This window comes from Nocardia sp. NPDC057455 (genome assembly GCF_042802775.1).
In the GTDB taxonomy this organism is placed as follows: domain Bacteria; phylum Actinomycetota; class Actinomycetes; order Mycobacteriales; family Mycobacteriaceae; genus Nocardia.
Genome location: NZ_JBHVDM010000020.1, coordinates 1 through 57,671, shown reverse-complemented (window position 1 = coordinate 57,671; position 57,671 = coordinate 1). Strand labels below are relative to the sequence as shown.

Annotated in this window: 24 protein-coding genes and 1 tRNA gene (1 of these 25 running past the window's edge); 10 read left to right on the top strand and 15 right to left on the bottom strand. The window is 66.3% G+C overall.

Annotated features, from left to right (window positions below; genetic code table 11):
* Both ACFU5M_RS11190 and ACFU5M_RS11185 read left to right on the top strand, forming a co-directional pair.
* On the top strand, positions 1–88 hold the 3' portion of the coding sequence (locus ACFU5M_RS11190; protein WP_379047467.1) for a hypothetical protein. It extends 584 nt beyond the left edge of the window; the window shows 88 of its 672 coding nt (coding positions 585–672); the start codon falls outside the window, past its left edge; it ends in the stop codon at positions 86–88.
* 685 nt (positions 89–773) lie between these two features.
* Positions 774–1,262, top strand: coding sequence for a C40 family peptidase (locus ACFU5M_RS11185; RefSeq protein ID WP_379047536.1), 489 nt, complete (start codon positions 774–776; stop codon positions 1,260–1,262).
* A 74-nt stretch (positions 1,263–1,336) separates the two neighbouring features.
* On the opposite strand, the gene ACFU5M_RS11180 is transcribed toward ACFU5M_RS11185, so the two are convergent.
* The gene (locus ACFU5M_RS11180) at positions 1,337–2,041 is read right to left on the bottom strand and encodes a YoaK family protein (protein ID WP_379047464.1); all 705 of its coding nucleotides are present in this window, start codon (positions 2,039–2,041) and stop codon (positions 1,337–1,339) included.
* 300 nt (positions 2,042–2,341) lie between these two features.
* Here ACFU5M_RS11180 and ACFU5M_RS11175 point away from each other — a divergent pair, with 300 nt between their 5' ends.
* From ACFU5M_RS11175 to ACFU5M_RS11165, 3 genes are all read left to right on the top strand, one after another.
* Positions 2,342–3,268 (top strand): acyl-CoA dehydrogenase family protein, encoded by a 927-nt coding sequence (locus ACFU5M_RS11175; protein ID WP_379047461.1) that lies wholly within the window; start codon positions 2,342–2,344, stop codon positions 3,266–3,268.
* Between the two features lie 827 nt (positions 3,269–4,095).
* Complete coding sequence (locus ACFU5M_RS11170) at positions 4,096–5,097, top strand: ATP-binding cassette domain-containing protein (RefSeq protein ID WP_379047458.1); 1,002 nt, start codon at positions 4,096–4,098, stop codon at positions 5,095–5,097.
* Complete coding sequence (locus tag ACFU5M_RS11165; RefSeq protein ID WP_379047455.1) at positions 5,094–5,942, top strand: ABC transporter permease; 849 nt, start codon at positions 5,094–5,096, stop codon at positions 5,940–5,942. The genes ACFU5M_RS11170 and ACFU5M_RS11165 overlap by 4 nt, the downstream gene beginning before the upstream one ends.
* A gap of 15 nt (positions 5,943–5,957) precedes the next feature.
* On the opposite strand, the gene ACFU5M_RS11160 is transcribed toward ACFU5M_RS11165, so the two are convergent.
* Positions 5,958–6,167: a hypothetical protein gene (locus ACFU5M_RS11160; protein ID WP_379047452.1), complete on the bottom strand. Its 210-nt coding sequence runs from the start codon at positions 6,165–6,167 to the stop codon at positions 5,958–5,960.
* 106 nt (positions 6,168–6,273) lie between these two features.
* Here ACFU5M_RS11160 and ACFU5M_RS11155 point away from each other — a divergent pair, with 106 nt between their 5' ends.
* Positions 6,274–6,801, top strand: coding sequence for a peptidylprolyl isomerase (locus ACFU5M_RS11155; RefSeq protein WP_379047449.1), 528 nt, complete (start codon positions 6,274–6,276; stop codon positions 6,799–6,801).
* 4 nt (positions 6,802–6,805) lie between these two features.
* Entirely contained in the window at positions 6,806–7,678 is an 873-nt protein-coding gene (locus tag ACFU5M_RS11150; protein WP_379047446.1) for a rhomboid family intramembrane serine protease, read from the top strand.
* A 66-nt stretch (positions 7,679–7,744) separates the two neighbouring features.
* Here the strand turns inward: ACFU5M_RS11150 and ACFU5M_RS11145 are convergent, their stop codons facing one another.
* Positions 7,745–8,230, bottom strand: a complete 486-nt coding sequence (locus ACFU5M_RS11145; protein ID WP_379047443.1) for a PH domain-containing protein — start codon at positions 8,228–8,230, stop codon at positions 7,745–7,747.
* Between the two features lie 89 nt (positions 8,231–8,319).
* On the bottom strand, positions 8,320–8,583 hold the full coding sequence (crgA, locus tag ACFU5M_RS11140; RefSeq protein ID WP_040871406.1) for a cell division protein CrgA: 264 nt from the start codon (positions 8,581–8,583) through the stop codon (positions 8,320–8,322).
* Positions 8,584–8,680: 97 nt separating this feature from the next.
* Here crgA and ACFU5M_RS11135 point away from each other — a divergent pair, with 97 nt between their 5' ends.
* A complete protein-coding gene (locus ACFU5M_RS11135) occupies positions 8,681–9,325 on the top strand; it encodes an aminodeoxychorismate/anthranilate synthase component II (protein ID WP_379047439.1) in 645 nt (214 codons plus the stop codon).
* Positions 9,322–10,002 carry a RibD family protein gene (locus ACFU5M_RS11130; protein WP_379047436.1) on the top strand — a complete coding sequence of 227 codons (681 nt, stop codon included), beginning with the start codon at positions 9,322–9,324 and terminating at the stop codon, positions 10,000–10,002. The genes ACFU5M_RS11135 and ACFU5M_RS11130 overlap by 4 nt, the downstream gene beginning before the upstream one ends.
* A gap of 324 nt (positions 10,003–10,326) precedes the next feature.
* On the opposite strand, the gene ACFU5M_RS11125 is transcribed toward ACFU5M_RS11130, so the two are convergent.
* From ACFU5M_RS11125 to ACFU5M_RS11090, 8 genes are all read right to left on the bottom strand, one after another.
* Positions 10,327–10,746: a CBS domain-containing protein gene (locus ACFU5M_RS11125; protein ID WP_379047433.1), complete on the bottom strand. Its 420-nt coding sequence runs from the start codon at positions 10,744–10,746 to the stop codon at positions 10,327–10,329.
* A gap of 106 nt (positions 10,747–10,852) precedes the next feature.
* On the bottom strand, positions 10,853–12,754 hold the full coding sequence (gene pknB, locus ACFU5M_RS11120) for a Stk1 family PASTA domain-containing Ser/Thr kinase (RefSeq protein WP_379047430.1): 1,902 nt from the start codon (positions 12,752–12,754) through the stop codon (positions 10,853–10,855).
* Positions 12,751–14,271, bottom strand: coding sequence for a protein kinase (locus ACFU5M_RS11115; RefSeq protein WP_379047427.1), 1,521 nt, complete (start codon positions 14,269–14,271; stop codon positions 12,751–12,753). The genes pknB and ACFU5M_RS11115 overlap by 4 nt, the downstream gene beginning before the upstream one ends.
* A gap of 37 nt (positions 14,272–14,308) precedes the next feature.
* Positions 14,309–15,775 (bottom strand): peptidoglycan D,D-transpeptidase FtsI family protein, encoded by a 1,467-nt coding sequence (locus ACFU5M_RS11110; RefSeq protein ID WP_379047424.1) that lies wholly within the window; start codon positions 15,773–15,775, stop codon positions 14,309–14,311.
* Positions 15,772–17,256: an FtsW/RodA/SpoVE family cell cycle protein gene (locus tag ACFU5M_RS11105; protein WP_379047421.1), complete on the bottom strand. Its 1,485-nt coding sequence runs from the start codon at positions 17,254–17,256 to the stop codon at positions 15,772–15,774. Before ACFU5M_RS11105 ends, ACFU5M_RS11110 begins: the two co-directional genes overlap by 4 nt.
* Positions 17,256–18,782, bottom strand: a complete 1,527-nt coding sequence (locus ACFU5M_RS11100) for a PP2C family protein-serine/threonine phosphatase (protein ID WP_379047418.1) — start codon at positions 18,780–18,782, stop codon at positions 17,256–17,258. Before ACFU5M_RS11100 ends, ACFU5M_RS11105 begins: the two co-directional genes overlap by 1 nt.
* Positions 18,779–19,246 (bottom strand): FHA domain-containing protein, encoded by a 468-nt coding sequence (locus ACFU5M_RS11095; RefSeq protein ID WP_379047415.1) that lies wholly within the window; start codon positions 19,244–19,246, stop codon positions 18,779–18,781. Before ACFU5M_RS11095 ends, ACFU5M_RS11100 begins: the two co-directional genes overlap by 4 nt.
* A 205-nt stretch (positions 19,247–19,451) precedes the next feature.
* The gene (locus ACFU5M_RS11090; protein WP_379047412.1) at positions 19,452–20,855 is read right to left on the bottom strand and encodes a DUF3662 and FHA domain-containing protein; all 1,404 of its coding nucleotides are present in this window, start codon (positions 20,853–20,855) and stop codon (positions 19,452–19,454) included.
* A gap of 225 nt (positions 20,856–21,080) precedes the next feature.
* Between ACFU5M_RS11090 and ACFU5M_RS11085 the strand changes: the two genes are divergently transcribed.
* Positions 21,081–21,163, top strand: a tRNA-Leu gene (locus tag ACFU5M_RS11085).
* An 82-nt stretch (positions 21,164–21,245) separates the two neighbouring features.
* Here ACFU5M_RS11085 and ACFU5M_RS11080 read toward each other — a convergent pair.
* From ACFU5M_RS11080 to ACFU5M_RS11070, 3 genes are all read right to left on the bottom strand, one after another.
* Positions 21,246–21,674 (bottom strand): ester cyclase, encoded by a 429-nt coding sequence (locus ACFU5M_RS11080; protein WP_379047409.1) that lies wholly within the window; start codon positions 21,672–21,674, stop codon positions 21,246–21,248.
* A 149-nt stretch (positions 21,675–21,823) separates the two neighbouring features.
* A complete protein-coding gene (locus ACFU5M_RS11075) occupies positions 21,824–23,203 on the bottom strand; it encodes a hypothetical protein (RefSeq protein ID WP_379047406.1) in 1,380 nt (459 codons plus the stop codon).
* A 138-nt stretch (positions 23,204–23,341) separates the two neighbouring features.
* Positions 23,342–57,520, bottom strand: a complete 34,179-nt coding sequence (locus ACFU5M_RS11070; RefSeq protein ID WP_379047403.1) for an amidase family protein — start codon at positions 57,518–57,520, stop codon at positions 23,342–23,344.
* Positions 57,521–57,671 lie beyond the last annotated feature (151 nt).

Sequence of the window (57,671 nt, the reverse complement as noted above, 5' to 3'; positions counted from 1 at the left end):
ATCCAGCGACGACCCGCGTGCGGCCCGCGAATTCGCGGCCAAGCTCCGGACGATCGCCAGGCAGATCGAGGAACAGATCACCGCGTGAACCACGAATGAAAAGCGCCCCGCAGCGGAACCGTTCCCTGCGGGGCGCATTGTGTCTGGCAAACGCATTCCGCAGTCGTGGAATTCATATTGCAGAACGACACAGCGAAACGAGTTATTATTTTGTTACGAAAATAAAGGCGCGTTGTGCTTTACATGATGCGATGTATGCCGAAAGGTGAACGCTCGGATCGGATCCGCTGGACTGACGAATCACCGTGATGGTTTTCGAATCAATTCGAAGTCTTCGGTATCGTACCGCGCGCCGTGAACCGCGGCGTCGTACGGCCCACCGAAGGCAGGCGATATGAGCATCGGAGGACCGCATCATGGCATCATCGACCGACGTCCGATATATCCGCTACCTGCGACGTGCTGTTTTCTGGGCACTCACCGCAGGAGCGGCCGCCCTGCTGGGTATGTTGTTCAACGCCGCGGAGGCATCGGCTCAGCCGGTAACCATTCCCGGCGTAGGAACATTCGAGGTTTCCGACGGAATACCGCTTCCCGACGCGCCGGAGAAGTTGTTCCGGACCAACGCCATCCTTCCGGTCACGGAAGGTCGGGTATCGGCCGAAATCCTGGAGATCGGGGCCGGCGCCGCTACTCCCGTCTCGCACATCGAGATCGCGCCGGCCACGCTCGGCCCGGCGGTCGAGTTCCCGATCTCGGTCGTCGTCCCGGCGATCGAACTGCCGGTGCCCACCATCGTTCCGGCGATCGAGATTCCGCTGCTCGGCGCACTCCCGGCGATCGAACTCCCGTTCCTCGCCGAGTTCCCGGACATCATGCCGAGGGCGCCCACCCCGCCCGCGGCGGTGATACCGCAGAAGAGCGCCGGAGAGACGGCAGTCGACGCGGCACGAACCAAACTCGGCTCCGATTACAGCTATGGCGCGGTCGGCCCCGATTCTTTCGATTGCTCCGGCTTGGTGCAGTGGTCCTACGAGCAGGCAGGCGTGGAGTTGCCGCGCACCAGCTACGACCAGCTCGCCACCGGAACCCCGGTACCGCTCGATGATCTGCAACCGGGCGACGTGGTGTCGTTCTACGGCGGAAGCCATTCCGCCCTCTACGCCGGTGACGGCAAAGTCATCCACGCATCGACCTACGGCACAGGGGTGACCACTTCCCCCCTCTCCTCGATGCCGGTGTCCGGCGCCCGCCGATTCTGACTTCCTCTGGTGAATCCGCACCGGCAGTTCCCGCGCCGAAGAGACTGCCGAGCGAACACCGGCAGATCCCCGGCTCAGTCCGTGAGGGGTCCGTGCCGGTCGAGGTGCAGATAGGTGAATCCGGTGACGAGCAGGCACACCACGGTCGCGGTGATCAACATGGCCCAGCCAGCGACGAGCAGGCTCAGCAATCCGCCGAGCAGAGCGCCCAGCGCGAATCCGGTGTAGAGCAGAAAGTATCCCAGCCAGTCGGCGTAATCACCGCCGCTGAGATGACGCTCGATACCCTGCCCCATCTTGACCAGCGTCCCGGTGACGTAGCTGAGCGGCACCGACACCTCGCCGTTCTGCACGAACGATGTGTTGAGCGCCCCGACGCCGAAGGCGACGAACATGATCGGCAGCAGCCCGATCGGCTCGGTGGCCGTCTGGTACTCCATGATGTCGATGGCCGAAGCGAGCGCCAGACAGACTGTGGTGAGCAGGGTGGGTCCGTGCGGATGCCCGGACCAGTAGCGTCTGCGGCACCACGACGCCACCACGACACCGGCGAGGAACGATGTCAGCAATCCGGTGGCCGCCACCGCCATGTCCGGCTCGTCGTGGAAGTATCCGAGCACGGCCCGTTCGGTATTGCCCGTCATGAAGGTGACGAAGTAACCGGCCGTATGCGTGAATGCCGCCGCACCGATCAGCCCGGCGAGCGCGGCCAGTACCCAGGACAATCTGGCCTCGGAGTCGAATACTGCCTTTCTCCGACTTTCTTCCAGTTCCGGCACAGGTCGAACTCCTTCCGGTACGGCACGACACCCCAGTGAAGCAGGCTCGTCATCGGATTTCGCCGACGCAGCGCCGGTAGTTGCCGATCGATGGCCGATGTCCTGCGACAGCAGGGTGTTCCCGCGCGGTCGTCGTTCACCACCGGCATCGAGCTCCCGGTCGACGGTGGCTCGGGACGGCTGGGGTGCGGCATCGCCGCATGACGCGGAAGGGCATGGATCAGCGCGGCCCCTTGGCAGGGTCTGCCTCCGGCGGACCGAGCAGGCCCCGGGATGTCGCTGCTCGGTTACCGTGCTGATGTGGATACTCTGCTCGACTTCCTGCTGACCGAGCCGGTGGCGACGGCGCAGCTCGACGATGTCGCCGCGGCGTGGACGCGACATCGCGTCGCCGCGAATCGATTCGACCAGCCGGTGGAGGTCGCGATCGCGGGTGGCTTCGGCGCCGACCGGCTCGGGTTCGCCTTTCTGTCCGGTTATCAGGAGGCATTGCGGACGCTGATTCCGGATTTGCCGGACGACGAGTTGGTCGCGATGTGCGCGACCGAGGAGGGCGGCGGTCACCCCGCCGCGATCCACACCACGCTCACCGAACGGGACGGGGTCTGGCTGGTCGACGGTACGAAGTCGTTCGCGACCATGGGCTCGTTCGCCCGACAGCTGGTGGTGATCGCCACGGTCGGCGCGGCGCCCGACGGACGAAATCGACTGCGCGCCTGCATGGTCGAGGCCGGCGCGACCGGCGTGCGTCTCGCCGATCGTCCTGCGCTCCCGTTCGCGCCCGAGATTCCGCACGCCTCGGTGGTGCTGACCGATGTGCCAGCGCTGGTGCTGCCGGGCGACGGGTATCTGGACTACCTCAGGCCGTTCCGGACGATCGAAGACATCCATGTGCTGGCCGCCACGCTGGGCTGGCTGGTGCGAGTGGCCAGGGCGTCGGATTGGCCGCGGGCGAGTCGGCAACGGTTGCTGGCCGTGGTGGCCGCGGTGCGCGGCCTGGACATCGATGCGCCGAGTTCCGCGGGCGTGCACGTCACTCTCGGCGGTGTCTTCGATTTGTTCGGTGATCTGCTGGCCGAACTCGAGCCGCTGTGGCAATCCGCAGACCCGGTGACGCGACAGAGGTGGGAGCGAGACCTGCCGCTGCTGGCCACCGCCGGGCGGGTGCGCGAGCAACGGCTCACCGCCGCGTGGCGGGCCATAGAACCGGACGACCAGTCGGAATAGTGCTCGACCTGGCTTGAAATGGGGAGCGGGCCTCGGCGAAGGGGGGGAGTTAGCCGAGGCCCGCGTAGGGTCGGCCCGGGGGGGAGGGGCCGACGTGAACGATGCTACTCGATGACGGGCCATTGTGTGTGCGGGGGGACGGCCGCGTTCCAAGTTTTTTCGGGCAGGCTCACCTTCTCGGACGACCCGCGGCGGCGGTAACCGCTTGCCCGGCCGACCCCCTCGCTCCCGGTCGGTGGCTTGTTGTTTGCCAAATGCCTTGGCGAGCAACTTATTCCGCGCGACTTCGCGGGTTTGACCTGCTACGGCGCCGATCGACGCAGAACATGCCGACCAGTCGCCGCGCCACGAATTCGGAGAAAAAGTCCGGGCGTGTCGACCCGTCGGGTGTGGCGGCGGGAGGCCGTGCGTGACGCCCGAATCTGTCGTACCCCGATGCGAACATGTGTTCGTGTTCACCGACTCCGTGGTCCCTCCGAAGGGCACCCGCTCCTCGTTACGGCTCGCGCTCGAACTTCCTCCGTTCGAGTACGGTGCCTCCCCGATTCGAGTAGTCCGCTACGCGCGCTTCGATGCCGGGACACGCGCGACCATCGAACCGGTCGCATTCCGATCCGGTACCCCCGAGCACCGACTGGATCGGAATGCGGCCTTCTGCTGTGGCCCGAGCCGTCCGGTCGAGGCCGCCCACCCGAAACAAATCGGATGAAATTGTCGGTGGGCGGGACAATACTGACTCGGGTATCGGCCGGTCACCCGATTCCGCGAGTCGTTGGGCGCCTGGCGTCGCACTACAGCACATCGAACTCATCAACCCCAGGAGAATCATGCCCGACGCAATAGTCGCCGAGGGTCTGGTCAAACGATACGGCCAGCTGGTGGCCCTCGACGGCCTAGACCTGAGGGTCCCGGAAGGGACCGTCACCGCACTGCTCGGACCCAACGGCGCAGGTAAGACCACCACCGTCCGGGTGTTCACCACCCTGCTGGTGCCGGATGCCGGACGCGCGACCGTCGCGGGAATCGATGTGCTGCGCGAACCGCAGGCGCTGCGTTCCCGCATCGGAGCGTCGGGGCAATACGCCGCGGTCGACGAATACCTCACCGGTTTCGAGAATTTGGAAATGGTAGGACGTCTTTATCATATGGGCGTCCAGCGGAGTAAGGAACGCGCGCGCGAATTGCTCGAACGATTCCGGCTCACCGATGCCGCGGACCGGCCGGTCAAGGGTTACTCCGGCGGTATGCGCCGTCGCCTCGACCTGGCGGGCGCGCTGGTCGCGAATCCGCCCGTACTGTTTCTCGACGAGCCGACCACCGGGCTGGATCCCCGTGCGCGCCTCGACCTCTGGGATGTCATCGAGGAACTGGTCGCGGGCGGGACCACGTTGCTGCTCACCACGCAGTACATGGAAGAGGCGGATCGGCTCGCCGATTCCATCGCGGTGATCGACCACGGCAAGGTGATCGCCAAGGGCACCGCGGACGAACTCAAGACCATGGTCGGCGGCGACCGGATCGAGTTGACCGTCGACCGCGTGGACAATCTCGCGACGGCCGAGACGGCGCTGAAAAGTCTGGCAGACGGCGAGATTCACCTCGAACCGGGATTGCGCCGGATCACCGTCCCGGTCGCCGACGGATCGCAGGCTCTGGTGGAGGCGGTCGGTCGGCTGGCCGAGCACAACGTGCAGATCCACGATGTCGGTCTGCGCCGCCCGTCCCTGGACGACGTCTTCCTCACGCTCACCGGCCACGAAGCGGAGACGAGCGCCGACGGCGACGCGGCGAACGCCGAATCGAAAGCTACGGAAGGAACGATCCGATGACCGCGACGGCCCCGGCCCTGGTACGGCCCTCGCTGGGCGAGCGACTGTCCATCGTGGTCAGCGACAGCGTGACCATCGCGAAACGCAATGTCATCAAGATCAAGCGGGTACCCGACGTCCTGATCTTCTCCACGCTCTCGCCGATCATGTTCGTGCTGCTGTTCGCCTACGTCTTCGGCGCGGCCATCGACGTACCGGGTCTGTCCGGCGGTTACCGCGAGTTCCTCATCGCGGGCATCTTCGCGCAGACCGTGGTGTTCGGCGCGACCTTCACCGGTGCGGGGCTGGCCGAGGACATGCAGAAGGGCATCATCGACCGCTTCCGCTCACTGCCGATGGCTTCATCGGCGGTGCTGGTCGGCCGCACGATCAGCGATGTGGTGATCAACGTGGTCAGCCTGACGGTCATGTCGCTGACCGGCCTGGTCGTCGGCTGGCGGATCCGCGGTTCGTTCCTGGACGCGGTGCTCGCCTACATCCTGCTGCTGCTTTTCGCCTATGCCGTGTCCTGGATCATGGCCGTGGTGGGCCTGCTGGTGCGGGCGCCGGAGGTGTTCAACAACGCCAGCTTCATGGTGATCTTCCCGCTCACGTTCATCGCCAACACTTTCGTCCCGAGCGACAAACTGCCCACCGTGCTGCGGGTGATCGCGGAATGGAACCCGGTGTCCGCGCTGACCCAGGCGACCCGTGATCTGTTCGGCAACACCAGCCCGATCGCACCGACGTCGGACTCCTGGCCGTTGCGACACCCGGTGATCACCTCCCTGGTGTGGGTGGTGGTCATCATGGTGGTCTTCGTGCCGCTGGCCCTGCGTCAGTACAAGAAGACGGTCAGTCGCTGACCAGCGATCCCCGGGTCAGCGATCCTGCTCCGCGCCGGCTTCCGCCAAAGGGTGCGCGGAGCCGTTCCGGGAGTATCCGATGCGCGGCGGTGCGGGCGCCGGTTCCGGCTGTTGTGGCCGCCGGGTGCGGACCAGATAGGCCACGCCACCCGCCAGCGCGACGGCCGCCGCGAGGAGGAGCCGGTTACGTGAACGCGAAGAGACATGCAGGCGCCCCGAGGTCATTGCACCACTCTAGGCACAGCCCGCCGATTCGCGCAGGCGGCCCAGCTCACAGCACGGTCCGGCCCAGTTCCGCGGCCGCGCCGCGGACCGTGGCACGATGGGCGACGTGACCTCACCGAATCAGACATCCGTGGCAACGCTGCACACGAATCACGGCGATATCAAGCTCGCGCTTTTCGGTAACCACGCGCCTAAGACCGTCCGCAATTTCCTAGGCCTCGCCGACGGTTCGGCGTCGTACACCACCGCGAACGCCAGCGGAGGCAACACCGGCCCGTTCTATGACGGCGCTCTGTTCCATCGCGTGATGGCCGGATTCATGATTCAGGGTGGCGATCCCACCGGTACCGGTCGCGGCGGCCCGGGTTACGAATTCGGCGACGAGTTCCACCCGGAGCTGCGGTTCGACCGGGGCTACTTGCTGGCGATGGCCAACGCGGGGCCGGGCACCAACGGCTCGCAATTCTTCATCACCGTCCGCCCGCAACCGCACCTCAACCGCAAGCACACGATCTTCGGTGAAGTGGTGGACCCGGATTCCCGGAAGGTCGTCGACTCGATCGCGACCACCAAGACCGATCGTAACGACCGGCCCGTGCAACCTGTCGTCATCACCAAGATCACGATCGAATGAGACTATGAATCCCCAGCCGCCCGCACCCACGTGCGTCCGCCATCCGAATCGCCCGACCGGCCTGGCCTGCACGCGGTGCGGGCGGCCGTCTTGCGCGGAATGCCTGCGTCCCGCAGCCGTCGGCCAGCACTGTGTCGACTGTCTACGCGCGGATCAGCGCGGCGTCGCGCCGGTGCGGACGGTCTCGGGCGCGGCAGCGCCCCGAACGTCCGCACCCTATGTGACCTATGCGCTGATCGCGATCAACGTGGTGATCTACGCGATTACCGCGGCCCAGGCGAAGAGCCTCATGGACAACCAGCGGGGATCCGCGCTGTTCCTGGACTGGGTGCTGTGGGCGCCGGCCGTCGCGGACGGCGAGTGGTGGCGGGTGCTCGGGTCCGGATTCTTGCACTACGGTCCGATCCATCTGCTGGTGAACATGTTCGCGCTGTATGTGGTGGGCCGGGATGCCGAATTGGTGCTCGGTCGGCTGCGCTACCTGGCGGTGTACCTGGTCTCACTGCTCGGCGGGTCCGCCGGGGTCATGTTGTTGGCGCAGAACAGCCTCACGGCGGGTGCCTCCGGCGCGGTGTACGGCCTGTTCGGTGCAATCACGATCATTCTGCTCCGGTTGCGGCAGAGCCCGACTCAGATGCTCATCATCATCGGCATCAACGTGTTCATCAGTCTGTCGCTGCCGGGCATCTCGCTTTGGGGTCATCTCGGCGGTCTGGCCGCGGGCACCCTCGCGACGCTCGGCATCCTGTTCCTGCCGGGGTGGCTGCGGGTGCGCACTCCGCAAGCGGCGCGGACGGTCGGCTGGGTCGCGGTGGCGCTCGTCGCGTTCGCGGCGCTGGGGCTGGTGGCGGTGGGCGCGATCACTTCGACTGCCTGACAGCGGGATTCGCTTCACGTGAAACATTCGCGGCCGGGCGTGCCGAATCTCCCGGCCGCGGCGTCGTCAGCGGGTCTTGTCCTGGGTGAGTCGCAGGGCTCCGACCAGGTCTTCGTACACCAACTCGGGATTGGCGCCCAGATCCCAGCGGCCGAAGATCAAGAGCCGCTCCGCGCCGTCGTGCTGAACGTCGAGTTCCAGCATCGGCATCTTGCGCCCGAGGCGTCGGTAGCTCACCACACGGGCGCGGACGATCTGGTCCGGGGCGTATTCGTCCGCCCCCGTCAGCGTGCGGACGACCATGCGCGGTTGTACGCCGGTTGTCACCGACAGCCGCGGGCGTTGCCGGAACCCGAGCCCGGCGAGGGCGAGCAATCCGACGGCAGCGAGCCCTACGAGCAGGCGGCTGGCCGCCTCGGTGGTCACCACCGCGGCGACAGCCAGCGCGATGCCGCCTACGGTGACCGCGACGAGCGCGGGTGTCGGCGTGGTCCAGGCCAGGCGCGGCTCTTCGCGATCCCGTGGGCCGGGGACCGGGAGTTCCGAACTCACAGCACTCCCCTATCGCTCCTCGAGTTGTCCACAGGCTCATCCACAGGTGTGCATGAATGACACGTCTGTAATCCGGGTCGGCGATCCGCTCAGCGCCAGCGCATCGTCATGATCAGTCCCACCACCATCAGGCCGAAGCCGATCAGGAAGTTCCAGGCGTTGAGGTCGTTCATCCAGCTGATCTGCTCGGCCGCCAAATAGTAGACGAGCAGCCAGACCAGCCCGGCGAGCATGAATCCCAGCATGATGGCGACATACCAGACCGGAGACGGCCCAGCCTTCACCTTCACCGGCGTCCGGCTGGCGGGGTTGATCGTATAGTCGGTCTTCTTACGGACCTTCGACTTGGGCATGACGTCCTCGAATTCGGCGTGCAGGTCGTGGTCTCTAGGCTATCCCAACAGGTATTGGATGCGACGCGGTGCCGGGCGGGGACGTAATCTCGATGTCATGCGTGTTCTGGTCGTCGACAACTACGACAGCTTCGTCTTCAACCTGGTGCAGTACCTCGGGCAACTCGGTGTCGACGCAGTCGTCTGGCGTAACGACGACCCGAATCTGGCCGACGTCGGCGCGGTCGTCACCGATTTCGACGGCATTTTGATCAGTCCCGGCCCCGGCACCCCGGACCGTGCGGGGGCCAGCATCCCGTTGGTGCGCGCCTGCGCGGAGCGCAGTGTGCCGCTGCTCGGCGTATGCCTGGGCCACCAGGCGATCGGCGAGGCATTCGGCGCCACCGTCACCAGGGCTCCGGAGTTGCTGCACGGGAAGACCAGCGAGGTCTTCCATATCGGTGCGGGCGTGCTGGCCGGTTTGCCCGACCCGTTCACCGCCACGCGGTACCACTCGCTCACCGTGCTCGAAGACACCCTGCCCGAGGAGATCGAGGTGCTCGGACGCACCGAGAGCGGGATCGTGATGGCCATGCGTCATCGCACCTTGCCCATCCACGGTGTGCAATTCCACCCGGAATCGGTGCTGACCCAGGGTGGGCACCGGATGCTGGCCAACTGGCTCGGCGCGTGCGGAGAGCGTCCCGCCGAGGGCTTGGTTCAGGCGCTGGAGGCGGAGGTCGCCGCGCTGGTGCTGCAGTGAGCCGTCCGCATGTGCTGCTGTCGGTCGCGGTGAGCATCGACGGGTACATCGATGACGCGAGCCCGCAGCGGCTGCGCTTGTCCGGCGCGGCGGACTTCGATCGGGTGGACCAAGTGCGCGCGGACTCCGACGCCATCATGGTCGGCGCGCAGACGCTGCGCAGCGACGACCCGCGGTTGCTCGTCGACAGCGCCGAGCGAAGGGCGGCGCGCATCGCGGCGGGCAAGCCGGAGTATCCGCTGAAGGTGACGGTCTCGGCGAGCGGTGATTTGGTTCCGGAGCTGCGGTTCTGGCACTACGGCGGCGACAAGCTCGTGTACACCGACGCGGCAGGCGCGCCGAAGCTCATGGCCCGCCTGGCCGGACTGGCCGAGGTGGTGGATCTCGGTACCGAGCTCGATTTCGGTGCGCTGTTGGACGATCTGGGCCGACGCGGCGTCGATCGACTCATGGTGGAAGGCGGCACCCGCATCCACACCGCGTTCCTCGCCGCCGATCTGGCCGACGAACTACATCTCGCGGTTGCCCCGATCCTGGTCGGCGACTCCGCGGCGCCGCGCTTTCTCGACCCGGCCGACTTTCCGGGCGTGCCGCACCGCCGGATGCGGCTCGCCGGTGTGACGCAAGTCGGAGACGTCGCGGTGTTGCGGTATCTGCCGAAGGCCGAGCCGGTCTGACGTCGGTGCCACGCCGACGATTCCGCACCGCCGAGGCATGCGCGAAACAGCTCGGCGCAGCCTGGCCCTGACGCCGCACTCGCGAGGCTTCCGGGCCCGATCCGTCAGCGCAGCCGTCGAGGACGAGCGAACCGCGGACGGCACCTGCCGTCCGCGGCCCGAACTCGCCTGGCACTTCGCCCCGGCTGCTGTGCACCGACCGGTTCGGCCGGTGCGGGATCTTCTGTGTTCATCGCCGAGCGAGAACCCGGCCGCACGGTGCCGAAGTGCTGGTGCGGACACGGAAGGCGTGGTCGGGCACGTCTTTCCGCGCCGGCCCGAAACCTAGGGACGCCCGTAGACGGCGGTCACGAACTCGCCGAGCTGGTTGTCGTCCAGATGCCGGGCCAAGTCCGCCTCGCTGATCATGCCGACCAGCCGCTTGTCCTCGATGACCGGCATCCGCTTGACCCGGTTGCTTTCCATCTCGTCGAGGACTTCCGTGATGTCGGCGTTGGCGTCGACCCACCGTGGCGTCGATTCACACAGTTCATCCACCCGGCAATTCGATGGGGCCTTGCCCTGGGCGATGCACTTCACCACGATGTCGCGGTCGGTGACGATGCCGCACATCCGCTCGTTCTCGTCCGAGATGATCAGAGACCCGACATTGAGTTCGGCCATGGTTCGTGCGGCCTGCTCGATCGTCGTGTCCTTCGAAATCCACTGGACGCCCGGTTTCATGATGTCCCTGGCAGTGGTCATGAGCTACCTCCTCGTGCTCAGCTGCGCTGATTGGGATGAAGCAGCATCATTCTCCCGCAATTCACACCGGTTGGTCTCGTTTTCTGGATACCGGCGACAGAGCCGATCACGGCGGGCCGAGGACCCCCACGCCGACCAGGATGGCGCTGTTCTTCTGGATCGAACTGCCCGCGGACGGTTGCTGGCTGAGGATGCGGCCGACATTGCCCGCGTCGAAGGTGCCCTGCGGAGACTGGCTGATCTGACTGGTGCTACCGGTCCAGCCTTCCGCGCGCAGCTTCTCCACCGCCTGCGAGACGGTGAGACCTACCAGCGACGGCATCTTCAGGTCACCCGCGGACACCTGGACGGTGACGGTGGAACCCTTCTCCGCGTTGCTGCCGCCGGCTGGGCTGGAGGCGACCACCTCACCCTTGGACTTCGAGGACTGGACCTCTTGGACGACGACCTTGAAGCCGTTGCCTTCGATGTTCGGCTGGGCCACGTCGATCATCTGGCCGACGACGTAGGGAACGCGTACCGCCTCCGGGCCGTTGCCGACCGTGACGACGACTTCCCAGTCGACGTCGACCTTCGAACCCGGCGACGGGTTCTGCTCGATCACCTGATCCTTCTCGGCGGTGCTCGACGGTTTGCGCTCGATGTTCGGATTGATCCGCAGGCCCTTGGAGTTCAATACCTGTTCGGCCTGCTCCTGGGAGAGTCCGGTCAGCTTCGGCACTTGGACCTGCGCGGGACCGGAGGACACCTGAACCGTGACCGTGCTGCCCTCGTCGATCCGCGAGCCACCGAGGGGCTGGGTCGCGATCACGTTGCCCGTGGCCACCTTGCTGTCGGGCTTCTGCTGGATCGCCACCGTGAAGCCGAGCTTCTGCAGCGCGTCCTGCGCTTGCTGCGAGGTCTTGTTGGACAGGTCGGGAATGGCCACCTGGTCCGGTCGGCTTCCCGGTCCGAGCAGCACCCAGAACAGCGCGAACGCCACCGCGACGGCCGCGACGGCGCCGAGCGCGATGTAGGCGGTCCGGCGCTGACCGTTCGGCTCGGCCGGATCCTGCTCGGCGGTGTCGTCGTGGCGCTCGACCGTGCGGTAGGTACGCGGCGGGGGCTCGTCCGCGCCCATCATGGTGGTGCGGTCCTCGTCGGTCATCACCATCGGGGCGCTGGGCTTCTGGCCGCCGAGCACCCGGATCAGGTCGGCGCGCATTTCCGCGGCGGTTTGGTATCGGTTCGCCGGATTCTTGCTCATCGCCTTGAGTACGACCGAGTCCAGCTCGCGCGGCACCCCGGAATACACGTGCGAGGGCAGCCGCGGGTCTTCCCGGACGTGCTGGTAGGCGACGGCGACCGGCGAGTCACCCGTGAAAGGTGGCTCCCCGGTGAGAATTTCGAACAGCACACAACCGACGGAGTAGACGTCCGAGCGCGCGTCCACCGTTTCGCCGCGCGCCTGTTCCGGCGAAAGGTACTGCGCCGTGCCGATCACCGCCGCGGTCTGGGTCATCGGATTGGAACTGTCGGCGAGTGCGCGCGCGATGCCGAAGTCCATCACCTTCACCGCGCCCGACCGGTTGATCATGATGTTCGCGGGTTTCATGTCGCGGTGCACGATCCCGGCCTTGTGGCTGAAATCCAGGGCGGCGCAGACATCCGCGACGATCTCCATCGCGCGGCGCGGCGGCAGCGGTCCCTTGCCGCGCACGATGTCGCGCAGCGTGTCGCCGTCGACGTACTCCATCACGATGTACGGCAGCGGGCCGCCGTCCACCTCGGCCTCGCCGGTGTCGTAGACCGCGACGATAGCCGGATGATTGAGCGCGGCGGCGTTCTGCGCTTCGCGCTTGAACCGCAGGTAGAACGTGGGGTCGCGGGCCAGGTCCGCCCGCAGGACCTTGATCGCCACGTCCCGGCTCAGCCGGATGTCGCGAGCCTTGTGCACCTCGGACATACCACCGAACCCGATGATCTCGCCCAGCTCGTAGCGAGACGAGAGATTCTTCGGGGTCGTCATGGCAGTCCTTGCGAAGAAGTGGCGGATCCGCTGCGGGTGGCCGAAGGCCCTCGGGCACCGGGAATCTCCGGGAATGGGATGTCGAGAGTCGGGATGCGCGGACGGCTGGTGGTGGCGGTGGGCGCGGTGGTCGTCGGCTTCGTCGAACTCGGTGCCGTGCTGGTGGGCGGCGGGGTGGTCGTCGTCGGCTCCGGTGTCGTGGTCTTCGGCTCGATGGTCGGCGGTTCGTAGGTCTCGGTGTCCACCGGCGGAGGCGCGGGCTTGGGGGTGGTCGTGCTGGCCACCGGCGGGGCCGGCTTCGGGTTCGGCGCGACCGTCGACGTGGGCGACGGCGTGGAATCCGGGTTGGTGTTTCCACCGAAGAGCAGGTAGATCGTGAGCGCCCCGAGGAGAACGGCGCCGATGCCGAGCCCGGTCAACCATTTCTGGGTCGTGGTGAACCTGTTGCCGCTAGCGGGCGGTGGACCGCCCGCCGCGCCACGGCTCAGCACCGTGGCCGGAGCCGCGACGGTGCCCGCGCGATTCGCCGCGCCCACCGCGCCCGCGGCGGGCGTCGAGTAGCGCACCGTCGCACCGTCGAAGTCGGAGGGCGTGGAAGGGATCACGGCGGTCGGGCCGGGCGGGAGCACCCGCGTGGCGCCGGTCAGGGGCGCGTCGGGGTGGGCGCCACTCGGCGGCGGCGGACGGCGGCCCGCGCGCACGGCGGCGGCCGCGTCGGCGAACTCACCGCCACTGGAGTAGCGGCGCGCCGGGTCCTTCTCCATCGTGATCTCGATCAGTTCGCGCACGTTGCCGGGCAGATCGGCAGGCATCGGGGGCGGTGTCTCACGCACGTGCTTCATCGCGACGGTGATCGCGCCCTCGCCGGTGAACGGCCGCTGTCCGGCCAGCACTTCGTAACCGACCACGGCGAGCGAGTACACGTCGCTGGCCGCGGTGGCGTCCTCGCCGACCGCCTGCTCCGGTGCGATGTACTGGGCGGTGCCCATCACCATGCCGGTCTTGGTCACCGGAGAGGCGTCCACCGCTTTGGCGATACCGAAGTCGGTGATCTTCACCTGGCCGGTCGGGGTGACCAGGATGTTGCCCGGCTTCACGTCGCGGTGCACCACGCCTGCGCGGTGCGCCACGTCCAGCGCGCGCCCGGTCTGCTCCAGCAGGTCGAGGCCCTGGGCCACCGACAACCGGCCGAGCCGGTTGAGCACGGTGTTCAGCGGTTCGCCCTGGACGAATTCCATGACCAGGTAAGCGATCTCGCTGCCCTGCGGGTCGATGGTCTCGCCGTAGTCGTAGATCCCCGCGATGCCGGAGTGATTCAACTGGGCGGTGGTCTTCGCCTCGGTGCGGAATCGATGCCGGAACGTCGGGTCGGCGGAGAACTCCGATTTCAGCACCTTGACCGCGACCCTGCGGTCGAGCCTGGTGTCCAGCGCTTCCCAGACCTGGCCCATGCCGCCGGTCGCGATCAGTCGCTGCAGCCGGTATCGGTCGGCGATCATCGCACCGTTGTTCAGCATCGAGGTCCCCGTACCTTCACTCGCACATCCATATCGTTCAGCCCCCTCGAATACCGGCGTCCAGAACCGCGCGAGCCACTGGCGCGGCGACCGAGCCACCGGTCGCGGCAAGCGCCCGGTCCCCACCGTTCTCCACGATCACCGCGATGGCGATCTTCGGGTTCTGCGCGGGGGCGAACGCGATATACCAAGCATGCGGCGGCGTGTTGCGCGGGTTGGTCCCGTGCTCCGCGGTGCCGGTCTTGGACGCGATCTGATAAGGGGTCTGGCCACCTCCGGAGGTGTTGCTCTCCGACGCGATCATCAAGTTGGTTACGGTCGACGCTACATCGGCACTGACGGCTTGGCCGACCGAGACCGGCTTGGTCTTGGTCAGCTCGCTCAGATCCGGGCCCTGCAACTGATCGACCAGGTAGGGCTCCATCCGGACCCCGCCGTTGGCGATGGTCGCCGCGACGACCGCGTTCTGCAGCGGGGTCAGCGCCACGTCACGCTGCCCGATGCTGCTCTGGGCCAGGGCGGCGTCGTCGGAGATCGGGCCGACGGTGCTCTCCGCCACCGGCATCGGGATCCCCCGGTGCGGGCCGACACCGAACGCGGCCGCTTCGTCCTTGAGGTCGGCGGCGCCCACCTTGATGCCGAGTTCGGCGAACGCGGTGTTGCACGAGCGCCGGAACGCCTCGAACAACGAAGCGGTCGGATTCGGACCGCAGGTGGTGCCGTTGTAGTTCTCCATCGGGGTGCTGGTGCCGGGCGGTGTGAAGTTCGGTGCGGCGGTGAACTGGTCATCGGGGGTCGCGACGCCGTTGGCCAGCGCGGCGGCGGTGACCACGACCTTGAACGTGGACCCGGGCGGATAAGTCTGTGAGATGGCGCGATTCAACATGGGGTGATCGGGATCCGCACTCAGCGTTTCCCACGCCTGGGTGCCCCGCGCGCCATCGTGCCCGGACAGCAGATTCGGGTCATAGCTCGGCGTCGACACCATGGTGAGGATCTTGCCGGTGCTCGGCTCGATCGCCACCACCGAGCCGGTGTAGCCCTTGCTGGTCATCTGGTCGTAGGCGACCTGCTGCATCAGCGGGTTGAGGGTGGTGAGTACGTTGCCGCCGCGCGGATCCCGGCCGGAGATCAGGTCGACCAGACGGCTGCCGAACAACTGGCTGTCGGAGCCGTTGAGCACCGAATCCTCGGCCCGCTCCAGTCCGGTGCTGCCGTATTGCATCGAGTAGAACCCGGTGACCGGCGCGTAGGCCGCCGGCTCGCTCGGATAGGTGCGTAGGTACTTGTAGCGATCGTCGGTCGCGATCGAACCGGCCAGCACGGTGCCGCCCGCCGAGATCTGCCCGCGCTGGCGGGCGTACTCGTCCAGCAGCACCCGGGAATTGCGTGGATCCGAGCGCAGGTCGTCGGCTTTGATCACCTGCACGTAGGTGGCGTTCGCCAGCAGCGCGACGACCATCACCATCACCGCGACCGCGACTCGGCGTAGTGGAGTGTTCATGCCAGCGGCCCCGCCTCCGGTCGCCCGCCGTCGCGGCGCAGCAGTTCGGTCTGCGCGTCGGCGATCGGCGCCGGTTCCTTCTTACGCACCGGAGCGGGTTCGCGGGCGGCGTCGGAAATCTTGATCAGCACCGCCAGCAATGCGTAGTTGGCCAGCAGCGACGAGCCGCCGTAGGACATGAACGGAGTGGTGAGACCGGTCAGCGGAATCAGCTTGGTCACGCCCCCGACCACGACGAACACCTGGATCGCGATGGTGAACGAGAGACCGGCCGCGAGCAATTTGCCGAAGCTGTCGCGCACCGCGAGGGCGGTGCGTAGCCCACGCACCACGAACACCAAAAACAGCACCAGCACCGCGGCGAGCCCGATCAGTCCGAGTTCCTCGCCGATCGTGGTGACGATGAAGTCGGTCTTGGCGAAGGGCACCTGGTTGGGCCTGCCGCTACCGAGGCCGGTCCCGGCGAGCCCGCCGGTGGCCAGGCCGAACAGCGACTGCGAGATCTGATAGCCGGTGTTGTTGTAGTCGTCGAACGGGTGCAGCCAGGTCTCCACCCGGACCCGCACGTGGCCGAACAACTGATAGGCGAAGATGAATCCGAGGGCGAGCAGTCCGCCGCCGATGACCAGCCAGCCGACCCGTTCGGTGGCGATGTAGAGCATCACGAGCACCGTGCTGAAGATCAGCAGCGAGGTACCGAGATCCTTCTCGAACACCAGTACGCCGATGCAGACGATCCAGACGGCCAGGATCGGACCGAGGTCGCGGCCGCGCGGGAACTCCATGCCGAGCACGTGGCGGCCGGCGGCGGTGAAGATCTCGCGCTTGGCGACCAGCACCGAGGCGAAGAAGATGATCAACAGGATCTTCGCGAACTCACCCGGCTGCACGCTGAACCCGGGCAGCCTGATCCAGATCTTCGCGCCGTTGGTCTCGGAGAACGCGCTGGGCAGCAGAGCCGGGATGGCCAGCGCGACCAGACCGATCAGGCCGAGGGTGTAGCTGTAGCGGGCGAGGGTGCGGTAGTCGCGCAGGGCGATCAGCAGCGTGATGAACACGATCGTGCCGAGCGCGGTCCACAGGATCTGCTGATTGGCGTCGGGGGACGGGGCGGCCCAGGAGTTGTAGGCGGCGGTCTGCTGGTCGGCCAGGTCGAGCCGATGGATCAGCACGAGACCGAGACCGTTGAGCAACGCGACGATCGGCAGCAGCAGCGGATCGGCGAACGGCGCGAACCGCCGCACGGCCAAGTGCGCTACCGCGAACAGCGCCAGGTAGGCCAGACCGTACTTGGCGATATCCCAGGTGATCGACTGTTCCTGACTGGCCTCGACCAGGAACAGGGACACGGTCGTGATGACCGCTGCCGCGGCGAGCAGCAGCAGTTCCGCATTTCGTCTGGTGCTCGGCGGTGGCGCGGGAGCGAAGCCGCCCGGGGGACTGGGAAAAGCCCCAGCCGACGGCGGTGCCGGCGCGGACATCAGTCCGTCACCCGGCAGTTCTCCCCCGTGGTCTGGGGATTGGGCGAGGTGCTCGACGGCGTGGCAGGAGCTTCCGACTTCGTCGGCGTCTTGATCTCGGTGCCTCTGGCGTCACCCTGTTCCGGCGCCGGAACAGGCGCCGGGGCCGGGGCGGGCGCCGGGGCCGGAGCGGGCGTGGTGGTGACCGGTGCGGGAGCGCCGTTGGGCGCGGGCGGTGCGGTCTCGGCCGACGGGACGACCCCCGGCTGCGGCGCCGATTCCTTGACCGGGCACGGCGGCAGCAGTTCTCGCTGGGCGAGATAGGTCATCGAGTCCCTGGCCTTGTCCAGCGAACCCGGCGGCAATCCCTTGTCCACCTGATCACGGCCGGTCTGCTTCAGATCGCTGACCTTCAGCGGCTTGCACGAGGAGGGCAGATCCGCGCCGGGCTCGGACAGGGTGAGTTCACCGTTGCGGGTCACGCACCCGACCAGGTTCACGTCATGGATCGAGTAGCCGAGGATGGAGCCGGGCAACCCGCGCAGGACTACCACCGAACCGTCGTCGGCGCCGACGTAATAGTTGCTGCGGATCATCTTGTAGCCGACTACGAGCCCCACGCAGACGGCGACGACGAGCGCCAGCGCGAGCACGATCCAGCGCAGCCGGTGCGACTTCTTCGCGGGCGGCTCGGGCGCGGCGGCGGCCCGGCGCGGTGCGGCGCGCGGCGGGCGCAGCGCGGAGGCCCGGCCCGCGGCGGTGTTGGGCGGAGGGGTGTCCTCGTCGACGCCGGACGCGGCGCCCGCCACGATCGGGTGGCTCTGGCCGTAGTCCAGATCGATGACGTCGGCCACGACGACGGTCACATTGTCCGGACCACCACTGCGCAACGCGAGCTCGATGAGCCGGTCGGCGCACTCGTCGGTGCTGCCCTCGCGCATCGTGTTCGCGATGGTCTCGTCGCTCACCACGTCCGAGAGACCGTCGGAGCACAGCAGGTAGCGGTCACCCGCGCGAGATTCGCGCATGATCAGCGTCGGCTCGATCTCGTTGCCGGTGAGCGCGCGCATGATCAGCGACCGCTGCGGGTGCGTGTGCGCCTGCTCCGGTGTGATCCTGCCCTCGTCGACCAGCGACTGGACGAACGTGTCGTCCCGGGTGATCTGGGCGAGCTCGCCGCCGCGCAACAGGTAGGCGCGGGAGTCGCCGATGTGCACGAGGCCGAGTTTCTTGCCCGCGAACAGGATTGCCGTGAGCGTGGTGCCCATGCCGTCGAGCTCGGGCTCCTCCTCGACCTGATCGGCGATGGCGGCGTTGCCTTCTCGGGTCGCCGCGTCGAGCTTGCCGAGCAGATCGTCGCCGGGTTCGTCGTCATCGAGATGGGCGAGCGCGGCGATCATCAACTGGGACGCGACTTCTCCCGCGGCATGGCCACCCATGCCGTCGGCGAGTGCGAGCAGCCGGGCGCCCGCGTACACGGAGTCTTCGTTGTTGCCTCGGACGAGACCACGGTCGCTACGCGCTGCGTAGCGGAGAACAAGTGTCACGATCGCAGCTCGATCACTGTTTTGCCGACACGGACAGGCGTGCCGAGTGGAACACGGACGGCGGTGGTGACTTTCGCGCGATCGAGGTAGGTGCCGTTCGTCGAGCCGAGGTCTTCCACGTACCAGTCGTCACCACGCGGAGACAGTCGCGCATGCCTGGTCGAGGCGTAATCATCGGTGAGTACCAGCGTGGAGTCGTCCGCACGCCCGATCAGCACCGGTTGGGTGCCGAGCGAGATGCGGGTGCCGGCGAGTGAACCCTGAGTCACCACAAGAAATTTGGCGCCCTTCTGGCTCCGGCTGAAGGACGGCAGCACCGCGGAACCGCGTGCGGCCCTGGGCTGAATCCGAATGCCGGATGCCGCGTAGATGTCGCTGCGCAACGTGCGCAGCACAGCCCACACGAACAACCACAACAGCAGAAGGAACCCCGCACGGGTCAGTTGCAGGATCAGTCCCTGCACGGCGCTCCACCTCCTGTTCGACCGTGTACGTCGGTGCCGTAGGTGCGGTCCGACCACCCCCACCAGCCTGCTGGTCTTGCCGGCCCCGGTGTCGGCGCCGCGCGTGTGTAGGCAGCATCATAGGGCCGTCGGTCGAGTTCGATCACGATACGGCCGACGAATCCCTCGAGAGCCATGTCGTGACCTGCACCGAGAGCTTACGGGATCAGACGATACGGATCAGGATCTCGGAGTGCCCGGCACGGATGACGTCGCCGTCGGCGAGCTGCCAATCCTGCACGGGAGAGCCGTTCACCAGGGTGCCGTTGGTGGAGCCGAGGTCGGACAACATCGCGGTCTGTCCGTCCCAGCGCACCTCGATGTGCCTGCGCGACACGCCCGTGTCGGGCAGCCGGAAGTGCGCGTCCTGACCGCGGCCGATGATGTTGCTGCCTTCCCGCAGCTGGTAAGTCCGGCCACTGCCGTCGTCCAGCTGGAGGGTTGCCGAATAGCCCGAACCGGCCTGCGGCGCGGCGCCGTAGCCTTGACCGCCCGCATAACCCTGCGGTGCGCCGTATCCGGGTTGCTGCGAGTATGCCTGACCGTAGCCGCCCTGCTCGTCCTGACCGTAGCCGCCTTGATCGGCGTAGCTCTGATCGCCGTAGCTCGGATCGGTGTATCCCGACTGCCCGTATCCGGGCTGACCATAGCCTTGCTGGCCGTAGCCCTGGTCGGCGTAGCCGCTGCCCTGCTGGCCGTAAGCGGAATCGCTGTAGCCCTGCTGGCCATAGGCTTGGTCGGCGTAGCCCTGCTGGCCATAGGCTTGGTCGCCGTAGCCTTGCTGGCCGTAGCCCTGGTCGGCGTAGCCGCTGCCCTGCTGGCCGTAGCCCGATTCGCCGTAGCCGGCTTGCTGGCCGTAGCCGGATTCGCCGTAACCCTGCTGACCGTAGCTCTGGCCACCCTGCGGGTAGTCGTAGCCGTTCTGGTAATCGCCGTAACCCTGCTGTGCGTCCGGAGCCTGGTAATCCGCCCCGTACGCACCACCGCGGCCGTAGTCGTCGCGGTACGCGCCGTTCTGCGCACCGCCGCGACCGGCAGGCGGTGGAGCGTACCCGCGGTTGCGTGGATCGGACTCCGCGGGCTCACGGCTCGGGTCGTAGCCTGAGTTCTGCGTCATGGGGCCAGCTCCTGGTTGCGGGTTTGCAGGTCGTTGTGGCGGTGATTCGGGGCCGCGAGCCGCGCTGGCTCTGTGTCCGGCGTCGGGATCGACGCGGCCACTCGCCCTGAACTGTCCGGTGTGCAGCGTAGGTGATGCCTCGAACGCCACGTGTACTTCGCCGTAGGTCTGCCAGCCTTGTTCGCGGATGTAGTCCTGCAGGTGTTTGGCGAACGCGCGGGTGGTGAGGTCGTGGTCGGCGTCCAACTGCTGATGATCGGAGGAGTTGATCGTGATCACATAGCTGTTGGGTGCCAGCAGATGCCCGCCACCCACATCCTGGACATGATCGGCGGCCTCGCGTTGCAGCGCCGCCTCCACCTCCTGGGGTACGACACTGCCGCCGAATACTCGGGCGAACACGTCACCGACAGCGCCTTGCAGGCGACGCTCGAATCGCGAAACGATGCCCATCAAGGCCTCCCTTCGGTGCGCGTCTCTTCCTGATTCGTAACAACGACACGCGTGTATGGCGTGTCGTTAATCGACCACGTTCATTGCATGATATCCACGATCGTCCACACCTGTAACTCTTGGCGACGGCCTCGGGTTCCCGGGCTCGTCCAGCCCCCCGGTCAGGCCGCTGAAATGGCGATTTCGTATCCGGCGCGAGGCCGTGATACTGTCTCCCAGTCGCTCGGGCGAGTGGCGGAATGGCAGACGCGCTGGCTTCAGGTGCCAGTGTCCTTCGGGACGTGGGGGTTCAAGTCCCCCTTCGCCCACAGATGGGAAAGCCGTGTATCGAGTTCGTGCTGATACACGGCTTTCCCTATTTTCGTGTCCCGAAACGCCTGAGTGCTCCGGTCAGTGCCCTCCCGCAGCAGGTAGCACCCCCAGCTGCTGCAGGAACCCCAGCACATCCTTGTCGGACCACTTCTCGGCGATCTTGCCGTCCGCGATCCGGTGGATCGCGGTACCGGTCATCCTCAATTCGTTCCCCGTCGCCGGTATCCCCGGTAGGTCCCCGGTGTGGCGGCCGTACGCGGTGAGCCGTGTGACGACCCGGTCGCCTTCCGCGAGCTGATCCTCGATCACGTGCCGCCCGGGAGTGGCGTCCCAGAACATGCGAAAAGCCTGTTTCAGGCCCGCACGACCGGTGGCGAGGTCGGGAAACGGAGGCGGCGAGTGGTCGATGTAGTCCTCTGCCACGAGGTCGTCCATCGCGTCGACGTTCCCCGCGTCGATCTCCTGATAGAACCGGCGGACCAGCGCCTTGTTGGCTTCCAGCGACATGATCGACCTTCCTGCTCGGGTGCCGGGCGGCGAACGGCCGTTGCGTTTACCCGAGTGTCGCGCCGCGCGGACAGCAACCTCTACTGACAGAGCTCACAATACTGAAAAATTCGCTGGCGAACTTTTGGCGAAGTCGTCCGCGTGTGCTGTCAGGCCACCGGGCCGTGGCGGTCGAGAAAGCGTCGCTCGAACGCGGCGATGAACTGCTCCGGATCGATGTCCGAGGAGGAGTGCGCGAACTCACCGTCGTCGGCGATATAGAAGATCGCCCGGCGGGCCCGAGCGTTCGCGGGCACGTGCACCATCCAGCCGAAGCGGAAGCGATCGGCGGTGAGCTGCGAAAGGGGAAACCCGGTGGTGTCCAGCTGCCGTCCGGTGACGTAGTCACGTACCCGGCTGATCGCCTGTGCGGCGGGCATCGGCTCGGGTGTCGTGGACAACAGCCCGGCCACCGAGAACTGATAGAGCGCGCCGTCGACGTCGTAGTGGCCGTCGTTCCCGAAGACGTCGACCAGGGTGGCCCGGGTCACCCTTCCCGCCTCGGCGGCGGACAGCAGCGCATCGACCGCTTCGAGCTTTCCCGCGCTGTCGGCGAGCAGGCCCCCCACGATCTTGATCGCGGTCCCGCGCGTCCATACGCCCGGCACCGCGGGCGCGCACTCCTGTGCCGACGGTGACTGCCCGCGGTACCAGCGCCCCGCTTCCCACCAGTAACAGAACGACAGCAGTCCCGATGCCGCCCGCGGGTTCAACACGGGGTCGGCGACCCACTCCGGCGCGCCGCGGTACAGCTCAGGCATAGGTGCGCCCGCGTTGTACACAGCGTCCAAGGCCGGCGCGTTCCATACGCCACCGGACAGCACGGCTCGCCCGGCCGGAAGCGCGTGCAACGTCGACCCACCGCGTGCGGTGCCTTCGAACACGCCTACCCAGGGCAGCATCCGAGGGCCCCATTCCGACTTCGCCGCCACGAAAGCCGCGGCGACCGTCGTCCATCGGGCCCACATCTGCGGGAACGGCGGGAACTCGTTCTCCGCGAGCACCGCCCACACCTGTTCGGCCCGGTCTGCGCGGGTTTGGGCCGCGGCCTGCTGCGGGGTGCGCCGCTGCCGGTCGCCGTGACCGATGTACGCGGCCAACCACACGGGCACCTTCGCACGCGGATACGCCGCGAGGTCGGCGCGGTAGGCCTCCGGCACGAACAGTTGACCGTCCGGGAAGGGCTCGTCGCCGTAGTCGTAGGCGACCTCGATCCGGCCGGAACTCGTCATCGCGATCATCATCCGCCACCACGGTTCCGCGCCGGAGCCGGCCGCGATCGCACGGTGGTCCCGGACGATGGCAAGCACCGGCTCCGGCGGGTCTACCGACATCGCTTGTTCGCCAACGGTGTACACGAGATGGGCGATCTCACCTACCACCGTGACCGCGAACACCGCGTCCACCCGCTGCCACCCCGTCGGCGCGTGCGCCGCCAGCGCACGAGCGAGCGGGTGTTCGACTGTCAGCCCATCGGGTTGGTCCGCCACGTCGTCCTCCGTATTGATATCGAGCCACTGGTCTCGCCACACACCGTCGAGTAAGCAGTGCCCGTCCGCGGTGGCAACGCACGACATGAGGTGCTCAGCGTAGAGCGGTCGAAGCCGGGACCGTCCTCCCTCTGCTTCTCACGGTTGCCATGAGCGAAGAATCTCGAGTTCCGCGCGTGGCGGCAGTAGTTCGGTGTGTCCGGATAGCAAACGCACCTGGATCACGGCCTCACTGAACTCGGTCTCGATGAATTCGACCAGTTGAGGGGTGAGTTGTCCGGCGGCGGCCAGCGGCGCCAGTTTGACGGTGTCGTTCATGACCCGCTTGAACTTCTCGAGTCGGGTGAATGTGACCAGATCGGGGCCACCACCGAGTTCGCGAGGCACCTCGATCCCGGGAATGAGATGGCGCAACCGAGCCCAGTCGTAGGCGCTCGGACCGGTGACGGCCAGCTCCCAGTCGAGCAGTGTCACGCGTAGCTCGTTGCTGATGAGGAAGTTTCCCGCGTTCGGGTCGGCATGCAGGATGTGGTGGCGGGACTCCCGCATCGATCCGGCCTCACCGACCAGCGGTTCGAACGGATTTCCGCGGAGCAGGCCGAACTCATCGAACAATTGTCCGAAGCGGGCGTAGTGCCGACGATAGAAATTGACTGTGTACCAATCGATATGGTTCAGGAACCAGCCACCCGTATCGCCTCTCGCGACGCCTGGTGGTGTCAGTCGGCTCAGCAGGGGATCGTCCTCCGGCATCGCGCGCAGCTGCTCGTGGATGTTCGCGAACGCCCGCAGTATCAGACCCTGATGGGACCGGAACGTTCTCCGGTCGGCTCGCCGGAATGTATCGGTGAGATTGTTCCCCCGCGCAAGCCTTTCGATGAGAATCGGCGCCGATTCGTCGATCACGCGCCCGTCCGGCATGTGGCCGGTAAGGACTCTCAGCAGTTGGGGTGCGTTCCGAACGTAACGAGAGATGACGGGGAGGGTTTCGTGTTCGGGTCCGAAACGTGGATCGTAGCTGCCGGTATCGGGTTGACCGATGCGCAGGACCAAGCCGAGGTCTTCGAGGATGACCGTCGTGTTGTAGGTCCCCGACAGCGCATCACGAAGCAGTGGTTGTGCCGCTCGGTACACCGTCAGGCCCTCGTCGTGCGTCATGGCGAATCCACGGCGGCCCCCGAGCGGCCGGTACTCGTGCGCGGTGAGCAGCTGAGACAGATCGCGGACGGTGGTGGGGGTCTCGATCAGCGGAGCGGCTGATCTGCTGGAGACGTCGGGTGCGGACTCGATATCGGCGCCGTGTCCGACCATGATCAGTCCAATGGTGTTCGGATCGCCGTTCCGGTCGCGGTGGGGGTTGAGCGTGTACACATGCTCGGTGCCGATATCGAGCTGACTGGCGGTGGGGAGCCGGTCGCCGACCGAGCCGGGAACGAGAACGACCTGGTCCACAGCTCGACTGAGCCACAGGGTATTGGCGGCCGCGCGCAGGACAGCGATACCGTCGCCGTGCCCGATCGCGGTGGATTGTCGCACCATCCGAGACCACATTTCGCGACTGCCGTCGAGGGCCAATTCGCGGGTCGCGTCGTAGGTGATGAGTTCCCGCGCCACGACGTCCCCGGCTACGTCGCGTGCTTCGACGACGTTTTCCATTGCCCTGGTGCTCGGCCCGCCGGGGTGGGAAGGAGCATCGATCCCGCGCGGCAGGCCGACAGTGAACATGACCGCTACGTGGGCGTCACGGGGCGCATGCCGCTGCGCCGCCTCGTACTGCTGGCAGGCGCGAACCGACCAGTTCGACAGATCGGTTACGAGCGTGTCGATTTCGGTGACGTTGAACGCCATGAAGGATGCGCTGTCGGCTTCGCCGATCGAGACGACAGCTCTGCCCGTACCACCCTCGGCGATCGGATCGTAGGAGATCAGCAGCACCGGTGGCGGACCGGAGCCGGGGACGGCAAGTCCCTGGGACCTGCGTCTGACCTCTGCCAGCTGGTCGCGCAGCGCGGCGAGCTCATGCCGGCGTTCGGGTGCGATGCCGGGGGATTCGAGGTCGCGGGCGAACGATAGCCGATTCGCCAGATCCCGCGCCCGGTATTCGATGCCGGCGGCAGCTCCGATGATGTGGGGATACTGTCTCAGCACCGCCAACTGCATCTGCGACACCGAAAAGTCCGTGGCTCCCGCCAGCAGGGAGCCGATCGTTGTGTTCCCGCCGGTCCAACCTCCGAGCTTTGTCCACCATCGCATATTCTTCGAGACGATGTCGAAGGTGTTTTCGAACAGATCCGGGGAATCGGTGTGGCGTAGCAACGACGAAATGCCGGCCTCCGGTCCCCAAACGCTGTGCAGCAAGTCCGCTGCGGTTGCGGCGAGGGCACGCTCGTCATCGGTGATATCCCAGTCCCACGGCAGGACGGGGTCCAGCCGGTGCTGCCGAGTCGCGTATTCGATTCCCGGACGCTGGCTACCCAGTCCCCACAGCGCCCGCACCCCCCAGAGAAATGATCGGTGGTGGGAGGACTCCGGTCCGATGCCGAAGAAGTCCGACAAGGTTTTATGAATGCGCTGCGCCCGGACTTCGGGCGATCTGCGGTCCGCGGCGATTATGTCTTCGTAGAGTCTGTGTACGTTGTCGGCGGCCTCCTGGAGCGCATAGATGGCGGAGCTGCCTGTGAAGCGAGTGGTGGCGTCGGCCAGCAGGCCGTCGACCTCGCTCAGATAGTCCAGCCCCAAGGCGTGACTGCTGGTTGGCAGTAGGTAGAACGCCGCATCGAGCAGATGCGGCAGGGCAGTCGCGGCCGTCGCGGCGAACAGCCGGTCGGAGCCGGTTCGCGCCCGATCGAGCGCAAGGGCGTGGACGGGCAGCGACTCGAAGATCGCGGCGTACTTCGGCGAGAATTTCTCGCCGGATCGCTGCTGAAGCAGCGTGTTCATGAAATCGGCCCAATCCGTGACCATTCGAGCCATCGTCGGGCTGCGCATCTGGTCCAGTAGGAAGGACTCCACAAGCCGCACATGTTCCGCATCGAGGATGGCATCCGGCGGGAATGCACCCTCCTCGAGCCAGATGCCGTGCCGCCCGGCTTCTTCGATTTGGTGTGCTATTTGCTGAAGATGTGCCGGGACCGTGTGGTGCACAGCGCCTATCGACCAGCGGTGCCCGGTGGCCGTGCGGGCGACAGCGAACACGGCGTCGAGCACGGCCGTCACGGCGCCGTGCAGGTCGGCGACGGTGCGCCGGTTCGCCCGCAGCCAGTGCCCTAGGGCGAACAACTCGCGGTAGGTGGTCGGCGCGGTGGTAGGAACGTTGTCGCCGAGGCGGCGGGCCGCTTCCGTGACGATCGCATCCAAAAGGCGTGCCGGATTGATCACAAGGTCGGTCACCGATGGCGTTTTGCCACGATGGAACGCCGCTATCAGTTCGGTAACCGTGTGGGTGAAGCCGACCAACAGGTGGTGCAGATCGTCGTCGGAGAGGCGTGCGGCCCAATTCTGGAGGTCGGCGAATGTGGCCTCGACACGGAAGGTCGACAGCGCGGCGTTGGCGATTCGCTCGGCTTCGCTTCGTCCACTGCCGAACGCGCCGCCATTCGGACCACTCGGGTTCGCGGCATGCGCCAGCACACCGTCGGGCACACCCCGCGGCACGCCGCTGAAGGGATCTGTCACTGCCGATGGCGGACCGAAACCGAGCCCATCCAGGCCATGGGCACGTCGCGGCGGAAGATCCAGTACCGCAGCCGGATCGAAGGGCGCATCGGTGCCCGGACGAAACGCTTGCGCTTGCCGGGCAGTCCTCGGGCCGTCGGGTTCGGCAACCACGAAGGGCGGTTTTTCGCGGTCGGTGCCGGTGGACGTGGATGCGTCGGAGCGCGCCCCAGTTTGCCGTACCAGCCGGTCAGCGAGGTCGCGGACCTGGATATACGTTGGAATCGGTCGAGTAAGGCCATACTGCAATTGGTAGGGGCGGCCCAGCGCAAAGGCCACGCTCATGCCCATTTCTTCGATCCGGCCGGCATCGGGATGGGGCGAGGTCGCTTCGTCGACGAGGCGGATCGTGTCGAGCAGCACCCTCATCACGTCGAGGAGACTGAAGTATGGCAGGAGGTAGTGGGGGATGTTGTCGCGGCCCACCACGCCGGGCGCCCGATGCTTGGCTACTGCGAGTTCGTAATCCGGTGGCCCGTACAGAGCCAGGCCGAGGTCCACGATCATGCCGGTCCACAAGACGTTGGCTGTCGTGATGTCTGCGTGGAGGACGCGGAACGGCTGGTTGCGGAGTCCGCTGAGCTCTTGCTCGAGGCTTTCGACCAGCGATTCGGAGAGCCCCAATTCGTCGAACGCGACTCGATACGGCTCGAGTTCGCGGTAGTGCCGGTGAACGCGCTCGAGGTATTCCATCATCATCCGGAAGAATCCCACCGAGTCGCCGGATTCCGGATAGTTCGCGGGAAGCCGCAATGAGCCCTTGCGCCGCGGCAACGAGTCCCGCTGAACCTGGACGCGGCGGCACAGCTGCACCAAGGTCGACATGGCCGGGAGTAGCTCCTTGCCGAAGACATTATCCACCGGTTCGCCGTAGATCCGCCGCTGGATCGTGAACGTGACCTGGCCGTTGGCATTCCGCTCCACGTGCAGCACCTGTGGCACCGGCAGCCGCTCGCCGGGCAGCGCCACCTCCGCGATCGCCCGCAGCGTCTGGTCCTCGTCCGGCCAGAGCACGAAATCCAGCGATGCGTGCGATGGCTTGGGTATCAGCACCGCGTAGTCGCTGATCAGATAGACGTCTTTTTGAGATCCCGAACGCTTTTCGCCGTATCGCACCCCTGCCTCATGCAGCGCCCGGGCTATCTCGGAGGGCATCACCTGGCCTTCCTCGCCGCCGAGGTGCCGGTACTCCCGTTCCGGAAGCAGGTTTCGAAGTGCGGGAAACTCCAAAAAAATCGCCTCGAAAGCGACCATGAAGACTATTTCGTCGAGGTCGGACTCGTCCGAGTCGTCGCCGATACCCGTCGCCGCTGTATGCGCGGGTTCCGCCACGTAGAGCGGCTGGTCGAGCGCGCCGCGGGCAACGGCGTGGTCGGTCGGGTTGTCACGAGACGCTGAGGTTGTCTTGCCTGCTGCGGGCTCGTCGAGGCTCTGTCGCGCAGTGGTGTGGTCCGATGGCGTCCCATCCCGTGGCGCGGGCGAGTGCGTGCTGGTCGTATCTGAAGCGCGGGCTGGTCGGGCAGGGTGGTGCTTCGCGGCGCCGTCTCCAGCGGGGGCGGGCGGGACAATCGGGTCGCGGCCACCGATGCTGCTTGCTCTGGAGATAGTGGCAGCGGAGTCCCGGCAGGCCGCACAGTTGTCCAGATGCTCCTCGACCTCGACTCCTACCTTTCGGCCGAGGCCCTTTCGTGCCCGCATGCCGAGTTGCTCCAGGGTGGATCGGCATGAATCCAGCAGGTGATGGGATAGTTCGTGGAGCAATACCCGGCCGGCTGCCGCACCCTGACGGCGCAAGTACGGACGGACGACATCATTCAAGTACTGCACCTCGAGCGGCTTGGAGGCGATCTTGTCGAATATGGCAACCGTCAGGTAGCGCGTCAGCAGGAAGTCGGGGGATTGCGATTCCAGCTCTCGGCAGCCGGGATAGTGGACGGTCCACAGCGCGTCGTGGCTGAACATCAGCCACAATGCGTACTCCTCCGGAGTGAGGACGGGATCACGTCCCGCCACCATGAGGTTGTAGCCTTCGGCATAACTGCCCGCCACCATGAGGTTGTGCCCCTCGGCACGTAGCAGGCGGCCCCCCACGTAGGCCAATTCTCCCTGGCGAATCTGCTTGGTCTGGGGCAGTTCGTCCCCGGACACTCTCCTCCAGAACTTCTCGAAGGCCGTCATCTCCTCCACGTCGGCGCGATCAGCCTCGCGTACCTCCGCGTCGGAGTGCATGGTCCGCTTCTTCTCGGTATCGATTTCACCGCGGCCCGGAATGACCCGTCGCTGCTGGATCGTCGCGGGCCCAGGAGTCGCGTTGGGGGCCATGAGCAGTCGCTCGGCTCCGAGCGTCAACCGTACGGCTGCGTCGACCCCCGCGTAGAGCGGGGTCCGGCGAATCGCTCGCCTCCTCATCCAAGCTTTTCGCTCGCTGCTTTCGATCCACTCCCGGCCGGATAACTCACCCTCTCGAGGCAGCGGGAATTCCCAGAAGTAGGGAAAGATCTCCTTCCACGGACGCAGCCGCTCCATGAGTTCTTCCAGAGACGGATCGGCGGGCATCACATGCGCGGCGGGCACGATCAAGCTGTTGGTCGGGTCGGCGGGCACGATCAGGCCGGCGGGAGTTATACGAATGCCGCCGCCGGTGTTCTCGTGAGCACCTGGCTGTGCGGCGGGGCGAGATCGGTTCTCATCGTGGTCGGTCGTTTCGATCTCGTCCCCGGGCGTCGGATGCGCGGCGGGTTGACTGCCCGAGGCGTTCCCCGCTGGTTCGTGGGCATCTAGTGGTCGCTGCGGCCGGCGACCGCCCCGACCGACCGCCCAGGCGTCCGGTCCCAGACGAGGGTCGGCAGCATGGACCATGCCGGGGTCGAATCGCCCGCGTGGGGGCGGCACTGTCGATAGATCCCCGGCTTTTCGTCCGGGGATGTCCAGAGCCATCCCGGCGGGACCCGTCCCCGGTACTCGATGCGAGTCGAACGGATTGGTCTGCGGTGCAGTTGAATGCGCCTGCTGGGTAGTGGCTTCCGGATGGTTCGATGCCTTGGGCGAACCCCGGCCCGCCGGATGCACGTTCGCTACGGCGCTTACGCGCACCGCACTCGACGATGGGGAATCAGGGGTGGCATCCGACAGATCGACCACCACCGGATAGTGATCGGTTTCGGTGACCACGATGTCGCCGCGGGTCCTGCGGAATTCCGCGGAAGTCATCACTTGGTCCGGCGCACTGCCCCAGGGAACGGTCTCGGTCGCCGGATCGAGCGCGGCGGTGAGACCCAACGCGCCGATCAGCGCTCGATATACCGAACCAGGGTCATCGGTGTTGAAGTCGCCGAGCAACACGATCGGACCACCCGCCAGGGACCGCAGGCCATCCGCCAGGGAGTGCAGCAACTGCTCGATCGCCCTGGCATGCGCCGCGCCTTCGACGTCCTGGTGCTCCTCGTAGCTACGGCCGAAGAAACCCAGGGGCGTGGGGTGGAGATTCACGAACCAGGTGCCGGCGATCCGGACGGCTTGCGCGTACCGGTCGAACTGCTCGTCCGGCTCCAGTGCTCGACCCCCGAGTGCGAGCTCGACGCCCGTAGCAGGCAGCAGTATGTCGACAGCGGCCTCGATCGGCCGATCGCTGAGCACGGCAAGGCTGATCGCCTTGGTCGTATCCATGTGTGACGGGCACATCACTGTCTCGTATACGTACTGATAGCCGTGCATCTCAGCCAACTGCCGTGCGTTCGATCCGTCCGGGCCGACCTCCGACTCCTGCAAGAAAGCGACCTTCGCGCCGATCTCGCTCAATACCCGGACGAAAGACGGCAGATCGTCGACATAGTCGAACGCCTCGGCGGAGCGCGAACGGCGCGCACCCGCGATATTCCAAGTGAGGAGGCGGAGGGGATCGTCCCCAGCGGTATCGGTCACGACATCGCGACGCTCCGGCGCGGCCCCCGGCTCCGAGGCCCGTGTCGTCGCGCCCGGAGCCACTGCACGATCGAGGATCTCGGCGATGCTGTCGCTCGCAGGACGATATTCGCTCGGCCGAAAGACGGTACGGCCGGATCGCGGCGAGTCGGCGGCCTCCTCGATGACATCGAGGGCCCACCGGCCGGACCGGGTGATAGTCGCCGTCGCGGTCGCCCCCCGGCCGCCCTGGCCCACTTCCCGCACCAGCGTCTCCGCCAGCGCCGCCGCTTCGTTCGCCGCCGGTCCGATGTGATTCCAGAAAGGGACATCCGGTCTGATCATGATGAACGCCAACGCGCGGACCGTGGCCGACGCATCGTCCACCGGACCGATCCGCACGACCCGGGAACCCACGACCGGATCGTCTGTGGGGTCGGCGCCGGCGCGTTCGGGCACGCCCACCGAATCGCCCCGGAGGTGGAATTCGAAGAGCACCCGGCGGGTGGTGTGGTACGACTCGGCCCGCCAGCTGGTGGCGCCGGTCTCCAACGTCCGCAGAAGTTCCGGGGACAGGTCGGCGGCGCCCTCGTGTTCGACGGTGACCCGCAGTACGTCGGCGTGCGGCGCCACGACGGCTGTCCGGGCGGCCCCGTGCCGAGCGGCGTCGGCCACCACAGCCGCGGCTATCTCGGACGCAGCCGTCCGTGCGGTGATCGGCCACCGGGGCGCTACCTCTTCGATCGCGGTACGGACCGATTCCTCCGCCGCTGGACTGTCACCGGGCTGGTCTCTTGCCTCGCGGCGTCCGCGGGTCGTATCAGGGTTGCTCGCGGTGGTCTGAGCTGCGGACTGTGCCGCGGCGGTCGACGGAGACTGCGATGCGGTGATCGGCCCGGCGGGGGCCTGGTGCGGGATGCCCTTCGGTGTCGACCCGTGCTCCGGCCCGGGTGTGTGCTCGGCCGCGTCTGTGCTGGGAGACCCGAATCCTGGGTTCAATCGCACGGTGACGAACCGTGGTCGGTACTTCGACACGTCGCCGACGACGCCCTCGAAGTCGAGGCTGTTCACGTTGTAGCTGACGATCAGCGTGTCCCCGGACCGCAGGTCGGGATGTTCGTGTGCGTTGTAGGCGTATACGTTCGGGTCGCCGAAGGATCCGGTGGCGCCGGCCTCGGGCGCTCGGTACACCAAGGTCGGCGAGGTGAAGGGGCCGGTGGGCGAATCCGACAGATAGGCCCAGATCTCTCGGCTGAAGGCGGCCGTGGTGTCTTGGGTGATCAGCAGGTAACGGTCGCGCCATCGGGTCACGCTGTATTCGTTGGCTACGCCGGGCATGATGCGGGCGGAATCGTTTTCGTTCGGCGTCCAACCTTCGCCGTCGAAGAACTCCCATCGCGCACGAAGGTCATCACCGGAGACCCGGGCCACGTGCATGTACTTGTCGCTGCCCGATTCCTCGGTGCCGTAGACGTAGGTGTGGGTGCCGTCGTAGTCCAACCACGCCGACCACATGACTCCTGCCTGCGAGGGCATCGGGGTGAGATCGATCAGGCTGAGGTCGTCGGCGTCGAATCCGGCGAGTACGTTCTCGTCCCACGTGAGACCCCACATCAGGTCGTCCGGGTCGTTGTTGACGAACCGAACCAGCATGATGTTGAGGACGTTTCCTGTGACGTATCCGCCTCCCACCCAGAGCATTTGTCCCTTGGGGGAGGGCACCACAGCTGTTGGGGCGTCGGCCGTCCCACCGTGAACGGTCGACATCCGGCCTCGGTCGTCCACGACGAACGTGTTCTTCACCATCGGGCTCGTCGCGGGCCTCGACCCGTCGGGATGCACGGTGCCGAGGAACGTGTCGGAGAACATCCACAGATGCCGACCGTCCGGCAAGCGCCGTGAGTACGTGCTGTCCGCGCCTGTCCATCCGTCGCCGGTGTCGCCGTACGCCGAGAGCGCGGCCGTGAGCTCTGTGTGGGGGACCGCCTCCACAACCAATCCCTGTCCGGGTTCGGCAGTATCCGCAAGCACCGACGCCGTCGGCTCTCCCCGCACCCGCTCCGGCAGCGAATGCGTTTCGGCTTTCTCCTCGCGCCTGCTCACTTCCGCCCCGGGAGGGGAATCCCGCCCCAACTCGCGTGCGGCTCCGAAGAGAGCCTCCGGGTCGCCGCCGCGAGTGGGGAAGACGGACTCGGCCACCATTCCGGGGCCGACCATCCGCATGCCCAACTCGGTTTCGTACAGCGTGTGGTGGTGCGGGATCATGAACGCCGCCACCGCGCCCTGGAAGGCGTCTTTCCACTCTTCCGGCAGGCCGAGCCATTCGAAGCGCGACATCAAACGAGCCGCGCTGCCCGAGATTCCGGCGGCCAGTGGAATGCCGCGCTCGACGGCGACCGTACGGAACCAGGGGCTGTCCGGTTCGAATTCGACGAGCGCCACGCCGGGTCGCCAGGTCAGGGGAACGGCATAGCGATCGGGGTCGAGCGCCAGCGCCGTCGCGGCATCCACCACTCCCTCGTCACGGTAGACGAGCACGGCCTCCACCAGGGCGTTCCCAGCGTCATCTCGGACGCGTCGGCCGTTGTCGTCATAGCGGTAGAGCGGTAGTACGTGGCTGACCTTGTCATCCTCGGCCTTCAGTGTGGCTTCCAGCTCCTCCACATCTACCCGGCCTCGGCGCCGGGGAAGCGTCGCGTCCGGATCGAGCCGGTCGATGCGCAACGCGTGCAGTTCGCCGGGGACCGCCTCCAATTCTCGCTGCGACAGTGGCATTCCCAGCAGCGCCCAGTCCTGGACCGTCAGGTGCCTGCGCAGCATCATGTCGAGCGTCCGTTCCTTGCTCGCCTCGCCGCGCAGTTCGTACTCGTCGAAAGCGTCACGTGCCGCGGTGCTGTCCAGCACCGCATGGCTCACGTCGCGCAAATCGAGTGCCGTGACGGTCGTTTCGTTCCGCAGGACCGATGCCCGCACGTCGCTCAGGGCGGCGACATCCAGCCCCAGTTCGGCCGCCTTCCTCTCCCAGCCGGGCTCATTCAGCAGTTTCGCCAAACCCTCGTCCAGCGTCGTGCCGGCGGCGGCTTCTCCCAGCTGCGCGTTGCGGATCATCGCGTTCAGCACAGCCGACATCAACTCGCGAGGATTACCGTCACGCCGCAGTTCCCGCAACGACACCGAACGCTCGACCATGCCGCCCCACAGTCGGTTTTCCGGTGCGTAGAAGGCGGAATCGATCTCCTCAGGAGTGGCCTCCGGGTGCAGGGCTGCCAGTACCTTCCACAACCGGTCCAGTACCGCGACCGTCACTTCCCTGGTTTTCGGCAGGTGGTAGAGCCGTCGCCCCAGTTCGACCTCGACCCCCATCCGCCGTGGTCGCCATCCGGGCTGTTCCGCGGTTTCGGGTGGGGTCACGGGGGCAGCCGTCGCCGGATGGTCTTTCTCCGGACCGCGGGCGAATCCACCGCCGTCCGCGCGGGGTTCCACGAGCCTGTTCATTCGTTCGTGTCTGGGAATCGGACCGCCACGGTCCCATGGTTTGCCGCGTTCGTCGAATGGATCGACGAGGTCGGGAACGCCGCCGATCAGGCCGACGCGCGAGGCAGCGGCAGGCCTGCGAATCGGGTCGGCGGTGCCATCGGCCGCCACGGGTCCCCGCCCTGCATCCGTTTCATCGTCGACCGTTGCGGATCGTTGCCGGTCGATCGGTTCGTGGGAATCGGTGACGCGTCCGGTGGCCACCGTCGTTTCCTTGTTCTCAGCTGACCACTGGTGGTACAACTGATCCGCGAACTGGGGCCGCGGTCGTTGCACCGCGTGGGCTTGCTCGAATGCGTAGGCGTAGCCGACCAGCGTCGGTTCGCTCCATGCCGCGGCCCGGAAGCTCACACTGACGTGCTCTCCGGCTGGATGGTCCGGGTCGGCCGGAGTGCGGCCCGCGGGGACGATGATGGCTGGGTATCCGGCCTTATCGCCCATGATCGTTCCGTAGTCGTACGCGGATACCAGTGCGGTGAGGTCGTGCTCGGCCATCACCGCGTCCATCCGGGTTTTGCTTTCGGCGAGGTCCAACTGGAGGTCTGCGCGGTATTTCGCCGTGTCGATGCTGTCCGGGGCGAGATCCATCGCCTGCGCAGCGAGGGCGAGGTCTTGGCCGTACTTCAGCGCTTTGTCGGCATGGGCATTGTTGTAGGCGATGATGTCGGCCAGGTTCTTCATCGGCGTGTTTGCGGGCAGCAGCGAAAGGTATGCGTTCAGATCCCGCTTGAATTCGTAGGAGAACACACTCGACCAGTTCGGGTCGCTGCCGGTGAAGCTGTGTGAGGTGTCCAGGTCGACGGTGATCAGGGTTGCGCCCTGGGCCTTCAACGTATTCAGCGCCGCTTCCCACAAGGGGCGCTGCGCGGAATCCTCTGACGGGATTCCCAACGCCATAACGCCGATCCGGGCACCGCGGAGGGCTTCCGGATTCAGGTCCGCGGTGAAATCGTGGCCCACCAAGGGATTGTGTGCGGTGGCGGGGTCTTGTGGATCGACGCCGACGAGCGCCGTCAACAACATCGCGGCTCCGGTGACGTCCGGACTGATCGCTCCTGGCGTATCACGGGTGGTGGCGATGGGTACGACGCCCGCGCGGGACACAGCACCGACGGTGGGTTTGAGTCCGACAATCGAGTTCCAGTTGGCCGGGCCCAACACCGACCCGGTTGTTTGAGTGCCGATGGCGAGCGGCACAAGCCCGCCCGCGACACCGACAGCAGATCCTGAGCTGGAGCCCCCCGGTGTCAGAGACGAGTCGATCGGATTGCGGACCTGACCGCCATAGGAGCTGTATCCAGGAGGCAACGTGCTGCTCAGATAGAACGCGAACTCATTGAGGTTGCCATGGCCGAGGATCACCGCGCCCGCCTTACGCAATTGCGTCACCAGCGTGGCGTCCGTGGCGGGGTACGAGTCCGCCAGAGCCACCGAGCCCGCGGTGGTCGGCATGCCCGCGATGTCGATGTTGCCTTTGATCAGGACCGGCACCCCCAACAGTGGGCCGTGCGCGGCGCCGCTCCGCCGGAGTTCATCTGCACGGGCAGCTTCCTCGAGTGCCTGCGGATTGATGCCGATCACCGCGTTCAATGCCGAAAGCACTTCGATGCGTGAGAGACATAGCCGGGTCAATTGCACGCTCGTGATCCGGCCGCTGTCCAGCAGCTCGATCAGCTGCGTGCTCGTCACCGAGACAAGATCCAGCGCCGACAGCGCGTCCGAGTCGGCATCGTGACCGCCGATGCTGATCATCCGCTCGTTGTCTGTTGGCGTAGGTCCGGCTGTCGCCGAAACGGATTGGTCGCCACGGCCGAAAGGACCGCCGTCCGCGGCAGCATCCGGGCCGTCTGCCCGTTCGCCTGCGTCACCGCCGTTTCGCAGCGTGATCGCGGTGACAACCGTGCCGTTCTGTATGTGGAAGCGGCCCTGGTACATCGGGTTGACCGCCGCCGAAGCGTCGACCGGCAATTGCGCCTGGAACGTCCCGGTCGTTCCGTCGTCGGTATCTGGGTGGAAGGTGACTTCGACCTGGTTGTGCCTCAACTGGTGTCCGGTCAGCTTCCGATGCAGGTCGAGGACGTTCTCCTTGGCGCAGATGTGCACCTGATCCCAGTGCACTGCCGGGAGCGTGTGCATCAGCTCGCGCATGCGAGAGCGCTCTTCCCGCTGTGTCGTCCTGAGCATCAGGTCGGTCCGAAGGGTGACATGTGGCTTCGCGTCGAGACCGATGGCTCGAATCGTTCGCGCCTCGCCGAGGGCAACGCCGGTGAAGTTTTTTGTCTGCACGGTGGCTACGACCAACACTTCGGGCGGCTGTGGTTCGCCGTTCGGTCCTATCGGGATCGATACCCCGATATGGCCTAGAGCCTGCAACGCACGGTCCATGGAGCGTCGGAGATTCAGTGCGGAGCTGTGTTCGTTCCCGACGACTTCGGCGGTGACCACGTCGCGCGGCACTACGGACCGGAGCGAACCCGTGTTCGTAGCTCCCGCTTCGATGGGATCGGCCGCGGGGGCGGCGGATGCCTGCACGGGCCACTTATCTCGACTCGTGATCCGGGTGCCTGCCTTCCTGCGGCTGACCAGATACCCTTCGGCGCCCAACTGCTGGTAAGCGGCCGCCACGGCGGATGCCGACGACGTGCCCAGCTGTGCCGCGAGGTCGCTCGCAGGAGGCAGCGTTCGCCCCTCGGCCAATCGCCCCGAACGGATCGCCCGGCGTAACTTGGCGACCATCGTGTTCCGCCGCTCGCGGGCGCCACTCGGTGCCGGTTCCTCATCCGTCCACGTCACGGCGAAGACCTCGAGCACTTCGGCGGGAGTCAGCCGTTTGGTTTCCGGATCAGCCTCTTCGTCGAGAATCTTGGCCAACGCTTGTACACCGCGGTGGTGCAAGTGCTTGGTCGCGTTCTCGCTACGGTATCCGCCGGTTTCATCGCCGATCTCAGCGAAGGTCAGATGCTGGAGGTACCTGAGCTCGAGAATCGTCCGTTGGTCCTCGTTGCGGATCCGGCGGATGGCTGCCTGCAATTGTTCGAGCTTCGTATCGTCGCCCTCGTCCACCGCGGCGAGCGCGGCTTCGAATGCCGCTTTGACCTTGGGCAATGCGTTCTTGTCGATCGCCGGCCGGGTCCGGGCCACCATCGAGTCTTCATCGGGCGCCCGGGAAAACGCCTCGTTGTCGGGAGGTAATGCGCCGGCGTCGGCTGGTCGCAGGGCGCGCCCGCGTGCCATGTCGGGGTCGGCGTGCGGGTTGTTTTCGCCCAGTTGCTGTTGTCTCGATACCAGCGTGCTGCCGCTATCGCGGCGGGTCAGTGCCAGCGCGTGTGTGGTTCGCGCCGCGAACGGTGGTTTTTCCGGGTCGAATACCTTTTTCGGTTGTTGTGCCTGCCGGTCGTGGATCCAGATCTGTTTGCCGTCGTTGTGCATCAAAAAGAGGTGTCCGATCGCGGCGCCGACGGGGCGGGCGTTCACGAGCATTCCCGCGCCGGTTCCCTGACGGGTCAGCAGTCGCGCTACTTCGGCGAGTCCGCCGTCGAAGCGCTGGTGGTGTGCTCCGGCCAGCCAGGCCACCGCTGCTGGGGGAACCGGTCCGGTGACGTCCGTAGGTTGTTGGACGTCGAATCCGAGGTCCCGGGCATCCGCGAACGCCCCTACCGCGCAGACTGGGTCAACAGCGCCATCCGCCGTCTGAGGGGCGGCTGACCGGCTCCGGGCGGAGTCGGTGGGGGCCTGCCCTACCGAGGTCTGGGTATCCCCCGAGTATTCGAGCAGCGTCATCCGTCGCTGATGGGCGGCCTCCACGGTCTCCGCCGAATGCGCGGTATTCATCGCCAGGACCTCGGACGGGAAGGCCTGGATCATCGCCGCCCGCAAGGCCGGTGTCAGCCGGTCGTTCCACCACGACGCGAGGTCGGTTCCCGGTGGGCGTTTGCCGGGCGTGATCAGCCATTCGGGCGTCGCGTCCGCACCGAGTTCCAGCAGCGCGTACGGCCACAGGAGAAGCTGGTCCACGAGGAAGTGCTCGACCGTGGGTTCCGGTCCGATCAACCGTTGGGTGGCCTGAACGAGATTGTCCTCTTCGTACCGAATTATCTCGTCGAGAACGATTTTGCCGGTCTCCGGCGTGAGTCCACCCTGTTGTTCGATGCTTGGATTGATCGGCCCGGAAGCGTCCCGTGCTCCAGGATGATCATGGTCGCCGATGCGGTCGTCGTGGGGTAGTCCGCGCGGTGGATCCTGGATGGTTTCGCTGCGGTCCTTGTCCGCGGTTAGGCCCTTGTGCGGTCTCGAAATTTCGAACCATACCGCCTGGTGCCAGCCGTCCCCGTCGCGTTTGTAGAGCTCGATGCCGGCCCGGGGCAGCCGATAAGGACCGTCGGCGGTACCAGCGCCAGGGAAGAGTGCGAGCCCGGATCGGCTGGTGATTCCGTTTCGAGGTGTCGAGGCGGCATGCGTGTCGCGCAGGGTGACACGAAGTGACTCATCGTTCGTCTCCACCGCGACATGGACCCTGCCACGGCGCTGCCGCACCGCATCCGTGACCATCTCCTTCAGCGTGGCGGACGCGAGATCGGTTTGCTCGATAGGCCAGCCGGAAAGTTGTTCGGCCAGCCAGGCTGCAGCGGTCTCCGGCGCTGCCTGTGTTTCGGATGCCGCCCTTCGTGACCTACCTGCATCCTCTGGATCGGCGCGAACAATCAGTTCCGTCCGTTGCGTTGTCGCGATGGAGGCAGATCGAGCGGCTGGGCGGGATGCGTGTTCCGATGATGCGGTGTCACTTCCCGCCGCCCAGGCGGCGCCGGATTCAGCCAGCCAGGATGTCAGCTTCTCGTGTAGAAGGCCCATCACCGCAGCGACCGACTTTTGCTCCCGTCCCACTTCGACAACGCCTCGCGCTGTGACGAACTCGCCATGTGGAGTCAGCTCGATCCTGACCGGGACGGGCTCGCGTCGAACGGAATTGACGATCAGTGTGATCGACTCGCCGTCGGTTGCCGACTCCCAGCTGGAAAGATCGACCCAGAAGACGATGCGGTTGCCCTCGCTGTCCGTGGCGACCCCGTAGCCGGAAAGCAGTTCGAAGGCATCGCCACGGTGGCCGACCACGTCGCCGACCGGTATCTCTGCCGCTCGACCTCGCCACAGCAGGCCTTGGTGCTCGGAACCGAACTGTTCGTCGGGCTCAAACCTGCTGAGATCGGCCCCGCTTTCGTACAATGCGTCGAGGATCTGCGCCGGAATCATCGGGTCGCCGTTCCACTCCTCGAAACCCTGGGAGAAGGTGTCGAGTTTCTTCAGTCGGCCGCTGATCGTCCATGTACCGAAACCACTGATTTCGTCCAGCGATCCACCTTGCGCGAGGAACGCACTGAGCAGGAACGCATGACTCGCGTCCGCCGTGACGAATTCTCCGGTGGCGAGTAGCAAGAACGGGTCACCCTGAGAACCGGCGGTGTGGTAGGGCTCCCCGTCAGCCCCGCGGAACCACCCGCGAGAGTCCACTGTCGGCCGGATGAGGTCCAAATCCGCATCGTCATCATCGGACTCTTCGAGGGCGGTGGACGCCAGCGTCACTGTCTGGTATTTCGCCCGGCGCGGCGACTCAGCTTCGGATGTTCCCCTCGGTTCGGGCCCGCCCGCGCGAGGCCAGCCGCCGCCGACCGCATCGAATTGCGCGAGCTTGTCCACTCGCCTCGGTCCCGGACCGCCGTGATCCCAGGCTCTGCCGAGGTCGCCGAAGGGGTCTTCGAGGTCGGGAACGTTCATAGCCCCCAGCGGCGCTGCGGGGCCGGCAACCCGTCGCGGTGCGGGTTGTTTGTGCTCGCTGCCCGATTCGCGGGTCGAATACCTATCGGTGATGATCAGGCGCTCGATGGCCAGGTCTTCGTCCGAAAGTCTGCCGCTTCGCGTCGTGCCATGCATATCGACGTGCTCGAACCCGCGCTTATGCTTCGTGGCCAGCGGCACTACGAACCGATCGGTATACACCCCGTCCTCGGCCACTCGTCGTCTGATCTCGTCCTGGGCCTGCCGGATCAGATCCCGCGCGCGGTCGTGTTCGTCCTGCCCGTATATGTGATGCGGACCCGGGACAGGGATTTCTTCGGGTAGGTCGATGACATGTCGTTCGATCCACGCTTCGTCGTATCCGGCACGGCGGAACGCGTCGCGGATGGGATCTGCGACTGGACGGGGACGGAGGTCGCCGGTTTCGGGATCGACGACCGAATACTGCTCCCACGGCACCTGAATCTCGGTGTAGCAAGGAATGATGTAGGCGTCATCGAGCGAATAGGCATAATACGGACTCCCATCCAGGGGCCGGAAAACCGCGTCGCTGGCCAGATGACCGTCGTTCTCATCGGTCGTCTTGAACTCGGTGCGCAATGGTGTCGCCGCCATGATCGCACCCAGCGGCATGACGATGATGGCACCGAGCGAATCGGGCATGCGGGTTCCGTTGTCATCGCGCAGCCGCCCGGCGTAACCGATGTAGTCGCCGAACGTCTCTGTGCCCCGCCAATCGCCTGGCTTGATGAAGTGCACCCCGTCGGATGCGCGCGCGTTGGCGGTGTTGTGAATATCGTCGTGCGCGCCCGAGCGGATCAGGCCGTCTGCGGCGATGGCGCTGATACGCGGTGTGAAGTGCAGATACAGTGTGTCGGCCGGGTCCACGTACCATCCGAAGTCGGACCGGCGCTCGGACACCCCCTTCGCTACCGCGGCGGACAGATCATGAGCGGTCGCCGGGAGATGTGCCAGCGTGCGCACCCGTGCTATCGCGTCTTCGAATACGGCGATCGTCTGTGTGTCTTGCTCACGCCACAAGAACCCCCGCACCGAGGATTCGGCGTAGATGAGCGCGGCGGACTGTTCCGCCGAACGCAGCGCGTCAGCAATGACGTTGCCGACGTATCGGGGCGCGGTAACGACGCTGGTTATGGCATCGAGCACTTCGTCCCGGCTGCGCAGGCCCCGATTGAGTTCCGAGAGCAGCGGCGCCAACGTATCGTCCGCGATAGCGTGCCATCCGTCGGTGATCTGCTGCCGCGCAGTCGGAACAGCAGACCGCATGGAACCGATGGTGTCGAGCAGGCGCTGTATCGTCCAGTTCGAGCTGCGGCTGGAGTACCACGCCCGCTGCACACTCTCGGCCCGGTCCCTGAGTCCGGATTGCAGCGTTGCGATGGCTCTTTCTATTTGAATGGCCGAAGGCCGATCGGAAAGCAGTTCCGTGAGCCGATCCCGAGCCGCGGCACGTAAAGCTTCGGAGTATCGCTCCTTCGCCCCGGGATACAGGGCGGACAATCCGCTCCGCTTCACCGCGACAATCTCGGCCAGCACCTGGATATCGCTGTCGGTGAGATGGTCGCGAGCAGTGATTTCCCGCAGTGTCGCGATCACCCGATCCTGTTGCTTCGCCGTCTCGGGGTACGCGGACATTCGCTGATCCAGGAACGCGTTCAGCTCTGCGTGGATGCCGATCAGTGATGCAATGTCCACCCTTGCCGCATCATTGATCAACGGCGCAAGTGCGTTCTCCAGGTCGCGCACCTGGGTTATGACCTCTGCGACCGCCTGATCGCGTTCGGCCAGCGCACCGGACAGTGCGGCGGTGTGCTCGGGTGTGAGACGAAGCCGCTCCGGCGTGATGGCCGGCTCGGGTTCTGTGGAGGCCGTCGGAGCGGGATCGGAACTGTTCGCCGGATCAGAAGTGTTCGCCGGATCGCTGTCGGTGTTTGTCGCGCGGGCTGGCTCGGCGTGGTTCGGAGTTTGTCGATGTTCCGGTCGGGGTTCGTGTTCGCCCCAAGCCCGGCCATTTTCGGGGTTGTGGTGGAATGCGAGATGGGCGTCAGGGGGAATGATCCCGAACCTGCGCCTGCCTGCGGGATGCTGGAAGCGCTCGGGGGCGAGGCCGGCCGCTACGGCGGGGTCGACATCGAGGTCGAGATGCCTGCCGTCGACCTCGGTCGCGGAAGCCCGCGGCCGAGCGTGTTCCTCCGCGAGCGGTTCGGACTCGTTGCCTTCCTTCTCCGCTGCCGGGTCGAGGGGCACGGTGATCGCCGCGCCGGTCTTGTCGAAGAACATCGCTCGCGCGGCGGGCGGTCTCGGCGATCCCGTGGAGGGAACGTGATTGGCATGAAGCAGGTGCTCGATCGGATTGCGCAGCTCGATCCGCGTCGGCCCGTCCGGCGCGGTGCGGCGCACCAGCAGGTAGGGATCTTGTCCCGGCAGGACGACAAGCGCCGAGACACCGTCGCCTCGATTGCCCGGCGTCTCGTCCCACGCCCGTAACCAGGCCGCGATCTCACCGGCATCGGCGAAGTGCTGCGGTTGTCCGCCGGTCGCGGCTGCCAGGGCCTCGATTGTCGTGACTTCCGGACGAAGGCGGGACGGTATCGCGATGTCGTCGCGGCCGGTGACGTCGCGGAAGTCCTGCAACAGCAGCGATATGTCCGGATCGCCGGATGCTTGCCGCTGTGCCCATCGCGCCAAGAACTCTGCCGGTGACGACCCGTCCCGTGTCACCGTCAGCCAATGCAGCACTCGCGCGGGATGGGTCAACGGCAAGGATGATTCGACCGCACCGGCCCTGGCCCCTTCCGCCACGCCCTCGACCGGGTCGAAAATGTCCGTCACGGGGTCCGTGAACGTCAGCAGGGAATAGTGGGGTAGCAGGGCGAGCCAATCGGAGTACCCGACATCGGCCGGTATCAGATCCAGTTCACGATAGAGCTTGTAGGCCGCCCGCAACATCGCCAGTGCGAGGTGATGGACCCGCCAGTTACCCTCGTCCGCTACGACGTGGATGAACTCGTGGTGGGTCAACTCGTAGATCATGTCCTCGGCCGACTCCGCCCAACGGTGGTCCGCGACCTGTTCCGCCCACGCCCGCGCGAACTCCGGATCGGTGAGAATCTTCTTGTTGAGGGTGACGGTTACGTAATAGTCCTTGGTATCGGAAGTTGTGGTGCCGAAGCTCTGGGTCAGGCCGAAGCCCGGGATACCGTCGTCGAACCTGAAGTACCGCAGAGCAAACCGGTCGCCGTATTCCGCGATCCGGTCTCGTAGCGCACGGTCGACGGACTCGACGGCTTGTACTGTGACGACCGAATCCGCCCATCCCGAGAAGCGGATGTGGTGATCGTCGTACAGTTTTCGAACGATACGAGCCTTCGCTTCCAGGTCGCCCTCGGGCGGCGGCTCGATGACGCTGTCGCCGCTGGTTTCCGCCCGCGGCTCGTCGAATCGAGCCCAGACCTCTCCCCATTGCTCGACACCCGACACGGTGGCCGGGTCGAGCAATCCCCGCACCTCGGCCCCTATCTCGGCATGGCTGAACAGCGGCGCGTGCCACGTGGCCCTCTCGATGTCGGGGAACCGTTCGGGACGGTATTGGTCGACGTCGATCGACACGTGGAGCGATCGGGCATCGGCCTGTTCGGACATCCGCAGTATGAGCCGAGCCTTCATGTCCTGCACGGCTGTCTGTTCGTCGTACCACTCGACGCCCCGCCGTTGCAGCGAGCGGGTGTAGCGCTCCATGTACGTCATCGCGTTGCGCCCAGCACCGCGCACCAGCTCGGATGCGGCTTCGATCTGACTCCGGTCTTGCCAGCCGCGCTCGCGCATCATGTCACCGACCGCCGTCGCGACCGCCTCCAAGTCCTCCTCGGTGCGCAGACCGCCGGATGCGTAGAGGGGAAAGAAATCCAGCGTCAGATCCGGATTCGAAGGCTTCGCGTTCGCAGGCAGATCTCGTACGGCGGCAGCAGCAGACTCGTCCGGATCAGGGTCGAAGCGCAGGTCGGAATAGCTGAACCCATCGTGGTCCTGCTGCGCTGCTCCGTCGCCGTACTCGTGCTGTTGTCCTCTCCCCGGAACCCAACCACCACCATCTATGTGCAGTTCGCTGAGCTCTTGTATCCGCCTGCGGATCTGTGGCCGCTTCCCGAGGTTCGAGGGGGCGCCGTCCGAGAGCGCACCGGCGCCGTCGATGTCCTCCCAGGGAGGGACGCTTGTGTGCCCGATGAGGCCGGTGGGCCTCGCGGCTCGCTGTGATCCGGTTCGGTCGCGTGAGTCGGTCGGCTCCTGCGGTGTCTCCTCGGACGTCGGTGTCCGGCCCGCGCGGCTCGCCGAAGCCGGTGGGCTGTCCGTGACCGAAGGTGCTGTGGTTGCGCTCTGCGCGGGCTGATCGTCGTCACCGATGATTCGTCTTTGCCGGGCTACCGCCACGATCTCCGCTTGATCACCGCTGACGCCGAGCTTGAGCCGAATGCGTTCGAAGCTGTATTTGACCTTGCTCCGGGTGATATCGGCGACCTCTTCGATCTCTCTGGCGGAGAGGCCTTTCGCGGTCAGCTCGAGCACTTCGATGTCGAGATCGGACAGGCCGTGTCCTCTGGTCGGCGCAGGATGCGGAGTCGACTCGTTCGGAGGGGGGACCGGGGAAGCGGCGGGCTGGGCGAGCTGCGCGTCGTCAGTGACCGGTCGACTCGCGACCGTGGTGCCGACCCCGAACTTGCCGACCACATACCCCTCGGTGCTCAACTGTCGATAGATTCTCTCCACGGTGCTTTTCGACATTTTGAGATGCCTACCGAGTTCCGCGGAGGCGGGCAGCAACCGGCCCGGCGGGAGTTGGCCGGACAAAATCGCTCGGCGCAACGCGGATGTGACTGCGGCACGCCAATCACCCCCGGCCGCCTGAGCCAAATCCTTCATCGACGACTCGCCGGTGACGAGTTCCAGCAACTCGCCGGGAGTAACCACGGTGTTCTCCGGTGCCGGTGCGCTGGGCCATTGGGAGCGGCGAGCGATTGTCGCTCCAACGCCTTTCTTCACCACCAGGTAGCCCTCATCGGAGAGCTGCTGATACGTGTTCCCCACAGGGGTTTTAGACGGTATACCCAGATGCTCGGCAAGCGCGTTGGCCTGGGGCAGCCAGCGGCCCTCGCGCAGCTGACCGGACAGGATCACCGCGCGCAACCTCTGGGTCAGGGCGCTTTCCCAACCGATCCGCTCCGCATCGTCCGCTGGTCTCGTCCTCGTTGCGGCTGCCTCGAGCTTCTCCAGTAGCTCCGGCGGGGTGATCGGGAGCATTCTGGCGAGGGCGTGCACCGCGCGGCGCCGCAGTGACTTCGCGGCCTCCGCCGAACGATCGCCGCTGATCGCGGCCGTCGCCTCGGCGACCGTCATACCCTGCACGAAACGGTGTTCGAGGAACTGCTCGTAGTCGGGGTTGCCGAGTTGCCGGATGGCATGGCGCAGCCGATAGAGCTCATGGTGGGCCCCTCGGGCGGCCGCGTCCAGAGCTGCCGAGGCCGCGGCCTCGACCGCCGCCAGTGCGCCCCCGCGACGCTCGTTTTCGGCGAAACGCCTGGCATAGGCCCTTTCTCCGGCATCAGGAATGCGCTGCTCGACCTCCATGAGCAGTTCTTGCGCCTGTCCGTCGGCGGCGTCCACCGCATCGAGATAGCGGTGCAACAACCGCAATGTCGTGTCGCTCGGTGTGCCGCGCGAAATCGGCGTCGTGATGGTCGACGGTTCGGCGCCGTGGTCGTCGCGGGGGAGGGCACCGGCATCGAGTGGGCGTAGGGCTCGCCCACGGGCCATGTCCGGGTCGGCGGGAACGATATCTTCGCCCAGTTGCCGCTGCCGCGACTCCAGCGTGCTGCCGCCGTCCCGGCGGGTCAGCACCAGAGCATGGGTGGTTTGCGTCGCGAAGGGCGGATTCTCGGGATCGAACACCGTCTTCGGCTCCGCTGCCTGCCGGTCGTGGATCCAGATCTGCTCACCGTCGTTGTGCAGCAGGAACAGATGCCCGATCGTCGCACCGACCGGGCGGGCATTCACCAGCATTCCCGCACCGGCCCCCAGATCGGCAAGGAGCTGCGTCACTTCGGCGAGCCCGCCATCGAACCGCTCGTGGTGCGCCCCAGCCAGCCAGGACACCGCCGCAGCCGGAACAGGCCCGTCCACGTCCACCGGTCGTTGCACGTCGAACCCGAGTTGCCAGGCATCCGCGAATGCACCCACCACACAGGGGGAATCCACATCGCCATCCAAGGGCTGCGTGTCTCGTTTGCTCGTTGTCGGCGTGTGGTGGGGGCCGGTCGACGCCATGTCGGTCGACGTCGCTTTGCGCCAGGGTGTCGGTGCGGGGGCCGAATCACGCTGGTCAGCGGACAGTGCGACGCCGGGCTCGGATGATGCGGTGCGTTGCCAGGGTGACGACCTGCCCGGGCGAGGCGTATCCGGTTTCGAGGAATCGCGGACACGTTGCTCCCGATTGCTCCACGGCGTCGGCGCTCCGGTCGAGTGCGGCGCCGGTTGCATGGCCTCTCGCGGCGGTTCTGCTTGCGGCGTGGAAGGTATCCAAGCCACAGCCAGCGCGATTCCGTCCCGCACATGGAAACCGCCCCGGACCAGTTCTACCGGTGGCCCGATGAAATCCGGGCCGTCGGCAGGCAGGTGCGCCAGGAACGTGCCCGCGTTCAGATCGATTTCGACGTTGATGTCCGTATCGGATATCGGTTCCCGAATCAGGGCGTCCGTGGCTTCGCCGACACTGTCTTTGACGGCCCGCAACAGCCGTTCCAAGTGCACCCCGTCGTGCGTCGATTCAGGGTTCCCGGCACTTTGCAGCCATGTCCATTCATCGGCGGTGACGAACGGTAATGGTTCCCCTCCAGCGACGCCTCGCATAGTGAACGGCGTGTTCTCTCCGACACCTATGCCTATCGCCCGGAAGTGTGCGGCGGGGCCGACCGCTGCGGCGGCGTAGTTGTCCGCCGCGTACAAGGGGGTGATGGCACCGACCACTTCCGACGGCCATGGCAGCGGACCGCGGGGGCGGAACTGAGCCTCGAATTCGGGCGCGGCGGACGCGGAGACTCCGAAACGTCCCAATGCGAGGCGCCCGGACATGAACCCCGGATCGTCGCCGCCCAGATCCCGGACACGCGCCTCCCCGAGCATCTCGTAAGCCTCGACTCCGGGCGGCAGCAGACGATGGATCAGCGATTCATCGAACCGCAGCCAGATCCCTTTGCCCTCTTCGAGTAGCGCGAGGCTGCTGGCGTCGGCCTTTCGCACAATCGCCAGGTCGTGTATCGCAGGCGATTCCGGATTGTTGTCGATGACCTCGACGAGGAGCTCACGCTCACCGTGCGTCGTCCCTGTGGTCCTCGCCGTAACGCGGACCTCGCCGGTGCTGTCGGCGAGGGCGTGCCATACGCGCTCCGCGATACCGGACCGCACCGTCGCGATCTGCTCGTCGCTGCGCCATGCGCGCAGACGCAACCACTCGGCCACCGCGTGACCCGCGTCCAACGCGGCATCCGTCATTTCGGCGGCGGCCGGCCGCTCGCCATCCACACCGCGAGGGCCTACCGTCAGCTCGAACACCGGACGGCCGCTACGCCGGCCCGGGACCACCATCATGGCGTCTTCGGCCGGTCCACGTGCGAAGAGCTGGTCGACCCAGGTCGTGTCGTCGGGCCCCACTCGCACATGCCAGAAGCGGCTGTAGGTCAAGCCGGGAGCTTGCAGTTGGAGCCCGACCCGGCTCACCAACGCCGTAGGGTCGAACGCCATCAGGGGCACGCCGAACGCGTAGTTTCCCGCGTTCGCCCTGCGTTCGGCCTGTACCAAGCCGTCCCACAAACGTGTCGCATACCGCAGCTGTTGCCGCTGCGCGGCATTCAGGTCTTCGGGCGGTCGTGAACTCAAAGTTTGCACGAGAGATCTCAGGGATCGCTCGTTCGCCTCGTTCACTGCCCATTGCGGAAACAGCAGATCCCGAGAGCCGATCTCGCGCGGATACACCTTGATCACCGCGGCTTGCTCGTCCGGATCCAGCTCATGCCACCAATTGGAGATCTCTCCCGAGACGCTGCGGTACCTATGGACGTCGTCGGGTCGCATGATCCACTCGGCGGTCGCACCCGGCTCCGCCCTGGCCAACGCTCCCTCCGCCAGTTCGATCTCGGCGGGGGTCGGCATGTCCACCTCGCCGGGAACAGCCGACCGGCGGCCGACCGGGCGCTCCAGACGGTCAGCCACCCTATCGGCTCGGAACTCCAGTTCCAGCAATCGCGCCACAGCGTCGACCAGACCGGCGATCTCCGGCGCGGCGGTCACCTCGCGGCCCAGTCGGCGCAACTCGAACAGCAGGTCGTCGGTCGTAGGGTCCGTGTCCGCATGCACCGTGTCCACACCGAGGAGGTCGGCCAACTCCCTGTTCGAGAGGTCGGAACGCTGGTACACCGCACTCCACTCGGCAAGCCCCCGGCTCGCCATCGCCCGCTCGACGCCCACTGCCACGCGCCGTCCGATCCACTGGGGAAGCTGCGCGAGTTGCTCACGGGTGGCCACTCGATGCCAGCCTTGCTCATCCAGTTGGCGCAACTCGGCTTGGACGCGGTCGATCGCGTTCACCAGCACTGCCGGATCTTCCAGCGACTCCGGGGATACTCCGAGTCGCGCCGCCACGGCCCTTCGTGCCACATCACGTTCAGCCGTGGCTGAATGTGGTTCCCCGGTCACGGATGCGTGCGGTTCGTCCTCTCCGGGTCGCGCAACGTCTCGAGGCGGAGTTTCTTCCGACGCCGAGGGTGTTCGTTCGTCGTCACTGGTGGGAGCCTGTTCGAGGTAGCCATATACCCGCAGCGTGTCTTCGGCTGCGAACGCATGTGTCACTCTGACAGCACCTGGCACTTCGATGAGGAGCTCGGGTTTGCCGGTGGCGGGCACCGACTCGACCCATAGGGCCGGGGTTCCTTTCCGCGCCAGCAGAAAACCGATATTGCTGTCTTGAAGCCGGTTCGACGGGACGGTGCCGATCTCTGCGGGAACATATTTGGCGATCGGCAGTGACGCGTCGACCAGGGATGCGGGATTCTCGACGTCGACGCGATCCGGATCGAGCGGGACCATGATCATCATGTCCTGGGGAAGCGGCATCAGCCGCGTCGCCCGATCGACACGACGCACGCGATCCGGGTCATCCCGGTCCGCCGCTACCGATGTGCGGGCGTAGTCGTTGATCGCCACATATCCGAACAGGCCGGAGGTCGGATCCTTCGCCCATTGCAATGCCTGGAGCGTCTTTTCGTCGAGTCCATCGACAATCGAGTTCCAGCGGTTTCGCGCGAACTCGATCGCCGCCTCTATGCTCTCGAAAACAATCGTGCCAGGAGACAACTCGGCGATCGCGGCGAAGTGCTTTTCCTCGACCGAAAGCGTGTCGAACCGTTCCGGCGCCATGGCCCTGACGTGTGCGTCACGATTTGCTTCCCTATCGTGAGCGTCATCCGCGACGACTGCCGAGCCCTGATGCGCAACCGTGGATCTGTCGAGATGGTCATGGGCCAGCTTGTCGAGACGCTGGGCCTGCTCATTCAGCTCGTGGAATGAAACGGCGTGCGCGACCAGAGTGCTGAACTCCAGCACTGCGCCGGCGCGATCCGCCTCTGCGGGCAGGGTCGCCTGGGCGATCATCTGTTCCAGCCGTGTGGCCACGTCATCAGGGTCGAGCTCTGCCGGAATCCCCAGTTCCTCGCGGACTTCATCGAGCCTGCGCCTCAACTGTTCCAGCGGGGAATCCGGCGTCAGTCCATCGAAGAGTTCCTCGGTGTCTGCCGCGAGGTTGTCACGCAACTCTCGCACCTGCTCACGCCTCGAATACGCCCGGACGGCGTCCGCGAGGCGCTCGGCATGCGCGTGCCAAGTATCGAACAGCGCGGACTGTTCGATCACCGTATTCAGCTGCGGATACCGCTCCTCCGCGATCAGGAGCAGCCGCGCATCTTCCGGTGACCGGTCATCCACCGGTGCGCTACTCGTCTCGAGGATCACCGCCTCGAGGCGCTGGGTCACTTCCTCAGGGTTCGCGTCCTCGGGGATGCCCAGTTCCCGGCGCAACTCGTCGCGTTCGCGCGTCAACGCGGCAAGAGCGGCCGGATCGACTTCCAGCAGATCGGCTATGTCGTCGCGCTCTGCGCGCGCTTGCTCGCGCCGCGCCTCGGCGTCCGTCAGCTCCCGTCGCAGCTCCTCCAGCCGCTCGGGCCGGTCCCGTCCCGGCTTCTCGAGTGCCCAGGCATCCAGCCCGACGTCGTCGCCGAAGGCGGTGAGCGGGCCGGGAGGACTGATTCGCCGAGGTTTCCTCCGAGGGCTGCCATCCATCGCGTCCTCGGGTCGGACCGGTCCCGGGTGTCGAGGGACCGGGCGGGGATCGGAGTGGTGTGGTGGCTCACCGTTCGATAGCGCGCGCGGCTCGCTCCGATAATCGGAGGCCATCGACCAAGGGATGCCGGCCTCGGTCAAGGCCGCCTGTAGATCTGTCTGTAGATCCTGGTCCCGCGATCCTCGATGGAATACCACGTGTTCGATATCGGCGACCGTGACACCACCGTGGATCTGGGCCTCGATGTAGCTGTTGCGAATGAACCTTTCCCCGGCATAGTCGCGGCCGATGCCTTCGAGCCCGAAATAGGAGAGTTCGCCATGCTTGCTCGGCGTGGCCGCGAACGATTCGGGCTGCGGATCGGTGACACTGCTCGGGATGGCCTTCACGCCCCATGGGCTGCCGACGCTCGCCGTTGTTCGAGGTGCCACAGTCGATTTGAGTACGACGTCCACGCCGCCGTGCTCTTCTGCCATATCGCCCTCGTGCTCCCACGAGCCACGGGTCGTGCGAACGCGCGCATATACCGGCCGAAGTTCCACCGCGAGATCGAGTGCGAATCCGAACATCTCCTGCTCGATCTTCGCCCTGCGCTCCATTTCCGATCGCGCGATGATGCCTCGACCCGCGGTTTCGAAGATGGTTTTGAATCTGCCGCTGCCGAGGACGCGAAGCAGAGTCCCGGGCCTGGTGCGAATGACGATCTCGCCGCTGAATGCCTGTCGCAGCTCCTCGGTCATCGCCGCCCGGAGCTGCTCCGGCGTGATTCCCAGCTCCGCCGCCAACGCCGCGGCCCTGCGTTCATTGCCGGCGTAACGCTCGGTGTAAGCACGCTCTCCGGCGTCGGGGATGCGCCGTTGCGCCTCGGCCCGCAGTTCTTGTGCCCGCGGATCAGCGGCCTGCTCCGCATCGAGAATCCGCTGGAACAACTCCAGCGCTGCATCGCTCGGCCGGCGGAACTCCGGTACCGCGCCGAGGACGGCGGCGGTCGGCTGGTTGTCCACGGCGGGTGTGGGATCGGCCGTGTTGTCGCGGATGTCGGTCGGTGGTGTGGTCTGGTCGCTGTTCGGGTGTGAGTTGTTGTCGGTGGGTTCCTCGGGTGGTTCGTCCATCCCGGAAAGCCGGCCGGTGACGGGGTTCTTGTAGTTGAGCACGCCCCAATCGAGTCCGTCCGGTCCGAGGATGCCTGTCAATGTCCGGGAACGCTTGCGGGCGGGAGGCTCGGGTGCGAACGGATCGATTTCTTGGAAGGACACCACCGGGCCAGGAGACCGACCGCCGCCCCCGGAGCGCCGTGCCTGCTCGGGGTGGCTCGAGGGGGCAGGGGTCTCGGAGGACGCGGTACTCACCAGCACAGCGGTGACGTTGTCGTGTTCGCCCTCGTCGATGGCGTGCTGCACGAACGATCTCGATGCGCCGAGAAGACTGCCCGACGATTCAGCCAGCTTCTGTCGAAACGTGTCGGCGATCTTCTGTTCGGGGGTGTCCGCGCTCGACTCGTCTTCGTAATAGATGTTCACGGCGCCGTCGGAAACCAGTGCTACAAACCCGTTTCCAGGAACGTCGCTGACGCTGAATCGGACGTCACCCAATTCGGTGTCACCCAGATAGCTGGTCAAATTCGAAGCGAGCCAGGAGTGCCTCAGCGCGTGAACGGTCATTCCGAGGCTTTCCGCCATCTCGACGATGGCCGGGTCGGTCTCGGTGAGTTCGATCGCGGGGCCACCGTCGAGGGGGATCCAGAAGGCGGGTGAATCGCCACGCGACAGGGTGATGAGCTGTGTCGGGGTAGCGACGGTCAGCACCAGTGTGGTGGCCGGCGGAGAAGTGGAACCAGCGTACTTCGTCGATATCAGATTGCGAACGGCACTGTGAGCGGCCTCGAGTGCCCTTTTCGCGGTTCCTTCAGGATCCGGCTCGCCACCATGTTCGACACGCACAGCCTCCTCGTGGAGAACGGCCACGGCTGCTTCGGCGGCTACCTTCGATGCCTCTTCACTGTATCCCTGGCTGGATACGCCGTCGGCGACCGCTGCCAGAGTCCACCGCTCCCCACCGACATCCGCCGTCGCGAGCGCGAAGAAATCCTCGTTCACGTTGTGCTGTTCGCCGGTTCGCCCGCCCCGGTCGCTCACACCGGCTGCCGAGGTCAGATCGACTTCGTGATGATCCCGCCACCTGGGTGCGCCGACCGGCCGGCCCGGATCCACCTCGGCCGGCTCCGGTGGGATCGTCGTCGGGCCTGGCGCGCTGGGCCCGGTCGAGCGAGCAACGCCGCCGCCTGGGGCCGACTCCGGTGGGGGTATCAGCGCACCGCTCTCATCGAACAGGGCTACCCAGACTTTGCGGAGGAACGGGTCGAATCGCTCTGCGCCCGTGGTACGGGCGATCGGCCGCATCTCGCCCACGGTAGGGCTGATCTCGACAACCGGTCCGTCGCCGTCCTTCGTCAATACCAGGACCGTGTCGTAGTCGCCGTTCCACAGCAATCGCACGAGCGCGGTCGCGTTGGCGGGCATCTGGTCGACGAGGTCGAAAGCCTCGGTCCATCTGGTGAGCTGATGCAGGTTCTCGTCACCGACTGCCTGCGCGATGTCTCGGCGGGAGTAGATGAGAGCCGTGTCCCGCGCACCGGGGGGAATGGTGACTACCTGTCGACCGTAGCGGTCGTTGACCACCTGAAACGCCAGTCTCGCTTCTTCTGGCTGAATGATCTCGTCGGTGCGCGAGCCGGGCGGCGTCCCGCGTAGAGCGGCGGGGCCGGTCTGCCTCGGAGCCAGCGCCCGGCCCACGCGTTCGACTTCGGCACTCAACTCGTCGCGCCGACGGGTCAGGTCGGCGACAGCGGCTGGCGAGAGATTCGGGGCGGCCAGTTGCTGATCCAAGGCGAGTGCGGCCAGTTCCAGGGTCAGCCAACGGTGGGCCAGTGCGTCGAGTCTCGCTATGTCGGCGGACAACCTCTCATGCTCGGGTGTCCAGGGTTGGAGTCTCCCGAGCTGTATATACGCGTCCAATCGTTCGCGCGGGATGTCGGTCTGCGGCGGACCTTCCAGTACCGCGAGTTCGGCCGGCGATGCCGTCCCCTGGCCGGTCGTGGTCGCGGGCACCCGCCCATTCGCCGCGTCGTGCGCGTCCACCCACTCCTTCGCGGCGTTGGAATGGTCGACCAGCAGTTCGGCGCGCTCGGGCGGGATCGTCGCATGCGTTTGCCGCATCACGGTCACCAGTTCCTCGAGGCGGTAGAGCATGGAGTACAGCCGCCGGGCACGCGCCCCGTCCGTATGCGTCCCCGCAGCGCCGGGAAGTACGGCGGCGGCGTGTTCGGCCGCGATCCTGTCGCGCACCAACCGGACCGAATCCAGGTCGACGGTGGCCAGCAAGCTCAGGAAACCGAGGCGCGGCGGCGCGACCAATGGTGCCGCGCGCAACGCGGCCAGGAGTTGGTCGATCCGCTCGCCGGCCGCTCGGGAACGTTCGGCCGCCAGCCGCTCCTGGTCATCGAGGTTCGGATGCACCTGTCCGCTGGTGGCGTTGTCCGCGGATTCGGTATACGGGCTCGTCGTCGTAGTGCTCGCGACAGCTGCGGGAGATGTGGCGATGCGGGGGTCGGGTGTGTCGCTCTGCTGCGGCGTGGGTGGTGTCGGCCGAGTGGCAGGCGGGTCGGCTGGTTGAGGCGCGGTGAGTGCCACCCTCAGCTGATCGCCCCGCTCGTCCGCTGCCCGGTAGCGACGAGTGGCCTCGGCGGCGAGCCGGGTCCGGTCTCGGAGGTCCGGGTTGAGCTGTATGTCGGTGGCCTCTTCGGCAGCGCGCAACGCCGCCACCCATTCCGCGGCGGCGTGGAAGTGGTGGACGAGCAGCTTCAGTCGTTCGGCTGTGACCGACACCCTCGCTTGCCGCTTGACCTCTCGTAGCTCGTCGAGGTGCTCGCGCATGCTGTGCAGCTTTTGGAAGCGCGCAACGTCCGCTTGCACGAGAGTCAGGCGCGGATCCACCACTGCCGCATCGCGTCGCGCCGCGACAGCTTCGCGCACCGATTCCAGCAGTTCGGAATCGACAGCTGCGAGCAGTTGCTGGACCAGTGGATTGCTCGCAAGTGCTTGTTCGGGTTTCGCGGGCGGCGCGTCGCTTCGTACGGCCATGACCTCGAGCTCGCGCAGTGTTCGGCCGAGCGCGTCGGCGAATGCCGGGTCGTCCGCGAGGTGAGCACTGGCGCGGCCGACGATCATGATCGCTCGCTCGTAGTGCTGTAGCCGCACGAGCAGATCAGCGATCTGCTCGTGCAACGACTGCATGGTCTGGGCGGCATCGTGCGCGGGTTGCGAATCGGGCAGGCGGGCCGCCGTAGCGGCGAATGCTTCGACTCCCTGGTGCAGGAGTTCGGAAGCATGTGCCGCGTCCCGACTGCGCATCAGATAGTGTTCGACCGCTGTGATCAGGTCGGACAAGTAGGGTGCCGCGGCGGCGGCGAAAGCCTGATCCCCACCGGTCCGCGCGTTCGCGAACGCCGTCGCTTCGGCTGGCAGAGACCGAAGCGCATGGATCAGATCGGAGTCGAACGCGGTTTCCGACCGATCGACCAGATAGCCATCGATGTGCTCCGACCAGTCCGTCCCGGAATTCTGCCGAAAAGCCTCGAAATACAGCCCCAGACCCGATATCTGGGTGATCGCGTCGCTGAGCGGACCGCGATGCGCGGCACCGGGCTGGACGTCGCGGGTGAACGAACCTTCTTCAGCCCACGGCACGGCGGCCAGGGCACGCTGCATACGGTGCACCATGCGCCCCACGTGTTGGGGAAGACTGTGCAGGAAGTTCATCTCGTCGCGGGCGTTCGCCCACGGGGTTTCCGCACCCGGGACGCTTTCAGCCAGTGATCCGGCGACGTTGATCAAATCGCTCGACGCGGCATACAACTGTTCGGCCTCGGCAAGCCGGGCTGCCAAGTCCCGCGCGACATCGAACAGCGTCGGGTAGTCCGTGATGGGCCCGGTGTGAGTGTTCGCGCGGAACCGGCGCAACTGCTCCCACACCAGTACGCCCAATGCTCTCGCCGTGCCGATCATTTCCGTCGCCGATGGCGGTTCGCCCCGCTTGAAGGCCGCCAGATGTGACTTTGTTCTGGCATGTACGCCGGCGATCAGAGCCTGTGCGTCCTCGACGTGCAGCGTGGTTGCCCAATCCCGGAGCTCCGGGTATGAGGCGTCGAGTAGATCGGGTGTGGCAACGGACGGCGAGAGATTCGAGTGGTCGGTGCCGTCGCTCGCGTCGGTCGGCGCGGTGACCGACGGTTCGCCGCCGCTGTCGGTCGGGGTGGGTGGTACGGCCTGACCATAGGGGCGGGCCAGCGGGTCGTTCTCATCGTGATGGAAGACTCGCGGGTCGGGTGCGGGTCCGCGTCCGAAGCGCCGGTTCTGTCTCGGATCGGGCGGAAGGTCGAGGACTGCGCGGAGGTCGACGTCGTGAAACGGTTCAACTCCGCTGGGGGGCAGCCCACCGCCTCCCGGCCGCTTCGGGTGGACCGACGGGGTCGGGTTCCCACCGGCAGTGGGCGCAGACAGATCTGAGGCCACCGGTGCTGTTGCGCCGGGCACGAACACCAGTCCGGTGAGGGCGTCGGAGTCATCCGGCATCGGATCGCTCGTGTATCGCAGCCGTCGGAAGCCCAACTGCGACGCAGCATTCCACACCCGGCGCGCGACATCCGGATCGAGCACCTCGTTGCCCTGGAGGACGCGGTGGACTGTGACACTACTGACACCGACCGCCTGGGCCACGTCTTCGATCCGTATGCGCCGGAGGGCGCTCTGGCGTGGCAGATCCATATCGGACGCGTCTTGCAAGTGGTCCGACAATTGGCGAATCGCTGCTTGGCCGATTCGTTGGGATGCTTGCGGCGCAAGCCCCAACGCGGCCGTCGCCTCCGCAGGCGTGAGTCCGTCCAGATAGCGCAGTGTCACGTAGGTCGCCAACCGCTCTGGAAGCCGGCCGAGGGCGCGCTCCAGCGCCCCGCGTGGCACAGCGACCGTATCCGTGTGTGGGGGCGTGACAGACTCGGGTAGCAGTACGCTGACCGCGGTCCACACTCGGCGAGCGATGGCTGGATCGACAATCGCGCCGCCGAGCACACTTTGGACATCCGTATAGGTCGTACCAGCTCGCTGGGCCACGTCCGGCACCGTCACGGGCCGCTGCCCCTCCGTGCCGTTCGGTGCGCCGGTCGCGCGAGTATTGTGCGGATACCCGAGGCCCTCGGCCGCATCCAACACTTGGCGAACTGTGTCGAGACCGGGCCCGGATCCGCCTAGTAGCACCCAGTGCGCCGTCGCGATGTCGACCTCGGCCACCTGAGCCACTTGGGCCAAGGTCGCATGGTCCGGACGGTCCGCAAGCTTCGGTCGCGCGGCCCGGTTCTGCATCACGTCTGCGCCGGGAAGACCGATACCGGGCTCTGGTTCCTGCTCGAAAATCAGACCTGTAACTGTGTTCTCGGAACTCGGAGTCGAATTGTCGAGCAGGCCGATTCGGCCTGCCGCCTCGATTACCCGGTTCGCCGACTCTTCGCCGACTTCGTCGCCCGCGAGCGCGCGGGCCGCCGTATCGGTAGTTGTTCCGGCGAGCCACGCCACATCCGCGACAGTGGCCTTCCGCACGGTGCCGTACACCACCGCGTTCTCACTGAGTTCAGCGGCGAAGAAGGCACCGAGATAGGAGAGGGCGGATCTGTGTAGCTGGTCGATATCCGCGTCGGGACCGAGAGCGGCTCGCGTGTCCTCCGGCGAGTTCCCCTCCAGATAGTGGAGTGTGACGTACTCCGCCGCCTCGCCGGGTAGATCCTCGATGGCACGCCGCAGCGCGGCAGAGGTAACCGCCCGCAACACGGGCGCGCCGACGGATTGGGGCCGGAATCCGGCCGCGTCGGCCTCATCCAGCACGCGGGCAGCCGTTTCAGGGTCGCGGCCGTTCTCGCCGCGCAGCACGCTGTAGACCTTCTGAGGTGATACCCCCGCCCGCCCGGCGACCTCGACCGCGGTCGAGGTCGCCCCCAGGCCGGGGCGGGGCCACCGTCCGGCGGAATGCGGCGGGAGGAGCACCCGGCGGCGGGGGTCGTCGCGAACGGCGGCAGCGGTG

What these genes read in the sequence shown, in the direction of transcription:
- ACFU5M_RS11170 (WP_379047458.1), top strand. Translation starts at nt 4,096, where the DNA reads ATGCCCGACGCAATAGTCGCCGAGGGTCTGGTCAAACGATACGGCCAG.
- ACFU5M_RS11165 (WP_379047455.1), top strand. Translation starts at nt 5,094, where the DNA reads ATGACCGCGACGGCCCCGGCCCTGGTACGGCCCTCGCTGGGCGAGCGA.
- ACFU5M_RS11160 (WP_379047452.1), bottom strand. Translation starts at nt 6,167, where the DNA reads ATGACCTCGGGGCGCCTGCATGTCTCTTCGCGTTCACGTAACCGGCTC.
- ACFU5M_RS11150 (WP_379047446.1), top strand. Translation starts at nt 6,806, where the DNA reads ATGAATCCCCAGCCGCCCGCACCCACGTGCGTCCGCCATCCGAATCGC.
- crgA (WP_040871406.1), bottom strand. Translation starts at nt 8,583, where the DNA reads ATGCCCAAGTCGAAGGTCCGTAAGAAGACCGACTATACGATCAACCCC.
- ACFU5M_RS11135 (WP_379047439.1), top strand. Translation starts at nt 8,681, where the DNA reads ATGCGTGTTCTGGTCGTCGACAACTACGACAGCTTCGTCTTCAACCTG.
- ACFU5M_RS11125 (WP_379047433.1), bottom strand. Translation starts at nt 10,746, where the DNA reads ATGACCACTGCCAGGGACATCATGAAACCGGGCGTCCAGTGGATTTCG.
- pknB (WP_379047430.1), bottom strand. Translation starts at nt 12,754, where the DNA reads ATGACGACCCCGAAGAATCTCTCGTCTCGCTACGAGCTGGGCGAGATC.
- ACFU5M_RS11115 (WP_379047427.1), bottom strand. Translation starts at nt 14,271, where the DNA reads ATGCTGAACAACGGTGCGATGATCGCCGACCGATACCGGCTGCAGCGA.
- ACFU5M_RS11110 (WP_379047424.1), bottom strand. Translation starts at nt 15,775, where the DNA reads ATGAACACTCCACTACGCCGAGTCGCGGTCGCGGTGATGGTGATGGTC.
- ACFU5M_RS11105 (WP_379047421.1), bottom strand. Translation starts at nt 17,256, where the DNA reads ATGTCCGCGCCGGCACCGCCGTCGGCTGGGGCTTTTCCCAGTCCCCCG.
- ACFU5M_RS11090 (WP_379047412.1), bottom strand. Translation starts at nt 20,855, where the DNA reads ATGGGCATCGTTTCGCGATTCGAGCGTCGCCTGCAAGGCGCTGTCGGT.
- ACFU5M_RS11080 (WP_379047409.1), bottom strand. Translation starts at nt 21,674, where the DNA reads ATGTCGCTGGAAGCCAACAAGGCGCTGGTCCGCCGGTTCTATCAGGAG.